The organism is Streptomyces sp. H51 (assembly GCF_035656535.1).
Taxonomy (GTDB): Bacteria; Actinomycetota; Actinomycetes; order Streptomycetales; family Streptomycetaceae; genus Streptomyces.
In genome coordinates, this window is sequence record NZ_JAYMHD010000005.1 from 27,336 (window position 1) to 79,218 (window position 51,883).

Genomic DNA, 51,883 nt, shown 5'->3' on the forward strand with positions numbered 1-51,883 from the left:
CACCCCGGTCGTCACGACGCTCGAACGAACGCCCACCACGGTCGTCACGCCGCTCGTCCCGACGGAAACCACCCCGGTCACCACGGTCGTCACGCCGCTCGTCCCGACGGAAACCGCCCCGGTCGTCACGACGCTCGAACGAACGCCCACCACGGTCGTCACGCCGCTCGTCCCGACGGAAACCACCCCGGTCGCCACGGTCGTCACGCCGCTCGTCCCGACGGAAACCACCCCGGTCACCACGGTCGTCACGACGCTCACGCCGCTCGTACGACGACGCACCCTCCGAACGCTCCGAGCGCTCGGCGGCGTCCACGTCCCGCGCGGCCGGCTGCTCCGGCACCGACACCTCGACGGCCTCCGCCACCACGGCCGCCTGCGCCTCGGCCAGCGCCGCCTCCGGATCCTCGCCCCGCTCACGGGCGGCCCGCGCGATCAGCCGGTCCGCCTCCTCCCGCAGCTCCGCCGCACGCCGCTGCGCCCGCTCCAGCTGCTTGGTCAGCTGCGCGACCTCACGCTCGGCCTGCTGAGCGGCATTGCCCGCGGACTCCGCCTGGACCTCCGTCATCGACCGGGCGCCGGTGATCTCGGCGACCTCCGGCTCGAAGGCCGTACCCGAGTTGATGATGTGACGCGAGGCATCGACACCCGCGTCCTCCATCAGCCGGAAGATCTGACGGCGCTGGTGCGGCAGCGACAGCGACACCACCGTGCCGGTGCGGCCCGCACGGGCCGTACGGCCGGCGCGGTGCAGGTAGTCCTTGTGGTCACCGGCCGGATCCACGTTCAGCACCAGGTCGATGCCGTCGACGTGGATGCCACGGGCGGCGACGTCGGTGGCGACCAGGACGTTGACATACCCGTCCTTGAAGTCGGCCAGCGTCCGGGTCCGGGCGCCCTGCGTCATGCCGCCGTGCAGCGCGTCCGCCTTCACACCGGCGTCACTCAGCTGCTCGGCGACCCGGTCGGCGCCCAGCTGGGTACGCACGAAGATGATCGTGCGGCCCTTGCGGGAAGCGATCGCCGAGGTGACCGGCGCCTTGTCCTTGGGCTTCACGATCAGGATGTGGTGCGACATGGTCGTCACCGCGCCCTGCGCCGCATCGACCTCGTGCGAGACCGGGTCCTTCAGATAACGGTCGACGAGCGTCTTGATCTCGTTCTCCATGGTCGCGGAGAACAGCATCCGCTGGCCGCCGGCCGGCACCTGGTCGAGCAGCTCCGTGACCTCCGGCAGGAAGCCCAGGTCGGACATCTGGTCGGCCTCGTCCAGGACGGCGATCTGCACGTCCTCCAACGAGCAGGCACCACGGCCGATGATGTCGCGCAGCCGGCCCGGCGTGGCGACGAGGACGTCGACGCCGCGCTCCAGGGCGTAGATCTGGTTGCCCATCGACGTACCGCCGCAGACGACCTTCATCTTCAGCCCGAGAACGTCACCGTACGGCTGCAGCGCGTCCGCCACCTGCATGGCCAGCTCACGCGTCGGCGTGAGGATGACCGCGCGCGGCCGGTGCTTCTCGGTACGGCCGCCGGCCAGCGTGGCCAGCGTCGGCAGACCGAAGGACAGCGTCTTGCCGGAACCGGTACGGCCCCGGCCCAGGATGTCCTTCCCGGCCAGCGCGTCCGGGATGGTCGCGGCCTGGATCGGGAACGGAGTGGTCACGCCGTTCTGCGCCAGCTTGCGCACGACGCCCTCGGGCAGACCGAGGTCGGCGAAAGTGACCTCGGGGGTGTCGGTCGCCTCGTCGTCCTCGGACACGACGACGTGATCAGCACTGGAAATGGACATGCGTATGCGAAACCTTCCGGAGTCTCGTCGGCACGCGCCCGTCAACTCCGTGATTCGCAATACGACCGCCTCTGTGCGGTCAGCCACGGCAAGGGAGAGTACGCGCCACACGGCGCGCTCTGCGTTGGCGCCGGGCAAATGGGATCAAACGATCTACCACCATACGCACCCACCGCCCCCCAAGGCAAACCGAGATCCCGGGACGTCCGTCACACCCCACCACCGCACCGGCACACCGGCCCGCCCCCACCCCCGCCCCCGCAAGAGCGCCTCCGCCCTCACACCCGCGCCCCAGCCGCCGACACCGGCACCCGCCCCGCCAACTGCGGCCCCTGCTCGTGCGCCGACGACGACGGCTCGGCCGACGGCGGCGGCTCCGGCGCCGACGACGACGGCTGCTGAGTAGGCGTGGGCTCCGTCACAACGGACCGCGTCGGCGTCGGCTGCTGCCCCCTGGTCGACCCCGGAACCCCCGGCCCGGAACTCACCCCCGGCCCACCCGGACGCACCGACCCACCGGCCCCCACCGACGGCGAAGCGGCAGCGGAAGCAGACTCCCGCCCCTCCCCCTTCTTCCCCCCGCCCTTCCCCTTCCCCCGGTCCTTCCCACCCGCACCGTGCCTGCCGTCCGCCGCCGCCCCGACCCCGGCACCACCCCCGGACATCGCCGTCCCCCCGTCCCGCGCCGCACCACCCCGCTCCCCCACGGAACGCGACGGCCCGGCACTCCCGCCCCCGCCCTCACCCACACTCATGCAGCCGGCAGCCGCGGCGACAGCCACCACCGCAGCGGCCAGACGGACGGACACGTTCAAGGGGCGCACGGGCAGCCACCTCCGAGAGGGACGAAGTCAACCTGCCCAACTCCCGCCGCCCACAAGAGGACACGCGCAACGCGCCGACAACGGCCTACCCGTAACCCAGCGCGTGCAGCCGAGCGTCGTCGATGCCGAAATGGTGCGCGATCTCGTGCACCACCGTCACCTCCGTCTCGGCCACCACGTCCTCCCGCGACTCACACATCCGCAACGTCGGACCCCGGTACACCGTGATCCGATCCGGCAGCACCCCCGCGTACCATTCGCCCCGATCCGTCAGCGGGGTACCCTCGTACAACCCCAGCAAATCGGGATCATCCGCCGGAGGCTCGTCCTCGACGAACACCGCCACGTTGTCCATCAACCGCGTCAACTCCGGCGGAATCCGGTCGAGCGCCTCGGCGACCAGTTCCTCGAACTCCTCGCGTGTCATCTCCAGCACACGCCCATTGTCAGCCACGACCCGACACCACGAGAGCCATGCGCACCACCGCATATCCAGCCACACACCTGGGCATACGCGACCAATGGCCCGCGTCCCCGCCGTCCCCGCCGTCGCCACGACCGTCGTGAACCGGATCCGCAGGACCCCGCGCCCCCTCACCCGCCGCCACCGCACACACCACCCCCACCCCACCATGGAACTGCCCGCGCGCCCCCACCCCTGGACCCGCGCCCTCGGCCTGATCACCGTCGTCCTGCTCGGCGCCTGGCTCGGCCTGCTCATAGTCGGCAACGTCCGCGTCCCCGTAGGCCCCATGGACACCACCATGACCCTGCGCCCCTCACTCACCGGCGGAACGAAGATCAACATCTCGCCGCTCGGCGCCCTCCAGCTCAACAGCCACCACGCACCCGTCCGCCTCGACGTCAACGTCGACCAACTCGACCCGGTCCGCGCCCAAGCCCTCGTCGACCACCCCGAACGCCTCTCCGGCCTCCAGGACGAAGTCGCCCGCGACATCGAGGCCGGCACCCGCGACCTCGCCCTGCGCTCCTGCGTCGCCGTCGTCTCCGGCGCCACCGCCCTCGGCCTCGCCGTCTACCGCCGCCCCCGCCGCGCCCTCGCCGCCGGCGGCCTCGCCCTCGCACTCCTCGGCGCCTCCGGAGCATCCGCGTACGCCACCTGGAACCCCGAATCCGTCCTCGAACCCAAGTACTCCGGACTGCTCTCCTCGGCCCCGTCCCTGGTCGGCAACGCCCGCAACATCGTCACCGAGTTCGACGTCTACCAGAAAGAACTCGCCCGCCTCGTCACCAACGTGACCAAGCTCTACGACGCCACCTCCACGCTCCCCGCCTACCAGCCGGACCCCAGCACCGTCCGCGTCCTGCACGTGTCCGACATCCACCTCAACCCGGCGAGCTGGAAGATCATCGCCTCGCTGGTGGACCAGTACAAGGTCGACGTGATCGTGGACACCGGCGACACCATGGACCACGGAACAGCCGCCGAGAACGGCTTCCTCGACCCCATCAAGGACCTGGGCGCCCCGTACGTCTGGATCAGGGGCAACCACGACTCCGCCGCCACCCAGCGCTACCTCTCCCGCATGGGCAACGTCCACGTCCTCGACAACGGCCGGGCACAGACGATCGCGGGACTGCGCTTCGCCGGCATCGGCGACCCGCAGTACACCCCCGACCGCTCGAACAAACCAGGAGCCGACGCCTCGGAGGAACTCGCGGGCGCCCGCCTCGCCACCGCCCTGCGCGACCAGACCAACGCCGGCACCCCCGTCGACGTCGCCCTCGCCCACGAACCCTCGGCGGCACGCGAGACGGACGGCACGGTGCCACTGGTCCTGGCCGGACACCTGCACCACGAGGGCGACGAGGTCATGCGCTACGGCACCCGCCTGCGCATGGAGGGCTCCACCGGCGGCAGCGGCCTGCGCGCACTGGAGCGCCAGTACCCCGCGCCGATCGAGGCGTCCGTCCTCTACTTCGACCGGGACACCCGCCGGCTCCAGGCCTGGGACTCGATCAAACTCGGCGGCCTGGGCGAGACGACGGCCGAGGTCGCCCGCCACCTCCCGGACGAGAACAAACCGGGCGCCACACCCTCCTCTCCCGCCCCTTCCACCCCCAGCCCTTAAACCGTTTTGGCGATACCTCCCGCCATCCCATATGCTTCTCACGTCCCCGACGCGCTGAGAAGCGCCCAGGCGGGCCGATAGCCCTCATCGTCTAGCGGCCTAGGACGCCGCCCTTTCAAGGCGGTAGCACGGGTTCGAATCCCGTTGGGGGCACGCAGTACGGTGTGCGACACTGTCGTACACAAGCTTGGTCCTGTGGAGCAGTTTGGAGTGCTCGCCACCCTGTCAAGGTGGAGGCCGCGGGTTCAAATCCCGTCAGGACCGCCGAGGTTTCACGTGAAACCTTGCGGCTGGGTAGCTCAGTTGGTACGAGCGATCGCCTGAAAAGCGATAGGTCGCCGGTTCGACCCCGGCCCCAGCCACAGCAGAAGCCCTGATCTTCGGATCGGGGCTTTGTTGTCTGTGGCCAGCTGTCCTGCTGGATCACTCGTACGAGCGTCCGCGTCCGCTGCCCGGGAGCCGTGCTCCCCGGCTTGCAGCTCGTTCCCGCCGATGGCTTCGGCGGGAACGGCGCATCCAGCCCTACGCGATCAGCGTGAGGGCAGGGGCCTGTGACTCGGCCCCGCAGACCCACACCCACCAGCCGCGCCGGCTGATGACGTGGGACGCATTGAGGTCCGCGTGCTCAACGAAGCCGCAGGACCGGCAGACGAACACGGCCTGGCTGGGCCGGTTGCGTCGGTCGATGTGGTGACAGCGCGAGCACTCCTGGCTGGTGTACGCGGGGTTCACATGGACCAGGGGGACTCCCGCCCGGCGCGCCTTGTAGGCGATGAAGGCGCCGAGTTGGTGGAAGGCCCAGGAGTTGACCGTGACGCGTTGGGGCTTTTTCAGCCGTGCCCGTTCGCGGATGCCCTTCAGGTCTTCGAGGGCGATGCCGCGGCCGGTGCGTTGAGCCTCCGCCACGATGTGCTTGCTGATCTTGTGGTTGATGTCGCGGGTGCGTCTGGCCTCTCTGCCCGCGTGGCGTCCGGCCCGTCGTTTCGCGGACCGTGTGCCCTTCCTCTGGAGTTCGGTGCGCAGCTTCCGGTCGTTGGCGCGGGTGCGGTTGAGTCGTCTGCCGCTGTGCCGGTGTCCGGTGGAGGTGGTGGCGATGTCGGCGATGCCGAGGTCGACGCCGATGAATCCGTGCGGGGCGGGGTTCTGCGGGGGGTCGGGGATGTCGAGGGTGGCCATGAGGTACCACTGGCCGTTGTGGGTCAGCAGGTCGGATTCGCCTCGGCGGTACCGGTCGAGCAGTCGGAGGTGTTCTTCGCCGCCGGTGTAGGGGAGGTGTTTGATGCGGCCCGCGGTGGTCCAGATGGAGACGGTGCGTCGTTCCGTCTGCCAGGAGAGCATGCGGTCGTCGTAGGGCTGGGCGGCGTGGGTGCGGAAGGTGAGGGGCTTCCCGGTGGCTGCTCGGTGTCGCGGGGTTCCCGGCTTGCCGAGGTTGCCGGCTTTGAGGTTGCTCCTGAGGGACGTGTAGGCGTCTCTGGTCTTCTTGATGACGTGCTGGGCGGCTTGGGCGCCGAGGTTCCAGTCGGTCTTGAGGTGGGTGTAGGTCCGGGCTCGGAGGGCTCGGATGTCGGTGGTGCGGTCGGCGTGGGCGATGGCGGAGACGTGGTTGGCGGCTTGGTTGCAGGCGCGGAGGGTCGCGTCGAGGGCCGATGCCTGTGCGGGCGTCGGGAGCAGCTTGATCCGCAGCACCAGTTTCACGAACAGGGAATCTAGGTCGTGATGGCTGTTCGATCGGGGGTTTTTGTCGCCGTTTCGCCTGGATGGGCGGGTGCTCGAACGTGCGTCCGGGGCCGTGGTGGGGGGCCGTGGGGGCGTCGGGGGCAAATCGGTCGCCAGGAATTTCCGCGGGATGAGATCCTGGAACGCGTATGTCTACGCACCCTGCCCCCGCCGCACCGGTCCTCGGCGTGCTCGCCTCCCGGCTGACCGAGTTGTCCCTGCGTGACGCGCACCGGCTCGGGCGCCGGCTCGAAGGCGCGCGCAAGATCCGTAAGCCGGAGGCCCGGGCCGCTGTCCTCGCCGAGATCGGGGAGGAGATCGGCAGGGCCGAGGAGCGGATGGGTGAGCGGCGTGGCCGCGTGCCCGCCGTCTCGTATCCGGAGCAGTTGCCGGTCAGTCAGAAGAAGGACGTCATCGCGGAGGCGATCCGCGATCACCAGGTCGTGATCGTGGCGGGTGAGACCGGCTCCGGGAAGACGACGCAGATCCCGAAGATCTGTCTGGAGCTCGGGCGGGGGGTGCGCGGCATGATCGGGCACACCCAGCCGCGTCGTATCGCCGCCCGTACGGTCGCGGAGCGGGTCGCGGAGGAGCTGGACACCCCGTTGGGGGAGTCGGTGGGCTGGAAGGTGCGGTTCACCGACCAGGTGAACCCGGAGGCCACGTTCATCAAGCTGATGACGGACGGCATCCTGCTCGCGGAGATCCAGACGGACCGGGAGCTGCGCGCCTACGACACGATCATCATCGACGAGGCGCACGAGCGGTCCCTGAACATCGACTTCCTGCTGGGATACCTGGCGCAGTTGCTGCCGCGCCGGCCGGATCTGAAGGTGGTCATCACCTCCGCGACGATCGATCCGGAGCGGTTCTCGCGGCATTTCGGTGACGCGCCGATCGTGGAGGTCAGCGGGCGGACGTATCCGGTGGAGGTGCGGTACCGGCCGCTGCTGGAGGAGGACGGCGACGACTCCGACCGGGATCAGATCACGGCGATCACGGACGCGGTCGAGGAGCTGATGGGCGAGGGGCCGGGCGACATCCTGGTCTTCCTGTCCGGTGAGCGGGAGATCCGCGACACGGCGGACGCGCTGGAGAAGAAGAAGTATCGGTTCACGGAGATCCTGCCGCTGTACGCCCGGCTGTCGCACGCCGAGCAGCACCGGGTTTTCCAGCCGCACACGGGGCGCCGGATCGTGCTGGCGACCAATGTCGCCGAGACGTCGCTGACCGTTCCGGGGATCAAGTACGTGATCGATCCCGGTTTCGCCCGTATCAGCCGTTACAGTCACCGCACCAAGGTGCAGCGGCTGCCGATCGAGCCGGTCTCGCAGGCGAGTGCCAATCAGCGCAAGGGCCGTTGTGGTCGTACGAGTGACGGTGTCTGCATCCGGCTGTACAGCGAGGAGGATTTTCTCGCCCGGCCGGAGTTCACGGACGCGGAGATCCTGCGGACGAACCTGGCGTCGGTCATTCTGCAGATGACCGCGGCGGGTCTGGGTGAGATCGAGAAGTTCCCGTTCATCGATCCGCCGGATCACCGGAACATCCGTGACGGTGTGCAGTTGCTGCAGGAGCTGGGTGCGCTGGATCCGGCGCAGCAGGATCCACGCAAGCGGCTGACGCAGACGGGCCGGAAGCTGGCGCAGCTGCCGGTGGATCCGCGGCTGGCGCGCATGGTGCTGGAGGCGGACCGCAACGGCTGTGTCCGTGAGGTGATGGTGATAGCCGCCGCGCTGTCCATCCAGGACCCGCGTGAGCGTCCCGCCGACAAGCAGACGCAGGCCGATCAGCAGCACGCTCGTTTCAGGGACGAGAGCAGCGACTTCCTGGCCTACCTCAATCTGTGGCGCTATCTGCGCGAGCAGCAGAAGGAGCGGGGGTCCAGTTCCTTCCGGCGGATGTGCAAGCAGGAGTATCTGAATTTCCTGCGCATCCGTGAGTGGCAGGACATCTACACCCAGCTGCGTACGGTGGCGAAGCAGATGGGTATCCACCTCAACGAGGAGGACGCCGCCGCGGACCGCGTTCATGTCTCGCTGCTGGCCGGGCTGCTGTCCCACATCGGGATGAAGGATGTGAAGGACGGCAACAAGAACGAGTATCTGGGGGCGCGGAACGCGAAGTTCGCGGTCTTCCCGGGTTCGGCGCTGTTCCGGAAGCAGCCGCGTTTCGTGATGTCCGCGGAGCTGGTGGAGACATCCCGGTTGTGGGCGCGGGTCAACGCGAAGATCGAGCCGGAGTGGGTGGAGCCGCTCGCCGGGCATCTGCTGAAGCGGACGTACAGCGAGCCGCACTGGGAGAAGGACCAGGCGGCGGTGATGGCGTACGAGAAGGTGACGCTGTACGGCGTGCCGATCGTCGCGCAGCGGAAGGTGAACTACGGCCGTATCGACCCGGAGGTGTCGCGGGAGCTGTTCATCCGCAACGCGCTCGTGGAGGGCGACTGGCGTACCCATCACAAGTTCTTCGCCGACAACCGCCGGCTGTTGAGCGAGGTGGAGGAGCTGGAGCACCGGGCGCGGCGCCGGGACATCGTGGTCGACGACGAGACGTTGTTCGACTTCTACGAGCAGCGGGTGCCCGAGCACGTGGTGTCGGGTGCGCATTTCGACTCGTGGTGGAAGCGCAAGCGGCAGGAGCAGCCGGACTTCCTCGACTTCGAGCGGGAGATGCTCATCCGGGAGTCGGCGGAGGCGGTGACGAAGGCCGACTATCCGGATTCCTGGCGGCAGGGTGATCTGAAGTTCCGGGTGACGTACCAGTTCGAGCCGGGCGCCGACGCGGACGGTGTGACGGTGCACATCCCGTTGCAGGTTCTGAACCAGGTCACGGACGAGGGTTTCGACTGGCAGATCCCGGGGTTGCGGGAGGAGTTGGTGACGGAGCTGATCCGTTCGCTGCCGAAGCCGGTCCGTCGTCACTACGTCCCGGCGCCGAACTACGCGAAGGCGTTCCTGGAGAGGGCGGTTCCTCTTCAGGAGCCGTTGACGGTGACGATGGCGCGCGAGCTCAGGCGGATGGTGGGGGTGCCGTTCGAGGCGGAGGACTTCGACTGGTCGAGGGTGCCGGACCATCTGCGTGTCACGTTCCGCATCGTGGACGAGCGGCGCCGCAAGCTGGCGGAGGACAAGGATCTGGAGGCTTTGCGGCTGCGGCTGAAGCCGAGGGCGCGCAAGGCGTTGTCCCAGGCCGCGGCGGCCACCGCGGAGCGGCGGGGCGGGGAGTCGCTGGAGCGCGCGGGTCTGACGGACTGGACGATCGGCACGCTGGACCGTGTCTTCGAGACCCGGCGGGCCGGGCAGCCGGTGAAGGCGTATCCGGCGCTGGTGGACGACGGCGACACGGTGTCGGTGCGTCTGTTCGACACGGAGGCCGAGCAGGCGGAGGCGATGTGGCGGGGGACGCGTCGGCTGATTCTGCGCAATGTCCCGGTGAACGCGGCCAAATTCGCGAGCGATCGCCTGACGAACGCGCAGAAGCTGGCGCTGTCCGCCAATCCGCACGGTTCGGTCCAGGCCCTGTTCGACGACTGTGCGATGGCGGCGGCGGACAGGCTGATCGCGGACTTCGGTGGTCCGGTGTGGGACGGGGAGTCGTACCGGAAGCTGTTCGACAAGGTGCGTGCGGAGATCGTCGACACGACGGTCCGTACGGTCGGGCAGGTGCAGCAGGTCCTTGCCGCCTGGCAGGCCTGTGAGCGCCGTCTGAAGGGCGTTCGCAGCCCCACGCTGCTGGAGAACCTGCGGGACGTGCGGGGGCAGTTGGACGCCCTGGTGAAGCCCGGTTTCGTGACGGAGGCGGGGCTTCGGCGGCTGCCGGACCTGATGCGGTACCTGGTGGCCGCCGACCGGCGGTTGCAGCAGATGCCGACCAACGTGCAGCGGGACACCACGCGCATGGAGAAGGTGCGGGAGATGCAGGACGAGTACGCGTGGCTGCTGGAGCAGTTGCCGAAGGGCCGCCCGGTTCCGGCGTCGGTGCTGGACATCCGCTGGATGATCGAGGAGCTCCGGGTCAGTTATTTCGCGCACGCGCTCGGGACGGCGTATCCCGTCTCGGACAAGCGGATCGTGAAGGCGATCGACGCGGCGGTTCCGTAGTCGGGTGGGTACGGTGGGTGAGTTCGACCAGGGGGCTCACCCTCCTGTACAGTCCTTCTCGCAGCGCAACGCACGGATGGTGCTGCGAAACCTGGTCCTGTGGAGCAGTTTGGAGTGCTCGCCACCCTGTCAAGGTGGAGGCCGCGGGTTCAAATCCCGTCAGGACCGCAATGACGAAGTGCCCGTCCCCTCTCCGAGGGGCGGGCACTTCATCGTTGTCGTCGGGGCCGGAGGCGGGCGCCGGTTTGTGGCGCCGGTTTGTGGTGCCGGGTTGTTCGTCGCCGCTTTCGTCGCTGCGGGCCCATGGGGCGCTTCAGGCCCGTGGGCGCTGTGTGCGGTCTTGACGGCGTCACATTCGCTCGGTACCCAGAAACCAGGGCGCGTTCCCGCAGCGGCCCCCCTGGAGGTGGCGTATGGCGGCATCGGCTAGGCACGAGACGCGGGCGCTGCTCCGGGCGCACCTGTCGGCCGCGTCGTCGTTCGGGCATCTGACCCGCCACTGTCCGATCTGCCATCGTCTGCTGCGCCTGGCGATGGACTCGCCGTCGCGTCCCGTCCAGGTGCCGGAGGGGCCGGCGGGGGAAGAAAGGCCCACCACCGCGTGACCTCCGGGGGAAGAAAGGCCCACCACCGCGTGACCTCCGGCGTACTCCGGCACCCGCTCGGGCGTGGCAAGGTGGAGCCTGGGGTTCCGTTCGTGTGCGTAGTCTGGAGACGACCGGGGCTTCCGCGTGTGACGGGTGTCACTGCATGAGTTTCTGAAAGCGCGGTATTTACGCCTCGCCTACAACTGGTCAATTTAATATGTGCAATTGCACTCTCCGGGGCGGCCGACCCGCGGCCCCGTCCGGCCCCCGTCCCGAGGTCTTCCGCGGCAGTTCCGACAGCCCTCCCCAGAGTCCGACAAGCCCGCTCACGGAGCTTTCGGCCGCCGACGCCGGGAGCACAAAAAAGATCGCGCTGGACCCGGCGGGGTCCAGCGCGATCGACGACGCACCCTGTCACGTGCTGGGAGGGCTCCCAAGAGCCCGGGCGAAGGCCCTGTTGGGGCAGGACCCGCGTCGCTTGGAACTGGGGTTCGGGCTCCTCGGCACGTTGGGGGACCTGCCGAATTGCCCGGTCATGCAGTTGTTCAGGCCTCGCTGCGCTGCTGCGGGATGCCCGCGAGCAGTGCGCGGACCTCAGCCTCGCGATAACGGCGGTGCCCGCCGAGCGTACGGATCGACGTGAGCTTGCCGGCCTTCGCCCACCGCGTGACCGTCTTGGGGTCGACACGGAACATGGTGGCGACCTCAGCCGGGGTCAGCAGCGGCTCGGCATCAGGGGTGCGAGCGGTCATGAGCGGCCTCCTCGGGAGAACCGAACCTTCTCGGTTCTTTCCTCTAAATTCTGCACCTTGACCCGCGTTGCCCGAAATGGCGGACGCGAGTCGAGTCGGTTATAGGACGAACGGCTTGTCCTCGGCACTACAACTACACCATCTGTCCAGCCCCGTCGGCCAAACCGATGGAATTGCCCTCCAGGTGTCCATCACCGACGGAAGCCGATGGACCATGCCATAGCGGACAGTCACGCCACTGTGACGATCAGTCACAGGACGATCAGGAGTCACCAGACCCCCCAAAGCACGCAACGCGAAGATTCCGCCCGCCGTGGAACGTAGCGGGACGGACAGAGCCCTCCCCGGACTCCTTGTCCTATTTTGGCATGAGGAGGGGCAAGGGATGCAAGGGGCGTGTAAGTGCGGTCCGTCACGCTTGACACTTTGGCCCGGATCCGGGCCCTAAGTCCCATGTTGACGGCGCTTCAGGCAGCCGGAGCATCAGTCGGTGCGAGGACGAAACCCCAAAAAGGGCGCCGCGTCAAACGCCAGTTCGTCACCCGGAGTCCAGGAAGCAGGAAGCCGGTACCAGGACCCGGGCTCCGGGCTCCGGGCTCAGTTCGCCGACCGCAGGTCCCTGACCGACCGCCACCGCTCCACCAGCCGCGCGTACGCGGCACCGGCACCCGCGCCGTCGCCCCGCCGCAGCGCCTCGATGCCTTCGGCCACGTCCGCCGCCGAGTGGTCGCCCTCCAGCTCGCCGGCCGGCAGCAGGTGCACCAGTCCGCCGTAGTCGAGCTCCACCAGCGAGCGGGGGTGGAAGTCCTCCAGCCAGCGCCCCACGTCGACCAGGCCGTCGATGAGCGGCCCCTCGTCGACGGCGTCGCGCAGCGCGCGCAGGGCCCGCGCCACCCGGCGCCGGGCCTGCACCATGGGCGTCCGGTAGCGCAGCATCGGCGGGATCTCGCCGGAGCCCTTGTCGAAGCGCCGTTCCCCGTCCGACACCAGCACGAACCAGTGCAGCGGCACCTGCCAGGTCGAGGTGCGGATCCACGGACGGGCGTCGGGGTTGCGGTTCAGCCAGCGCTCGTAGTCCCGGGCCGCCTGCTGCCGCACGACCTCCGGCAGCACCGCGTCCAGCACCGGCTCGGGCAGTTCCCCGGCCAGCTCGCCCAGGGCCTGCCAGCCGCGCAGCCGGGTCCGCCAGGGGCACACGCACACCACCCCGTCGACGTCGAGCACGAACGCGTCGCTGCTCTCGTGGACCGGCACCGGCACCGGCGGGGTGGGCACCAAGTCGGCCAGGGAACGGCGCAGTTCGTCCTGATACGACGGCCGGTCGGGGCGGCGGGCGTAGCGCGCCCAGTGACCGCGCTCCGGCTCGGGGAAGGCGGCCAGCGGCTCGTACACACGCAGGTACGCCGGGTAGGGGACGATCACCGAGGACACCTTGGGCACGCCTGCTCCCTCCCCTGCCCATCACCGGGAAAACCTGCGGGACCCGCCCGGGACGTGCGGGAAATCCCTCCAAATCGTCGCACGTCCGTACTCTGCCAGGGGAAGATCCCCGGCGGTGCGCGGCGCAGGTGCGCGGGCAGGCTCTAATCTCGTCCTCACAGCAGCGCCCACCACCCAGGGGAGCTGCTCTCCGATCGCCGCTACTCTCCAGGAGTCACCACAGTGACCGACGTAACCGGCGCACCTGCTGATGCACTGCACACCCTGTTCCACTCGGACCAGGGCGGTCATGAGCAAGTCGTGCTCTGCCAGGACCGCGCCAGCGGCCTGAAGGCCGTCATCGCCATCCACTCCACCGCGCTGGGTCCCGCGCTCGGCGGCACACGGTTCTATCCGTACGCCACCGAGGCGGAGGCCGTCGCCGACGCGCTGAACCTCGCGCGCGGCATGTCGTACAAGAACGCCATGGCCGGTCTCGACCACGGCGGCGGCAAGGCCGTGATCATCGGCGACCCGGAGCGGGTCAAGACCGAGGAGCTGCTGCTGGCCTACGGCCGGTTCGTCGCCTCCCTCGGCGGGCGGTACGTCACCGCGTGCGACGTCGGCACCTATGTCGCCGACATGGACGTCGTGGCGCGCGAGTGCCGCTGGACGACCGGGCGCTCACCGGAGAACGGCGGCGCCGGCGACTCCTCGGTGCTGACCGCGTTCGGTGTCTACCAGGGCATGCGCGCGTCCGCCCAGCACCTGTGGGGCGACCCGTCGCTGCGTGGCCGCAAGGTCGGCATCGCGGGCGTCGGCAAGGTCGGCCGTCACCTGGTGACCCACCTGCTGGACGAGGGCGCCGAGGTCGTGGTCACGGACGTGCGCGAGGACGCCGTACGGCACATCCTCGACGCGCACCCGGCGGGCGTGAGCGCGGTCGCCGACACGAACGCGCTCATCCGCGTCGAGGGCCTGGACATCTACGCCCCGTGCGCGCTGGGCGGGGCGCTGAACGACGTCAGCGTGCCCGTGCTGACCGCCTCGGTGGTCTGCGGCGCCGCCAACAACCAGCTCGCCCATCCGGGCGTCGAGAAGGACCTCGCCGACCGCGGGATCCTTTACGCGCCGGACTACGTGGTGAACGCCGGCGGCGTCATCCAGGTCGCCGACGAACTGCACGGCTTCGACTTCGACCGGTGCAAGGCGAAGGCGGCGAAGATCTTCGACACCACTCTCGCGATCTTCGCTCGTGCGAAGGACGACGGCATTCCGCCGGCCGCGGCGGCCGACCGGATCGCCGAGCAGCGGATGGCGGAGGGCCGCCGGGGCCTCTGATCCGGGGGCGCCCGGCAGGTTTCGCCGGTACCCGCCGACGAACACTTAGAGAGAACTCTCACGTTCGTCGGCGGGTCGGCCGCCGATAAGTGGTTAAAATCGCGGTTGACCAGCGAGGACGGGGCGCCTCGAAGGTCCTGTGCACACGCGCGGGGTGCGGGCGACGTACCGTATGTGCGTGGGCTCAGGTACCGTGGAAGCCCTACGGACCGGTCTCTCCGCGGAGAGCCCGTTCCGGATCATGAACGCGTGTCAAGACTCTGGGGCCGTCGAGCCCCGTCGTTGAGGGGGTCGAGCCATGGGGCGCGGCCGGGCCAAGGCCAAGCAGACGAAGGTCGCCCGCCAGCTGAAGTACAACAGCGGTGGGACGGACCTCTCACGCCTGGCCGAGGAGCTGGGCGCATCGACGTCGAACCAGTCGCCGAACGGCGACCGTTTCGAGGACGATGAGCATGACGACGACGACCTGTACTCACGTTACGCCGACCTCTATGAGGACGACGACGAGGAGGACGAGGACAGCCAGTCCTCACAGCATCGTCGCGGCGCTTGACCTTGTACTGAGCACACCCGGTCGGTGACTCCGGTCACCGACCGGGTTCTGTGCTGCCCACAAGGCCTCAGCCCGCGTAGTCCCCGACCAGGGCGGCGCCGGTGGGGTGCTCACCCCTGTCCGTGATCTCGCCGGCGATCCAGGCGTCGACGCCGCGGTCGGCCAGCGTGGCCAGGGCCACGTCCGCCGACTCGCCGGGCACGATCGCGATCATGCCGACGCCCATGTTCACGGTCTTCTCCAGTTCCAGGCGTTCGACCTGACCGGTCCTGCCGACCAGGTCGAAGACCGGGGCGGGGGTCCAGGTGGAGCGGTCGACGACCGCGTGCAGCCCGTCGGGGATCACGCGCGCCAGGTTGGCGGCCAGGCCGCCGCCGGTGACGTGGCTGAAGGCGTGCACGTCCGCGGTGCGGATGAGGGCCAGGCAGTCCAGGGAGTAGATCTTGGTGGGCTCCAGCAGCTCCTCGCCGAGGGTGCGGCCGAGCTCCTCGACGTGCGCGTCCAGCGAGAGGCCGGCCTGGTTCAGCAGCACGTGCCGTACCAGCGAGTACCCGTTCGAGTGAAGGCCGGAGGCCGCCATGGCGATCACCGCGTCCCCCTTGCGGATGCGGTCGGCGCCGAGGAGCCGGTCGGCCTCCACCACGCCCGTACCGGCGCCGGCGACGTCGAAGTCGTCCTCGCCCAGCAGGCCGGGGTGTTCGGCCGTCTCACCGCCGATGAGGGCGCAGCCGGCCAGCACGCAGCCCTCCGCGATGCCCTTGACGATGGCGGCGACCCGCTCGGGGTGGACCTTGCCGACGCAGATGTAGTCGGTCATGAACAGCGGCTCGGCGCCGCACACCACGATGTCGTCCATGACCATGGCGACCAGGTCGTGGCCGATGGTGTCGTAGACGCCGAGTTGGCGGGCGATGTCGACCTTCGTGCCGACGCCGTCCGTGGCGGAGGCGAGCAGGGGGCGCTCGTAGCGCTTGAGGGCGGAGGCGTCGAAGAGGCCGGCGAAGCCGCCGATGCCGCCGAGGACCTCGGGGCGTCGGGTCTTCTTGACCCACTCCTTCATCAGCTCGACGGCGCGGTCGCCCGCCTCGATGTCGACGCCCGCCGCTGCGTAGCTGGCACCAGTTGTCTCAGACATGGCGATGAGGACTTTCGTGTCGTACGGCAGGTGGAACGGGCCGCCTACGGACGGCGGATCGCGTCGGTGGCCGCGGTGGCGGCGGTCCCGGCGGCCAGCTCGGTCTCCAGCAGCTGCTTGCCGAGCAGCTCCGGGTCCGGGAGGTCCATCGGGTACTCGCCGTCGAAGCAGGCGCGGCACAGGTTCGGCTTGGCGATGGTGGTCGCCTCGATCATGCCGTCGATGGAGATGTAGGCCAGGGAGTCGGCGCCGAGGGAGGTGCCGATCTCGTCGATCGTCATGCCGTTGGCGATGAGTTCGGCGCGGGTGGCGAAGTCGATGCCGAAGAAGCAGGGCCACTTCACGGGCGGCGAGGAGATCCGGATGTGGACCTCGGCGGCGCCCGCCTCGCGGAGCATGCGCACCAGGGCCCGCTGGGTGTTGCCGCGGACGATGGAGTCGTCGACGACGACCAGGCGCTTGCCCTTGATGACTTCCTTCAGCGGGTTCAGCTTCAGCCGGATGCCGAGCTGCCGGATGGTCTGCGAGGGCTGGATGAAGGTCCGGCCGACGTAGGCGTTCTTCACCAGGCCGGCGCCGAAGGGGATGCCGGAGGCCTCCGCGTAACCGATGGCGGCCGGGGTGCCGGACTCCGGGGTCGCTATCACCAGGTCGGCGTCGGCCGGGGCTTCCTTGGCCAGCTTGCGGCCCATCTCGACCCGGGACAGGTAGACGTTCCGGCCGGCGATGTCGGTGTCCGGGCGGGCCAGGTACACGTACTCGAAGACGCAGCCCTTGGGCTTCGCATCCGCGAATCGTGAGGTGCGCAGGCCGTTCTGATCGACGGCGACGAACTCGCCCGGCTCGATCTCGCGGACGAAGCTGGCGCCGCAGATGTCGAGGGCGGCGGTCTCCGAGGCGACGACCCAGCCGCGCTCCAGCCGGCCGAGGACCAGCGGGCGGATGCCCTGCGGGTCGCGGGCGGCGTAGAGAGTGTGCTCGTCCATGAAGACGAGCGAGAAGGCGCCCTTGACCTGCGGGAGGACGGTGTGGGCCGCCTCCTCGATGGTCAGCGGCCTGCCGTCCTCGTCGACCTGGGCCGCGAGCAGCGCGGTGAGCAGGTCGGTGTCGTTGGTGGCCGCCACCCGGGTCGAACGGCCGCCGGGTTCCTTGGGCAGGTCGGCGACCATCTCGGCGAGCTGCGCCGTGTTGACCAGGTTGCCGTTGTGGCCGAGCGCGATGGAGCCGTGCCCGGTGGCGCGGAACGTCGGCTGGGCGTTCTCCCACACGGAGGCGCCGGTGGTCGAGTAGCGGGCGTGTCCGACCGCGATGTGACCCTGGAGCGAACCGAGCGAGGTCTCGTCGAAGACCTGGGAGACCAGGCCCATGTCCTTGAAGACGAGGATCTGGGAGCCGTTGCTGACCGCGATTCCCGCGGACTCCTGGCCCCGATGCTGGAGGGCGTAGAGCCCGAAGTACGTGAGCTTTGCGACCTCTTCACCCGGAGCCCAGACACCGAAGACGCCACACGCGTCCTGGGGGCCTTTCTCACCGGGGAGCAGATCGTGATTGAGTCGACCGTCACCACGTGGCACGCCACCGAGTGTAGGCGAGATCGACCACTGGTCCGAATTCGGGTTACTCGACAGTAGCGGATCAGTTGTCCGCGACGGCGCGGACGGTCGTGCCGTTTTCGCTGGTCAGAGTGAGGGTGCCGTGATCCACTCGGTAGCTCACCGAGCCGTCGAAGAGGCCCAGCAGGGTCCGTTCGATGCGCATGAGTGAGGCGTCGCACATCATTCGGGTGGTGACCGGACGGCCCAGCGTGATGTGTCCGTCGCGGACGGTCGCGGTGGCGCCGACGTGGTTGCAGCCGAGCCGGCCGCCGACCCTGCCGGTGTGCCGGTCGAGGACGAGGTACGCGCGCCCGTGGGCGGGGGGCGAGGTGACGGTCCACCTGGTGCCGTACAGCGGGGTGGCCTCCGGGCCGGCGCAGGCCACCGCGAGCGGGACGAGCGCGGCGGCGGCCGCCAGTGTCATGCGCTGCTTGTGCCTGTTCATGCCGCTTTGACGGGTTGTGGGAGCGGATCGGTTCCCTCACGGCATCGGTTCCCTCACAGCATCGGTTCCCTCACGACATCAGCGGCAGCAACCCGCTCAGGTCGGCCCGTTCCCCGCTCGCGCTGAGCGCGGCCGCCTCGAGCGCGTCACGCCACGCCACCCGGCCGGTGGCGAGCCTGATCCAGGTCAGCGGGTCGGTCTCGACGACGTTGGGCGGAGTGCCGCGGGTGTGCCGGGGCCCCTCGACGCACTGCACGACGGCGTACGGCGGGATGCGCACCTCGGTCGAGCCGCCGGGGGCCTTCGCGGCGAGCGCGTCGGCGAGCAGGCGCGTACAGGCGGCGAGGGCCTGGCGGTCGTGGGGGATGTCCAGGCCCGGCACGGCGGCGTTCAGGTCGTCGGTGTGGACGATCAGTTCGACGGTGCGGGTGACCAGGTAGTCGGCGAGCGTCATGGTGCCCGTCCGGGCGGCGAGCAGGCGGTCGCCGGGGGCGGTGTCCAGGGCCTCGGCGAGGCGCTCGCCGGCGCGGGCGTAGAGGGCGTCGAGGTCGGGGTGGGCGGCGGCCAGCTCGCGGGTGCCGTCGGCGATGGCGGCGGCACGGGTGGCGGTGGCGAAGGGCCACTCGGTGAGCGTGAGCTCCGCCTTGGCCGGCTCCTCGCGTTCGAGATTGCGGCTGACGGTCTCCACCGCCATGGTCATGTGCGCGGCGAGGTCGCGGACGGTCCAGTCGCCGAGCCGGGTGGGGCCGGCCAGTTGCCCGGGGGTGAGGGTGTGCACGGCCTGCCGTACGTTGCCGAACTGGGCGAGGACCGCGGCGCGGATCTTGACGGGGTCGTAGACGCGGGCACGCTTCTTGGCCGGTGACATGCGGGGAGCCTAGTCGGCGGGGGCGAGCCCGACGCCCGCACGCGGTGCGGATCCCGCGCCGGAGATCACGGCGGTCGTCCGCACCGGCAGATGCCGGCGGCTCCCGCGCCGTCGGACCCGGCGGGAGCCCGCGTCGTCGGACCCGGCGGGAGCCCGCGTCGTCGGACCCGGCGGGGGCCCGCGTCGTCGGACCCGGCGGGGGCCCGCGTCGTCGGACCCGGCGGGGGCCCGCGTCGGCGGACCCGGCGGCAGCCCGCCCCGTCGGACCCGGCGGCAGCCCGCCCCGTCGGACCCGGCGGGGGCCCGCGTCGGCGGACCCGGCGGGGGCCCGCGTCGGCGGACCCGGCGGGGGCCCGCGTCGGCGGATGCCTCAGGGCCTGTGTGGCCCTGTGCCGTGGGAAGCGGCGGGGCGCCGTTCGGCAGGGCCCGGATGGGCCCGTGGCGGGGGCGGAGCCGGGTGTCCGTGTCCGCGGGCGAGGCGGTCCGGGCCTGGATGGCGAAGGCCCCGCCCGGGCCCTCGGCTGAGGCTGAGGTCCTGGTGGGCGGGGCCTTCGGCCGACAGGCTCAGGCGAGCAGCGCCGGGATGGTGGCCTCGTTGGCCTCGCGCAGCTCGCTCAGGGACAGCTCGAAGGCGCCCTGGAGCTCGACCGTGTCACCGTCCACGACACCGATGCGGGTGGCCGGCAGGCCGCGCGCGCCGCACATGTCGTTGAAGCGGACCTCCTCCGAGCGCGGCACGGCGACGATCGCGCGCCCCGCCGACTCCGAGAAGCAGAGGGTGAACGCGTCCAGCCCGTCCGGCACGACCAGCCGTGCGCCCTTGCCGCCGAGCAGCGCCGACTCCACGACCGCCTGGATCAGGCCGCCGTCGGACAGGTCGTGCGCGGAGTCGATCATGCCGTCGCGGGAGGCGGAGATCAGGATCTCGGCCAGCAGCTTCTCGCGCTCCAGGTCGACCTTCGGGGGCAGGCCGCCGAGGTGGTCGTGGATCACCTGCGACCAGGCCGAGCCGCTGAACTCCTCGCGGGTGTCGCCGAGGAGGTACAGCAACTGGCCCTCCTCCTGGAAGGCGACCGGGGTGCGGCGGGCGACGTCGTCGATGACGCCGAGGACCGCGACCACCGGCGTCGGGTGGATGGCGGCCTCGCCGGTCTGGTTGTAGAGCGAGACGTTGCCGCCGGTCACCGGGGTGCCGAGCTGCAGGCAGCCGTCGGCGAGACCGCGTACGGCCTCGGCGAACTGCCACATCACCGCCGGGTCCTCGGGCGAGCCGAAGTTCAGGCAGTCGGAGACCGCGAGGGGCTTGGCGCCGGTCGTCGCCACGTTCCGGTAGGCCTCGGCGAGGGCCAGCTGCGCGCCCGTGTACGGGTCGAGCTTGGCGTACCGGCCGTTGCCGTCGGTCGCGATGGCGACACCGAGGCCGGTTGCCTCGTCGACGCGGATCATGCCGGAGTCCTCGGGCTGGGCGAGGACGGTGTTGCCCTGCACGAAGTGGTCGTACTGCGAGGTGATCCACTTCTTGGAGGCCTGGTTGGGGGAGGCCACCAGCTTCAGGACCTGGTCCTTCAGCTCCTCGCCCGTGGACGGCCGGGGCAGCTTGTTCGCGTCGTCGGCCTGGAGCTCGTCCTGCCAGGACGGGCGGGCGTAGGGGCGCTCGTAGACCGGGCCCTCGTGGGCGACGGTGCGCGGGTCGACGTCGACGATCTTGCCGCCGTGCCAGTAGATCTCCAGGCGGTCGCCGTCGGTCACCTCGCCGATGACGGTGGCGATGACGTCCCACTTGTCGCAGATCTCCAGGAACCGGTCGACCTTCTCCGGCTCCACGACCGCGCACATGCGCTCCTGCGACTCGCTCATGAGGATCTCCTCGGGCGAGAGCGTGGAGTCGCGCAGGGGTACGTCGTCCAGGGTGACGCGCATGCCGCCGGAGCCGTTGGAGGCGAGCTCGGAGGTCGCGCAGGACAGGCCGGCCGCGCCGAGGTCCTGGATGCCGACGACCAGCTTCTCCTTGAAGGCCTCCAGGGTGCACTCGATGAGCAGCTTCTCCTGGAAGGGGTCGCCGACCTGGACCGCGGGGCGCTTCGACGGCTTGGCGTCGTCGAAGGTCTCGCTGGCCAGGATCGAGGCGCCGCCGATGCCGTCGCCGCCGGTGCGGGCGCCGTACAGGATGACCTTGTTGCCCGCGCCGGACGCCTTGGCGAGGTGGATGTCCTCGTGCCGCATCACGCCGATGGCGCCCGCGTTGACCAGCGGGTTGCCCTGGTAGCAGGCGTCGAAGACGACCTCGCCGCCGATGTTGGGCAGGCCCAGGCAGTTGCCGTAGCCGCCGATGCCGGCGACCACGCCGGGCAGGACGCGCTTGGTGTCGGGGTGGTCCGCGGCGCCGAACCGCAGCGGGTCGACGACCGCGACCGGGCGGGCGCCCATGGCGATGATGTCGCGCACGATGCCGCCGACCCCGGTGGCCGCGCCCTGGTAGGGCTCCACGTAGGAGGGGTGGTTGTGCGACTCGACCTTGAAGGTGACCGCGTAGCCCTGGCCGACGTCGACGACGCCTGCGTTCTCGCCGATGCCGACGAGGAGGGCGTCGGACTGGGGGGCCTTCTCGCCGAACTGGCGGAGGTGCACCTTCGAGGACTTGTAGCTGCAGTGCTCGGACCACATGACGGAGTACATGGCGAGCTCGGCGCCGGTGGGCCGGCGGCCGAGGATCTCCACGATCCGCTCGTACTCGTCCTTCTTCAGGCCGAGTTCGGCCCAGGGCAGCTCGACGTCGGGGGTCGCGGCCGCGTGCTCGACCGTGTCCAGAGGCGTCCTGCTCATGCGGTGACCAGCTTCTTGAGGATCGAGGTGAAGAAGGGAAGGCCGTCGGTGCGGCCGGTGCCGATCAGCGGCTCGACGGCGTGCTCGGGGTGCGGCATGAGGCCGACGACGTTCCCGGCCTCGTTGCTGATGCCGGCGATGTCCCGCAGCGAGCCGTTGGGGTTGAAGTCCACGTAGCGGAACGCGACCCGGCCCTCGGCCTCCAGCTTGTCGAGGGTGTACTCGTCGGCGACGTACCTGCCGTCCATGTTCTTCAGCGGGATGTGGATCTCCTGGCCCTGCTCGTAGTCGCTGGTCCAGGAGGTGCCCGCGTTCTCCACCCGCAGCTTCTGGTCGCGGCAGATGAAGTGCAGGTGGTCGTTGCCGAGCATGGCGCCGGGCAGCAGGTGGGCCTCGGTGAGGATCTGGAAGCCGTTGCAGATGCCGAGGACCGGCAGTCCGGCCTTCGCCTGCTCGATGAGGGGCTCCATCACCGGCGAGAAACGGGCGATCGCGCCGGCCCGCAGATAGTCGCCGTAGGAGAAGCCTCCGCACAGCACGACGGCGTCGACCTGGTGGAGGTTCTTGTCCTTGTGCCACAGGGCGACCGGTTCGGCGCCCGCGAGACGGATCGCGCGCTGCGTGTCCCGGTCGTCGAGGCTGCCCGGGAAAGTGACGACGCCAATACGAGCGGTCACTTCGCGGCCTCCGCGACTTCCTCCACCTTGACGGTGAAGTCCTCGATCACCGTGTTGGCGAGGAAGGATTCCGCAAGGTCGTGGATACGGGCGAGCGCGGCCTCGTCGACCGGCCCGTCAACTTCCAGTTCGAATCGCTTTCCCTGACGTACGTCCGAGATGCCGTCGAAACCCAGGCGCGGCAGCGCACGCTGGACCGCCTGGCCCTGGGGGTCGAGGATCTCCGGCTTGAGCATGACGTCGACTACGACGCGTGCCACTGGCACTCCCGGTGTGTGGTGCTGAGCAGGTCCCTTCAGACTACCCGCACGAAATTTCTACGCGAGTAGAGTTGTAGGAAACTACGTGACGGCAGTCACTGCCCCGCCCCGGAGGGGCTCCCCTCGCGAAAAATTCACGGAAAGATCCCGCATCGACGCCCGCTTCCCTATTGCGCCGGGACACGCGGGAAGATTTAGTCGGGCTTCACAATGCAATGCCGGGCACTGTACAAATGAAATAGCAATAGCCGATACTTTGCCCATTAACTGGCGGACAGTCGACACCCGGGCGACGTCGTGGCACGTCATCGCAGATACAGGTGTCGCACGAAGGGACCGATATTCGTGGCGCAGAAGGTCGTGGTCACTCTCTTTGACGACATCGACGGCTCGGAAGCGGCGGAGACGATCGCCTTCGGACTCGACGGCAAGTCGTACGAGATCGACCTGAACCAAGCCAACGCCGAGAAACTGCGCACGGCCCTCGAGCCGTACGTGGCGGCCGGACGCAAGCGGTCGAAGTCCGGCAAGGCGTACCGGGAGACCGAGGTCGCTCCCGACCCGGCGGCCGTCCGGGCCTGGGCCCAGGCCCACAAGATGGACGTCCCGGCCCGCGGCCGCATCCCCAAGAAGGTCTACGAGGCGTTCAGCGCCGCGCAGTGACGCCGGCCGACGACCGGTCACCGGCCCCTCGGCGGAACCGACTTGCGTTCCACCCCTCCTGATCAGCTAGAGTCTGGAGCACGCCGAGGGGCGAGGCCGAAGGGCCGGACCACTCAGTCGCGCGGGTGTAGTTCAGTAGCAGAACATCCCCCTTCCAGGGGGAAGGCGCAGTGTGCAATTCCTGTCACCCGCTCTGCACCGCCGGTCCTGGGCACTCTTGTGGATCAGGTAGGCTGGTGCTCGCGCCGATCGGTGGGAGCCGGTCGGAAGCATGCGGACGTAGCTCAGTTGGTAGAGCGCAACCTTGCCAAGGTTGAGGTCGCGAGTTCGAGCCTCGTCGTCCGCTCCAGAGAAGCCCCGGTCTTCGTGACCGGGGTTTTTTCGTGCGCCGCGAACGCGGACCCGGCGGCGCCCGGCATTCGTCATGCCGAGTGACGACACCGTGCACTGCTCCCCGGCCCCGGCCCCGGCCGCCGGGACGCTGAATGCATGGGCCGCACCGACCACATGGACCGGACGAACGGCGTGGACCGGACGGGCGTGGACCGGACGGGCGTGGACCGGACGGGCGGTGACGAGCAGGAGCACGAGCATGTGATCGAGGTCACCGGCCTGCGGCGGTGCGGGGTTGCGGCGGTCCCGGACCCGCAGATGCCGGGCGCCACGGTGTGAAGGTCGCCACAGCTCCGCGTGCCGAGCTGCCCGGCTGCCAGGTGCTGATCGTCACCGGTCACGGGCGGCCCGGCATCTGAAGCGGGCCCTTGCGGCGGGTGTGCGGGGGTTCGTGCCCAAGACGGTCGGTGCGCAGCGGCTCGCCGAGATCATCCGTACCGTGCACGCCGGGAACCGCTACGTCGAACCGGAGTTGGCCGCCGACGCGATCTCCGCCGGGGACTCGCCGCCGGCCGCGCGGGAGGCGGAGGGGCTGGAGCCAGCCGCCGACGGGACGCCGGTCGCGGGGATCGCCGAACGGGCCGGCTGTCGCCGGTCGCCGTGCGGAACCGCCTCTCCTCGGCCGCGGCGAAGCGGGGGGCGGAGAACCGGCACACGGCGGCGCGTCCCGCCCGGGAGCGCGGTTGGGTATAGTTGCTCTCGCGCCACGGCGCAACGCGGACGTAGCTCAGTTGGTAGAGCGCAACCTTGCCAAGGTTGAGGTCGCGAGTTCGAGCCTCGTCGTCCGCTCCAGGAAAAGGCCCCCGGTTCCCCGGGGGCCTTTCGCGTCAGGTGCGGCTCGTGCCGGTCAGGCGCTCGTCCAGCTCATGCCCGTGAGGCGCTCGTACGCCTCGACGTACTTGGCGCGGGTCGCGTCCACGATGTGCTGCGGCAGCGCGGGCGGCGGCTGCTCGCTCCCCCGGTCCCAGCCCGACTCCGGCGAGGTCAGCCAGTCGCGCACGAACTGCTTGTCGTACGACACCTGCGAGCGCCCCGGCTGCCACTGGTCGGCGGGCCAGAAACGAGAGGAGTCCGGGGTGAGGACCTCGTCGGCGATGACCAGGGTCTCGCCCTCGTAGCCGAACTCGAACTTGGTGTCCGCCAGGATGATCCCGCGGTCGCGGGCGATGTCGCGGGCCCGGGAGTACACCGCGAGGGTCACCTGGCGCAGCTGCGCGGCGGTGTCCGCGCCGACCTGCCGGGCGACCTCCTCGTAGGAGACGTTCTCGTCGTGGTCGCCGACCGCCGCCTTGGTGGCCGGGGTGAAGATCGGGGCGGGCAGCTCGCTGCCGTCCACCAGGCCCTCCGGGAGGGCGAGGCCGCAGACCGTGCGGGACTCGTCGTACTCGGCGAGGCCCGAGCCGGTCAGGTAGCCGCGGGCCACGCACTCCACCGGGACCATCCGCAGCGACTTGCAGACCAGGGTGCGGCCCGCCCAGTCGGCGGGTGCACCGGCGGGCAGTTCGGTGCTCAGGACGTGGTTGGGGACCAGGTCGGCGAGCTGGTCGAACCACCACAGGGAGAGCTGGGTGAGGATGCGGCCCTTGTCGGGGATCTCCGTGGGCAGCACCCAGTCGTAGGCGGACGTACGGTCGCTGGCGACCATCACGAGGTCGCCGGCCTCGTTCTGGTACAGGTCGCGCACCTTTCCGGTGTGCAGGTGCACCAGGCCCGGCACCTGAAGGGGCTCGGGCTTCTCGACGAATCCGGACACGGTTCCTCCCCGTGGTGATGTCCAATGGCTCGATTCTCCCGTATGCCGGGGACCGATCCTGGCGGGGGTCGGCGGGGCGAAGCTCAGTCACGTTTGCAGATGCGGTCCAGGAGGTTGGCGGTGGCGCGCTGGACGCGCGCGTCGACGTGGCCCGGACGGTCCAGGGCCGGGGACCAGGCGTACGTCCCGGACGCGAACACCAGCGCGCCGGACGGGGCCCGGTACAGGGACGTCTCCTGGTGGCGCGGGACGCCCTCGTCGTCGGTGTACGGGGAGTGGGCGAGCAGGATCCGTTCGTCGTGCTCGGGCAGCGGGGTGCGCGGGAAGTAGCGGTCCGCCTCACCCGCGACCAGGCCCTCGATCGCGTCGCCCTCGCCCGCGCCGGTCGCCTCCCACAGCCAGTGGCCGGCGTTGCGGACGATCAGGGGGTGCGGCTCGGGGACCCGGCCCGCGTACTGGATGCCGACGAGCTGCTGCTCCGGGCGGTCGATCTCGCGCCAGAGCGAGGGCCTGCCGGGCGCCCTGCGCTTGCGGCAGGTCAGCAGCCGGTCGGGGACGCCGGAGGGGGACGGGCCGAGCTCGGCCTGCCAGTACAGGGTGCCCGCGGAGAGGAAGACGAGCGAGGTGCCGTGGTCGCGGGCGCGTTCGACGGCGCGGCGCATGGCGGCCGACCAGTACTCGTCGTGGCCGGGGAAGACCAGGCCGCGGTAGCGGGTGGGGTCGATGTACCCGGAGTGCAGGTCACGGGCGTCGGCGTAGGCGAGGTCGTAGCCGTGGCGCTCGGCGAAGCGGATGACGTCGTAGGCGTGTCCGGCGTGCGGCGGAAGGCCGGCGCCCGCGTACGGGCGGTCGAAGGAGACGGTGGTGGCGGCGTCGTCCTCGCCCAGCAGGCGGCCCTGCCCGTCCCAGGCGTGGCGGAGGCTGGCGCCGGTGCGGCCGTCGTGCGGGTAGAGGTTGTAGGCCTGCCAGGTGATGTCGGGCAGCAGCATGAGCAGGTCGGCCGGCTGGTCGTCGCGGACGGTGAAGGGGATGTGCGAACGGTAGCCGTCGGCCGTGGTGAGCACGGCCACGTACGCGCCGACGTACCAGTGCGACGGGATCTGCAGGCGCCAGGACAGCCACCAGTGGTGACAGGAGACCGTGCGGTCCGCGGCCAGCGGCGGGGGCTGCACGATGCCGGCCAGCCGGGGACTCGCGGTGATCTTGACGGCGCCGTCGCCGCCGTAGTGGCCGATGCGGTAGATGTCGACGCCGAACTCCTGGGGCGGGTCGACCGTCACGTGGAAGTCGACGGCCTCGCCCGGGGCGACCGCGCCGGTGGAGGCGAAGCCCTTGATCTGACCGTGCACGTCGTCCGCGGCGCGGGGGCCGCCGGTGCCCGCCCTCGGCGCGGGGACCCGGGGGGTGTCTCCGGGCGGCCGCCGGGCGCCCGGGGCCGCGGGCCGGGGCGCGAGCTGCGCGGTGTCGTCGGCGTACGTCTCGGTGCCGGACAGCCAGGGGACGGGGCTCGGTCGGAAGGCGCCGGTCACGGCGTGCGTCGGCGCTCCGGGCGGCCGACGGCGGATCTGCTCGGACGCCATGGTCGCTCCCCTCCCTCGTGTGCCTGGTGTGTCTGGTGTGCCCTCTGTGCCCTGTGTCCCGTCCGTCGTGCCCTCGTGCCCGGGTGGTGGCGAGGTGCTCCGTGAACGGTCATGCGCGCGTCGCAGGCCATGTCATGGGCGCGGACGGTCTCAGCACATCACATTACGCACGCGGACTGTCACTGTTCGTTGCGAATCGACCCAAAGTGGAAGCGGGGGCTCCGGCCGGGTGACCCGTCGGATGCGCCGCCGGGTGAGCCGGGTGCGGTGCCGGCCCGGCAGGGCAGGACGTCGGGCTCGCGGACCGTCGCGTGGGGCGCCCGCGGTGTGGGGGCCGTACCCGGTCGCGTCGGCCTGGGGAGGGCCGGGCGGGTCAGACCAGGCGGACCGGCTTCTCCGGGCGTATGCCGGTCTCCACCAGCCACTCCCGCAGCGGGGCCGGGTCGCCGTCCTCGACGAGACGGAGGACGCGGGGGGTCAGGTCGGTGGCGCGCCGGCCGTGGAGCAGCAGCGAGGGGCCGTCCAGCCAGTCCAGGCCAGGGATGGCGCCCGCGGTGTCCATGGCGGCGCAGCACACCATCGCGGTGACGTGGTCGGCGAGCAGTTCGCGGCCGGTGCGCGGTGGCTGGAGGGGGAACAGGGGCAGTGTGCCGTCGTCCCAGAGCGCCGGGTCGCTTCCCTGGCCGGCGGCGTCCGGCGCGTCGCGTCCCGGCGGGGCCGCGGCCTCTTCGCGGGCCAGCTCGGCGGTGATGCCCGCGGCGAGGACGGCGGCCGCCTCGCTCACGTCGTCGCCGTCGTCGCCGTACACACCGTCGTCGCCGCCCCCGCCGTGTCCGACATCGTCGCCGTCCCCGCCGTGTCCGACGTCGCCGTACGGCGTTCCGGGGGCTTCCGGGTGGGGAGAGGGGGCCGGCGAGGCCGGGTCCGGTGGGGTGGGCTGCGGCGGGGTCGTCAGGTGGTCGAGGATGCGGGACAGGGTCGGGCCGTCCGGTGCCGGGGGCTCGGGGCCTCGGGCGGCGGGGCCCTGGGGGCGGCCGACGCCGAGGGCGTCGAGGACGCGGTGGAGGCGGGCCGCGTCGACGCGCCACTTGCGGTCGACGACCTCCTCCGGATACTCGCGCCAGTCCACCGGCGCCCAGTCGGGGCCGGTCTCCGCCGGGCCGCCGTGGAAGAGGCGGGCGGCCAGCAGCGAGGCCGCCTCGTCCACCGCCCCGGGCTCCTCGAGCAGGTCGCAGGCGGGGCGCTCGCCGAGGCGGGAGGCGAAGCCCTCGGCCAGACGGTCGCGCCGGGACAGCTCGGTGAGCGCGGCGACGACGCCGGCGTCCAGGCGGGAGGGCCAGCGGCCCATGCGCCAGGCGGGCAGCGCCACCCGGGTCAGCAGCCGGTCCCAGCCCGCGTAGGCCAGGCCCACCTGCTCCTGCGCGACGATCCGGAGGCCGTAGTCCACCGTCTGCGCACGCTCCGCGGCCGCGGCCGCGACCCCGCGCTCCATCTCGGCCGCGTGCTCCCGGCAGCTGCGCAGCAGCAGGCGGGCCACCCAGCCGAGCCCCGCGCAGCCCACCCGGGTCAGCAGGCACCGGGCGGGATCCGAGGAGACGGCGACCGCGGCGTCGAGACCCCGCACGAAGCGGCGGGCCGCCGCTATGTCCGGGTGCGCCGAAGGTCCCGTACCGGCGACGACGGGGGCGAGGACCGCGCGCAGTTCGCCGACCCGCATCCACCACAGGAAGGGGGAGCCGATGACCAGCACGGGGGCGGCGACTCCACGGCGGTGGAGGCCGCGTATGCCCGTCGTCTCGTCGTGCTCGTCCGGCGTTCCGTACGCCCGGCGGCGCGGACGGACATCCGCGGGCGGACCGTGCGCCGGGTGGGTGCGGTCCTCCAGCCAGCTGTCGCAGTCCGGGGTGAGGGCTATCGCCGACGGCGCCGGGACGTCGAGGCGGTCGGCGAGGTCGCGCACCATCCGGTACAGGTCCGGAGCGGACTCCTCGGCGACCGGCACCGTGGGACTCACGGCGGGGCGGGCACGGGCCACCACCAGGGCGACGGCGCCGGCGGCGAGCAGCACGAGGGCGGCGACCGGGATCAGCACCCAGCGGGCGGCCTGCCAGAAGGGGCCCACGAGGTGGTCCGTGGAGACGCCGGCCAGCAGCACGACGGCGACCGCCGCGGGCAGCAGCGCGACGGCCAGCGCCCGGCTGCGCACGCGCAGCACGGCGAGAGCCCTGGCGCGTGCGGCCTGCGCACCCGCCTCCACACCCGCACCGGTACCGGTCACGAGCGACCTCACCCCCTCCCCGGCTGTCCCGGGCGCCTGGCCTTCCTGGCGTTGCTCATTCCCCCACTGTGGCACTCGGCGGTGACATCGCAATGTCGGCGGGGCCAAGTGCCGGAACGCTTGCGCGGCACCATAGTTGGGGCCCCGGCCCGCGTCAGCCGGATGGGGCATCGGTCACTCGATGGAATGGCTTTGGTCAGAGGTGGGTGACAGAAAGCGAAGATCAGGCCCATGATCGGGCATGCGACAGGCCCCGTTCCGAAGAGGGAGACGGGGCCTGCGGGGTTCGTCCGTGCGACGTCGGGGACCGGCCGGTCAGATACCGGCCGCCTGCGCGGCGATGTCCGTGCGGTGCTGGGAGCCGTCGAGGCCGATGCGGGAGACGGCCCGGTAGGCGCGGTCGCGGGCCTCGGCGAGGTCGGCGCCGGTCGCGGTGACGGACAGCACGCGGCCGCCCGCGCTGACCACGGCGTCGCCCTGCCGCTTCGTCCCGGCGTGCAGGACGTAGGTGTGCGGGGCGTCCTGCGCGGCCACCTCGTCGAGGCCGGTGATGGGGTCGCCGGTGCGCGGGGTGCCGGGGTAGTTGTGCGAGGCGACGACCACGGTGACCGCGGCGTCGCCGCTCCAGCGCAGCGGCTCGATGTCGGCGAGGGTGCCGTTCGCCGCGGCGAGCAGGACACCGGCCAGCGGGGTCTTGAGCCGGGCCAGCACCACCTGGGTCTCGGGGTCGCCGAAGCGGGCGTTGAACTCGATGACCCGCACGCCGCGGGAGGTGATCGCGAGTCCGGCGTACAGGAGACCGGAGAAGGGGGTGCCGCGGCGGCGCATCTCGTCGACGGTCGGCTGCAGCACGGTCTGCAGCACCTCCTCGACCAGCTTCGGCTCGGCCCACGGCAGCGGGGAGTACGCCCCCATGCCGCCGGTGTTCGGGCCCTCGTCGCCGTCCAGCGCGCGCTTGAAGTCCTGGGCGGGCTGGAGCGGGACGACCGTCTCGCCGTCGGTGATCGCGAAGAGGGACACCTCGGGGCCGTCGAGGTACTCCTCGATGACGACCCGTTCGCAGCCGGCGGCGTGCGCCTTGGCCGCGTCGCGGTCGTCGGTGACGACGACGCCCTTGCCCGCGGCGAGGCCGTCGTCCTTGACGACGTACGGGGCGCCGAAGGCGTCGAGGGCCTGCTCGACCTCCTCGGGGGTCGTGCAGACGTACGAGCGGGCGGTGGGGACTCCGGCCGCCGCCATCACGTCCTTGGCGAAGGCCTTGGAGCCCTCGAGCTGCGCGGCTTCCCCGGAGGGGCCGAAGACCGGGATCCCCGCCTCGCGCACGACGTCGGCGACCCCGGCGACGAGCGGCGCCTCCGGGCCGACGACGACGAGCCCGGCCTCCAGTTCGGCGGCCAGCGCGGCAACGGCCTTGCCGTCCAGGGCGTCGACCTGGTGCAGCTCGGCGATCTCGGCGATGCCGGCGTTGCCGGGCGCGCAGTGCAGCGCGGTGACGGCGGGGTCGAGGGACAGGGAGCGGCACAGGGCGTGTTCGCGGGCGCCGCTGCCGATGACGAGGACCTTCACGGGGTCAGCCTAACCGGCGGAGCCCGTGCTGCTTTGTGCGGGCTGCCGAGGGGCGGGCGGCGCGCCGGTGGTGCGTTCCTCCAAAACGCCGCCCCGCGGGGGCACGGGACCAGCCGCCCGGCCGGCGCCGGCCGGGGCCCCGGGCGGGTCCGCGGCGGCCGGTGTCACTCGTTCGAGAACTCCTCCACGATCGTCGCTCCCAGTTCCCGCACGATGAGTTCGTGGCCCGAGAGGGCCGACTCGTTCAGGTCGGGGTCGTCGTCCTCGGGGATGTCGTCCTCGGGTGCGACCGGAGGCGGCGGCTCCGGGGCGGCCGGCCGGGACACCGGTCCGGGGGCGGCCGGGGACGGCGCGGCCGAGGACGGGGCGGAGCCGGCCGGCCGCGGCGCCGGGGACGGCGGGCGTTGCTGCTGGGGAGCGCCGCCGGGGCCGCCGTAGCCGCCGTTGAAGCCGGAGGGCCCGGAGAATCCGGAGTGGCCGCCTGCCGGGGCGGGGGGCGCGGAGCCACCGGACGGGTCGACGACCGCCTCGATCTTCCACTGGACGTGGAACTGCTCGGCCAGCGCCTGGCGCAGCACGTCCTCGCTGCCGCTGCTGGTGAAGTTGTCCCGGGCTCCCGCGTTGACGAAGCCCAGGTGGAGGGTCGTGCCGTCGAAGCCGGCCACCTGGGCGTTCTGGCTGAGCAGGATCCAGGTGAAGCGGCGGCGGTTCTTGACCGCTTCCAGGATGTTCGGCCAGAGCGTGCGGGGGTCGAGGCCGCCGCTGGGCGGTGCGTAGACGGGCGCCGCGGCCGCCGCCGGGGCGGGGGCCGGGGCGGACGCGGCGGCCGCGCGGGCGGGGGCCGGGGCGGCCGGTGCGGGCTGTCCGGCACCGGCGGGGGTGGCCGTGGGCCAGCCACCGGGCCGACGGCCGCTGCCGGCCGGGGCCGCGGTGGGCCAGGCGCCGGGGGCGGGAGCCGCCGCCGGGGCCGGCTGCGGCTGCTGGGGCCGGCCGGGGGGAGGGGCGACGGGTGCCGCGGGGACGGCGGGCGTGGGTGCGGGCGCGGCGGGCGCGGGCGCGGCGGCGGGCAGGCCGGAGCCCGCTCCGTTCGCCACGCCACCCCCGCCGGGTACCGCGCCACCGGGTGCCGCGGGGGCGCCCGCCGCCGGGCCCGCGCCCGGCGCTCCGGAGCCTCGTACGGCAGCCCGGGCCGCCGCCGGGCCGCCGCCTGGCGGGACCGGCGCTCCGCCGGGCACCGCTCCCCCGGGCGCGTGCGCGTCCGGTCCGGGCACGTAGCCCATGGCGGGCGCACCGCTGCCTCCGGAGAAGCTCACCCCGCGCTCGATCCGGTCCAGCCGGGCCATCACGGAACGCTCGTCCCCGTAGGCGGCCGGCAGCAGCACGCGCGCGCAGATCAGCTCCAGCTGGAGGCGGGGGGAGGTCGCGCCCCGCATCTCGGTCAGCCCCTGGTTGACGAGGTCGGCGGCGCGGCTGAGCTCGGCGGCGCCGAAGGTGCCGGCCTGGGCCTGCATCCGCTCGACGACGTCGGCGGGCGCGTCGATGAGGCCCTTCTCGGCCGCGTCGGGCACGGCGGCGAGGATCACGAGGTCGCGCAGCCGCTCCAGCAGGTCGGCGACGAAGCGCCGCGGGTCGTTGCCGCCCTCGATGACGCGGTCGACGACCTCGAAGGCGGCGGCGCCGTCACCGGTGGCGAAGGCCTCGACGACGGAGTCGAGCAGCGAACCCTCGGTGTAGCCGAGCAGGGAGGTGGCCATGGCGTACGTCACGCCGTCCGCCCCCGCGCCGGCGAGCAGCTGGTCCATGACGGACATGGAGTCACGCACGGAACCGGCGCCGGCCCGCACGACGAGCGGCAGCACGCCCTCCTCGACGGGGATGTCCTCCTTCTGGCACACCTCGCCGAGGTACTCCCGGAGGGTGCCGGGCGGCACGAGCCGGAACGGATAGTGGTGGGTCCGCGACCGGATGGTCCCGATGACCTTCTCCGGCTCGGTGGTCGCGAAGATGAACTTCAGGTGCTCGGGCGGCTCCTCGACCACCTTGAGCAGCGCGTTGAAGCCGGCCGAGGTGACCATGTGGGCCTCGTCGATGATGTAGATCTTGTACCGGCTGCTCGCGGGGCCGAAGAAGGCCTTCTCGCGCAGCTCACGGGCGTCGTCCACACCACCGTGAGAAGCGGCGTCGATCTCGATGACGTCGATCGATCCCGGCCCGTTCCTCGCCAGGTCACGGCAGGACTGGCACTCCCCGCACGGCGTCGGTGTCGGCCCCTGCTCGCAGTTCAGGCACCGGGCCAGGATGCGCGCGCTGGTCGTCTTGCCGCACCCGCGCGGCCCGCTGAACAGGTACGCGTGATTGACCCGGTTGTTGCGCAGCGCCTGCTGCAGCGGGCCGGTCACATGCTCCTGCCCGATGACCTCGGCGAACGACTCCGGGCGATAGCGGCGGTACAGCGCGAGAGACGACACGCATACGAGGTTATAGGCGCGGACCGACAACCCACCCGCCCGCCGACGCAAGCGCCCCCCACGCACCCGCCAGAGCCGACCTACCCTTGCTGCCTTCCGGCCCTGGGGGAGTTCAGTCAGATAGCGCCGCGTGAGGGGCTCCGCACAGAGTACCTGATCGCGAGAGCCCGGATCGAGTTCGCGAGCACTCCTCTCGGTCATGTAATGTTTCCGACGGAGGATTCGCCTAGAGGCCTAGGGCGCACGCTTGGAAAGCGTGTTGGGGGCAACCCCTCACGAGTTCGAATCTCGTATCCTCCGCCAGAAGGGGCTTGACCTGCGACAACGTAGGTTGGGCCCCTCTCTCGTTGAGGCAGCGACTCTCAGTCCAGACCCCGTTGGACAAGACGCTTGGGTAACAGGCACTTGTCTAGCGGGCAGACCTAGGGAGTCCACACCCCATGGCCCGCAGTCCTCTGCGCTCACAGCAGCGTGTCTCCAGTCACAGTGACAACACAGCCTCTCCCGCTCCCCTCCGCGCCGTCCGTGCGGTCAAGGGCGGTGAGGATGCCCGACTGGCTCTGATCGATGAACTAGAGCTGCACCTGAGCACGACCACGAACAAGCATGGCCGGCCGTACCAGCGCAGGACGATCAACGCCTACAAGTACGCCGCGGTACAGCTCCACCACTGGATGACCGCCAAGAAGACCCCCGGAGACTTCACCTCTGTGGACACGGCCACGCTCAACAGGTTCTTCCGCTGGTACTACCAGGAGCACGACGTGCCCAAGAGCCAGGACGGCAAGGGCGGGTACACCGGGGGCACGAACACGGTTCAGCGGAACCTCCGAGCCCTGTTCTCGTATCTGGCAGAGGAGTACGACCACCCCAACCCCTACCAGGACCGGAAGCTTCAGAGGTACGCCACTCCCCCTCTGGGCAAGCCCAAGACTCTCTCAACCGATTTCGTGGCAGACATGCTCAAGGCCACGGGCAACGGCTCTCCGAGGGTGCGGGACTTCCAGACTGTTCGGGATCACGCCATCCTCCGAGTCCTGACCGAGGGACTGCGCTCTGACGAACTTCTGAACCTCCGGGTACAGGATTTGGACCTTGCCAGGGGGACTCTCGCAGTGCTTCCGATCAAGATGGACCGAAATTCACTTGACGGCAGAGTCATTCCACTTCAGCCTAAAACTGTGAAAGCCCTATCCCGGTATCTCCGGGTACGGACCACTCACAAGCTTGCTGAACGAACGGACTGGCTTTGGCTTGGTACCCGCAACCGCTCCCGACTCCTCTACGCAGGGCTTCACCGTTTGGTGAAGAAGTGGGCCGAGGAAGCTGGATACGACCCTTCCGCCGTATCTCCTCACTCTTTCTGCCATACCTGGGCCGATGACCTGAAAGCGGCTGGAGTCTCGGGAGAACACATCATGACCATCCGCGGATGGAAGTCCCCCGCCATGCTCCGAAGGTACGGGGCAGACATGGCCACTACCAGGGCCGTGGATGCAGTCCAGGGGCTCGGGGACCGGTACTAACTGATATCAGCAGTGCTGGCACTGAGGCACTGTGACCGGACCCACACCAACCAACACGCCGTCAGGGAACAACCGACCTAATACCCGTTGTTGGGTGCAGTGAAGGGGGAGAAAATGAGTGACACGGACAACGCTTGGGGATTGGCAGTCCTGAACGTGGTGTACCGGCTTGCGCCGGCCCTGGTCATGGAAACCGACAGGGGGAGGCTGTCACTCGACACGGCTACTGACATCCTGCAAGCCACGTCCGGTGGCGCGGTAACCGGCATAGAGGAGTTCCTGGCAGGCTGCCTTTCCGACGTGATGGACTACCGCCTTGACGGAACGGTGCCCGAGGCAGCCCCGGAGATTCCCCAGGAAGACTCCAGAGAGGATCCGTGCCCGGAAGCCACGGACATGGCACTGTCAGATCTGGCGTGGGAATTGGTCCCCGCAGTGGACCTTGGGAAGCTTCCCCTAGAGACAGCAGTCTTCCTGTATGCCATGGCAGCAGAGGTACACAAAAATGAGGCAGAGGAAGCCGTTTCCTTTGTTATGGCAGAATATCTGACGGCAGAACTCGAATAGACAATACGACAACTGAAGACGAACACCAGTAAGGCCCCGGTATCTCATCGGGGCCTTTTCTTTTGCCCAGGGAGAGAACATGAGCGCAGTCAAGCAAGTGAAGTTGACCTGTGAATGCGGAGAGGAATGGATTCATAGTCGGCCAATAGGTAAGCGAGGAAGGAACCCCTCTACCAATCCCGATCACCCGAGGTGCGGAGAGAAGCGCCAGAACAAAAATCGTGCACTTTCCAGAGAGCGCCAGAGGAACGGGGAAAAGTACTTCCGCTGGAGCATTCCTGCTCCGGACAAAGCCTTGAAGTTGACTGTGGAGGAAGAGAGCATACGTGGGGACGTTGTTGCAAGCCCTTGGTGGATTACCGAGGCTCATACCTCAGAGGGATCACAGGAGACCTGCGTACCGGATGAATGGCGACCTAAGAGCCTCCCTCTGAACGTTCGGTACTCCACTCTGGAGGATGACCAAAAGACCCGTAGATGGCTGTCTGAGACCCGTAGCGGGGCTATGTCGGGATGCGACGTAGGACGTACATCGGGGAGAAACATTCCTGTCGTCGGCAGTGCAGAACCTTGGAACACGATTCACACCCACCGGGACGTGCCTCACTGTTCCACAGAGCCTCTGACCAAGATGGAACCGTTCCTGATGATCCTGTGACCTAGCGATCCAGAACCGAGTGTCCGATTAATTAATAGGGTGGAGAGAGCTAACCTCTCTGGAGTCAAGCTCATGGTCGCTGAGCCTCTGACGTGGTGGAAACACCAGGCCCCTTCCCAAGACCAAGGCATTAGCCAAGATGCCTAAACGGGACTCTACGGATACCTCAGGTGGATACCCGGAGAGTAAGGGTCCTCTACTCCCGAATCAATTGTTTGGGGGTAGGGGACCCCTATTCTCTTCCATTTCCTTGGTGGATATAACTTCTAACAATGTTTGTTAGTTAACTGGCCCCTCCCCCAGAAGGAGGGGCCTTTTTATTTGGAGAATACTTGGGAGAGTAGTCATGGCGTCTTGTTGTTGGACCAAAGATGATATCCAGTGCGGTTCTGAAGCTGGAATACACTACTGCATACCATTGTGCAATGAACACCTCTCGGTCTTCTACAGCTCAAGAACAAAGACCATCCGGCAAACGGCCACCTATCACGGGGCGGAGATTTTTCCCGGTTACTGCTACGTGGTGCTGCTACCAGACGAGACAGTCAAGATTGGATACTCGAACACCAAGGACACTTTGAAGAAGAGGTTTCAGGATCTCCGAAGACAGTTCGAGAGAGAGTACGGCCCCGGCTTTACTGTCCTGGCAGTCCTCCGGGGTGGTGTGGCCATGGAGGCTGTACTTCACCACCGTTTCCGTGCGAGCCGTATCCCTGGCCCTGGCGAACGCTTCGTGTTCTCCGAGGATATCCAAGACTACCTAGCTACGGCACCGCGGGTAGATTTCGCCCTGGCTCCCTAGTTCATCCCGCTAAAAGGTCAGGGCATTCTTTATACCCTCTCACAATCCCTTAGGAGTAATCATGGATAAGCCCATAGTAGCCAAGGTATACAACGGCCGAGAGTGGCGATACCGACGAACCAAGGTTCTCAACATGGGCCATGAGGAACTGGCCGCAAAGGTAGGCGTCCACCCTCATAGTATTCATCGGTGGGAGAACGGCACTAGGACCCCGAGTGCTGCGCAGGTCGTTGTGATGGCTCATCACCTCGGAATCCCGATCGTGGAATTGACAGACAGGGTTTCTGAGGACCTAGAAGCACTGCGCACCCTTGTCACTCTTGAAAAAATGCGCTGGGCTGAAGACGGAGAGGAACCGATTACTAGCTACCCGAACGAAGACGGCTGGCAATCAGGCTGAACACCTCAGCTGGCTTGATATTTCGGGCAAAAGGAAGTCAGAAGGAAAACGGCGGCATGAGTCATAGAGACTTACCGCTCATCAAACAATTGGGACACCCCTCAGAGGATGTCCCCCTTTTTTCACTTTTTTCACATTTGAGGGCGGGCGGGCTAAAACCTTGAAAACCGTACACGATTAAAGGACGGCGCCCCTGCGGTCCCAGGAAAGGGCTTTTTCCTACATTACCCCCGGGGTGCGCCTACGGACAAATATTCCCGGGAGAAACGTCACAGGACAAACGTGCCGATACCCTTCTCAGACCTGGTGAGACCCTGGGCCCTGACAGCATCCATGGCTCTCTGTGCTGTCGAGTTGGCGACACCGAACTCTGTGGCCACTTGGATAACAGAGGGCACCTTGGAGCCGGGCGGGTACGTCCCGTCCTTGATCCGGCCGAGGATGACATCCCTGATCTGTGGCCATGCTGCCCGTGTCCTGTCAAGCTCCATGATCAGAGCATCGGTGCACTGACGTATACCTCGCATCCGGAGTAACCTTCGGTATACCGAGGTACACCGAGACAGAGGTGAGATTGTGCAGCTACAACGGATGCCGGCCGATGAGTCGGGCAAGAGTGGCTACTGCCAACCGGGAGGGCTCATGGCCGCTCTGGCAGAAGACAGGGAAGATCACATCCTGAGAGTGGCCAAGGGTGATGTGGAGCGTGCCATGGCCCTGGTGACAGAGGACAAGGTGATCAAGGCCGAGTTGGTACAGGCGCTCCACTTCCTCTGTCACTCAGCCAAGGCCGCGGTAGACGTAGCCGAGTGCCGAGGGGAGCGGCTTGACTCTCTGGAGTGAGTGACGAGACACCGATGCCGGCCCCCTGGTTCGCCGATGGCCAGGGGGTCTCTTCATGCCCTGGCCAGAACACTCCGAACTCCCCTGACAGACAAGACGCTTGTGTCTTCTCTAAGTGGCTTGACTCGGGTTCCGTCCCTGGTCAGACTAGGTCTGTCGCAGTCTTCGGAAGATACGCTTGGAAAGCGTGTTGGGGGCAACCCCTCACGAGTTCGAATCTCGTATCCTCCGCCAGTGCCTCACCGGGCACGATGTCGAAGGGCCCCACTGTTCGCAGTGGGGCCCTTCGACGTGTGTGGTTGCAGTTTTGGTTGCAGTTGCCGTCACCCCCTTCGCGCTTTGGCGCTGCGCCTAACAAAAAACTGACCGCCCAGCGCGCGACGGCGAGCTCGGCACCGCTTCGACGAGCAGCGCGCCGCAAGGCCATGTGTCGCTATACTCCGCCCGTAGTGGCGCCTCGTGCGCGCCCGCTTCCGAGCTACAGACGCGCCCACACCGCCAGTAGCGACGAGGACAAGGGTCACCGACTCGCACGAGGCTGTTTGCCCAGGTCAACCGTGGTGCGACGGTGCGTGTGGGGCTCCGTCAGCGAGGACACCCGATGACCAGAGATCGCGCCCGCAAGCAGGAAATCCGAGCCCGGATGGCTGAGACGGGCGAGCCGTACAGCGAAGCCCGACGGCAGCTGACTGCGGAGATCACGGCCTACTGCCAGCAGTGCGGCCAAGAGGTCGCCCCGGGCGAGGGCGAGCTGTCGCTCAGCAGCGGCGAGCACAAGAAGGCACAGGAAGCCCGTGAGGCGTTCGAGCGGGGCCGGCGAGAGCGGATCGCCGCTGCCGAACCCAATGACTTCGAAGCCCACAGCATCAATCCACGCGACATTCCACCCCGCGCCCAGTGGGTGGTGCACCACTATCGGTGCCGTCCGGCAGAGCACTGGGACGGATACGGGCTCGAGGTGGGCCGCCTGCGGACGTATCGCGAGCTGGTGGGCGTGATCATCCACCTGTCCGACAAGGGCCACTTCGAACACACCGACCTGCGGACGGTCCTGGCTGAGATGCACTATGCGGAGCCGTGGGGAGCGGATGAACAGAAGCGTCGCTTCCGGTCAGTCCGCCCCGCGGAGCTTTGACGGTGAGGCCCCACCAGCGGCGCCCTTCTGACCTGGGCGTACTGGACGGGAAACCTGGGGCCTGAACGTTTGAGGGTGGCCGAACCACGCAGTGGTTCGGCCACCCTCAAGGTCACCACTCGTCGGTGTCGCCGTACTTCCCCGGATGCCGGGCGCGGTCCACAGCCTGTGCGCAAGCCTCGGCGAAGGCAGCCTTGACGGCCGCCTTATCCGTGCCTCGCACCTGGGCCTCGACCTCCTGGCCCGAGCCGGGGCGGCGAGCCGTGCGCCAGGCCGAGGCGCGGTCGGTGTAGCGGTCGGTCTCGAAGCCCCAGGCCGGCACCGGCCACTGCTCGGGGAGTCCTGTCGCCGCGCGGTCGCCACCGGGGAGGAACAGAGCTCGGGCGTGGAAGACCACGGCCCGCTCCGGCACGCGGTCGCGGATGGCGCTCGCGCCGTCGGGGTCCTGCTGTTCCCAGCGCCAGCGGTCCCATCCCTCGACCTCGGCCGTGTGGTCGGGCCAGTCCTCGCTCCACCGTGCGACGACCTCGTCGGCGTGCTCACGGTGAAGGAAGGGAACCCGTCGCTCGCCGAGGCGGGCAACGTACACCACCAGTTCGGCAGGGACGGGGCTCTGGCCAGCCTCCGACGCAGCACTTTTCGGAGTCTGGTCCGTGCCCCACAGGAGGCCGCCGACCTTGGCAGCAGTGTCCTTGAGGACGCGGCTGGTCAGGTGCTGGTAGCGGCGGCGCATTCGGGCGGACTTGCCGGGCTCCCAGCCCATGATGGCGTCGACGACCGCGTCGGGGACGCCGAGGATGAGCAGGACCGTCGCCGCAGTGTGGCGGGCGTCGTGAAGGCGGGCATCTCGGACGCCTGCGGCCCTCAGCAGCTCCTTCCACTTGTGGTAGTCCGTGTTCGGATTCAGGGGCTCGCCAGTGGGCGACGTGAACACGTACCCCTTCTCCGTCCACAGGTCACGGGCCCGGGCTCGCTCACGTGCCTGCTCCTCCTTGTGCTGGCGCAGGAGCTGGAGGAGTTCGTCGGGGGCGCCGATGGGCCTCTGACCGGCACGGGACTTGGCGTTCTTCGTCTCGCGCCGGGTGTTGATCTTCTGAGGGCAGAAGCCGGGCTTGCGTCCGCAGCGGTCGCCGCAGCCGTGCTTGTAGCGGGGCCGCAGCCGACCACGGCGTACGCGGATGACGCCGAGCTCGAAGTCGACGTCGTCCCACTGCATACCGAGGACCTCGCCCTGGCGCAGGCCGAGGGCGAGCGCGATGACCCAGCGGGCGGTGTTGCGGTGCTTGCCCGCTTCGGCGAGGAGGCGCTGGATCTCCTCGACCGTGTACGGCTCGACCTCTTCTTCCTCCAGGCGCGGGGCTTTGGCGATCGCGGCTGGGTTGGCAGAAAGGTGGGCGCGGCGGACCGCCTCGTTGAGTGCGGTGCGCACGGTGCGGTGGACTTGGTGAGCGGTGCCTGCGGCACTGCCGGAGTCCTGCATCTTCTTGTAGAAGCGCTCCAGGTGCTCGGGTTCGAGCTTCTCCAGGCGGTGGGCGCCGAGGCCGGGGATGAGGTGGTGGTTCACCGCGACGCGGTAGCCGTCGATGGTGTTCTCCGAGACGTGCGCGGCGGCAATGTCCTCCACCCAGTGCGTCAGCCAGCTGCCCAGTGTCCAGCTCTGGCCCGCCTTGGGGACCGTGCCCTTGTCGCGCTGCCGTTCCAACTCGCGTACGAGCTTGGTGACCTCGTGGCGGGTCCTGCGGCTGACGTGGCGCCGGTCGGGCTTGCCGTTGTCCTTGGTCCCGACGGTGACATAGCCGTGCCAACGGCCGTCCTTGCCCTGAAAGATGGACGAGGCTCCATTGGGCTGGCGGGACTTCGGTGCGGAGGCTCGAGTCACGCGGCGGCCCCGAAGTCGGTTGCCGACAGGGGGTCTGTACGGTAAGTGGGTCTGTTCCGTAGTCGGTGGTGACGGTGAGTGCTTGCCTGTGATCATCGAGCGTGCATGATGCGAACTTTCGGGGTTGTCGGCGTTGGTCATCGAGGATGTGGCGGACGGTGGCGAGATAGTCCGGGTTTCGGCTCGGACCCGGGATGTTCCCGTTCCCTGTCCGGTGTGCGGGGTGGTGACGGGGAGGGTCCACGGGTATCACGGCCGGACGGTGCGGGATGTGCCGGTCGACGGCCGACAGGTCGTGGTCCGGGTGAGGATACGACGGCTGGTCTGTCCGGTCCTGGGCTGCAGGCGGCAGACCTTCCGAGAGCAGGTCCCCGGGCTCCTGGAGCGCCATCAGCGCCGCACCACACGCCTGACCGGCCAGCTCTCCGAGCTGGTCAAGGAGTTATGCGGCCGGGCGTCCGCGCGAGTCGCCCGATCCCTGGCCGTGCCCGTGTCGTACGCCTCCGCCCTGCGGCTGCTGCGGCGGGTGCCCGTGCCGGAGGTGCAGATCCCGCAGGTGATCGGGGTCGACGACTTCGCCCTGCGGCGCCGGCACAGCTACGCCACGATCATCATCAACGCCGAGACCGGTGAGCGAATCGAGGTACTGCCCGGCCGCGAAGCCGCCACTTTGGAAGCCTGGCTGCGTGGACATCCGGGCATCGGGGCCGTGTGCCGGGACGGATCGGCCACCTACGCCGAGGCGGTCCGCCGAGCCCTGCCCGACGCGGTCCAGATCAGCGACCGCTGGCACCTGTGGCACAACCTCGCCGAGGCCGTCCGCAAAGAAGTGGCCGCACACAGCACCTGCTGGGCGAAAGCGGGCCCGCCCCCGGCCAAGGGGAGACAGGCTGCCACCACCCGCGAGCGCTGGCAGCAGGTCCACGCCCTGCGCGAGCGCGGAGTCGGACTTCTGGAGTGCGCGCGCCGCCTGAACCTGGCTCTCAACACCGTCAAGCGCTACGACCGCGTGGCCGAACCCGAGCGCCTCATCCGCGCCCCCAAGTACCGGCCCACCCTCGTGGACCCCTACCGCGATCACCTGCGCCGACGCCGGCTGGAGAACCCGGCCGTCCCCGTCACCCATCTCCTGAAGGAGATCAGGGAACTGGGCTACACCGGCAGCTCGAACCTCCTCGTCCGCTACATCAACCAGGGCCGCGTCGAGGCCGACCGGCCCGCACTCTCGCCCCGGCGCCTCGCCCGCTACCTACTCACGCGCCCCGATCGTCTCAAGGACCACCAGCGGGAACGCATCGAGGCCGCCCGCACCGCCTGCCACGAGATGACCGCTCTGGCCGACCTCATCCACCGCTTCGCCGTGCTGCTGGATCCCGCCGATGGCAACGCCGCCCTGCTGAGCACCTGGATCACCTCGGTCCAGGCCGAGGACCTGCCCCACCTGCATGCCTTCACCCGGGGCCTCGAGAAGGACCGCGCCGCAGTCGACGCCGCCCTCACCCTGCCCCACCACAACGGCGGCACCGAAGGCGTCAACAACAAAACCAAGCTGATTAAGCGCCAGATGTACGGCCGCGCGAGCTTCCCCCTCCTCCGCCACCGCATCCTCCTGGGCTGACCAGACCCTCCGTCACCACCGACTACGGAACAGACCCCGGTAAGTGGTGTAACTCCCGTGCCGGAAGCGACAGTTGATGACTGACGTGACGAGTGACACCGAGGCCGGAAAGGCCTCTGTGAGCGGGACGAGCGCCGTGGATGACGGGCTGGTCGCCGAATTGGTTGCCCGGGCTCAGGCCGGTGGGGTGAAGCTCACGGGGGAGGGCGGCCTCCTGCAGCAGCTGACCAAGCGGGTGCTGGAATCCGCCCTGGAGGGCGAGCTCACCGATCATCTGGGGCACGAGCCCGGCGAGCGGGCCGAGGGCGGTCGGGAGAACTACCGCAACGGGCACCGCTCCAAGACCGTGATCACCGAGTCGGGGCCGGTCGAGATCGCGGTGCCGCGGGACCGGGCCGGGTCCTTCGAGCCTCAGCTGGTCAAGAAGCGGCAGCGGCGTCTGGGCGGGGTGGACGAGATGGTCCTGTCGCTGTCTGCGAAGGGGCTGACGCATGGGGAGATCTCCGCGCATCTCGCCGAGGTGTATGGCACGGAGATCTCCAAGTCCACGATCACCGACAGCGTGATGGCCGGCATGACGGAATGGCAGAACCGCCCGCTGGACAGCGTCTACCCGGTCGTCTTCATCGACTGTGTGAACGTGAAGGTCAGGGACGGGCAGGTCGCCAACCGGCCCGTCTACATGGCGGTGGCGGTCACCGCCGAGGGGCACAGGGACATCCTGGGCCTGTGGATCGGCGACGGCGCTGAAGGCGCAAAGTACTGGCTCCAGGTCCTGACCGAGATCAAGAACCGCGGCGCGGCCGATGTCCTGATGCTGGTCTGTGACGGCCTGACCGGCCTCCCGGACGCCGCGAATACCGCCTGGCCTGCGACGATCGTCCAGACCTGCGTCGTTCACCGGAGCCGTAAAGAATCAACCTGTCGGCGTGTTGCTGTCGATGGATGCCAGCAGTTCGGCGCCGGTGGCGAAGCGGGTCGGGGCGGGAGGCAGGGTGATTCCGGCTTCGCGGAGGACGGGTTGGGCGTCTCTGAGCGCGTTGTTGAGGGTGCCGAGGCTGACGCCGAAGGCGTCTGCCAGGACTTGTCGGGTGCCGAGCTTGCGCTCGTAGAGGACTGCGGCCAGGAGGCGTTCGGCATCGGTGATCTTCTGCCGGAAGACGCCGCCGCGGGTGCCGGGCTGGCGTGGTCCGCCCCGATGCTGGTGGCGGCGCCGCTCGATCAAGGCGGCTTGCTGAAGCGACAACTGGTCGATGAGCGAGGCCAGTTCGGTGCGGTCCATGCCGGTCAGGGCAGGGTCGGCCAGGTGGTGGGTGCGCTGGAGGCGGGCGGTGACCGGGGTCCCGGAGCTTACGAAATCCTCGAGCTCCTGGCTGCTTGAAAAGCACAGCGTGGTGGGCGTGATGGAGATGCTGTGTTCCTGGAGGAGGCGTCGGATCTCCTTGATGGACGGGCCGAGGGTGCGCTGGCACAGACCCAGCATCTCGGCGAGGAGGTTCTGCGAGCACACGTGGCGGAGGTAGATCACGCTCAGCAGGATGCGGTCCGCGGGGGTGAGGACCGGGCGCTTGTTGTCTCCGGCGCCGTGGCGGCGCGGGCCGCCGCGCTTGCGGTGCAGTCGTTCCTCGCGAAGCGGGCCCAGCTCGGGCGTGAGTTTGCCGGCCAGGGCGGTCAGGTCCTCGCGGCTCATCCCGGTCAGGGCTGGCTCGGCCAACAGGTCGAGGACCCGTCGGCGGGCAGCGTCACGGTCTGTGAGGGGTGTGGGCTCGCCGTCGCAGGGGCCGTCGGGGCGGACGGTGTAGTTCCAGGTGCCGTGCGTGTCGTGGTACTCGATCGGCAGGCTCTTCAGCTGGGCCTTGCTGACCGCGATGCCCAGGGGGTAGCGCCCGGTGTCGAGTTCGGCTTCGACCCGCAGTCCGCTGCGGGTCTTCGTCGCCGCGATGGCGTTGACGACAACTTCGTGGCTGGTCAGCGGGCGGCCCCGCCAGTTCATCGTGATGTGGGAGAAGAGTCGGTGCTCGATCTTGTTCCACTTCGAGGTGCCGGGAGGGAAGTGACAGACAGTGACTGCCAGCCCGGTCTCGGCGGCGAATTCGGCTAGCTCCGCCTTCCAGAGGCGGTAGCGGTAGCCGTTGGAGCCACCCGCGTCCGCGGTGATCAACAGCTGGCTGGCCCGCGGATAGTCATGGCGGCCCCGGGCCTGCCACCAGCGGCGGATCGAGGCGACCGCGAAGACCGAGGTGTCGTGATCCACGCCAACGTTGACCCAGCCGGTGTCCGCCGAAAGATCGTAGACCATAAGGGATGGCGCCCGCCGGCCCGGAGAAGAAGCTGTGGTCATCGACCCGGACCGGGTCACCCTTCGGGCGCCACTGCCGACCGGGGTTCGGCAGCTGGCCGAGCATCTCCTTCTTCTTCGTGTCCACGCTGATGACGGGCTCGTCGTCGGCCTGGTGTCGTTTGACCTGCTCGTTGATGTAGCGGAACTGGGCGTCCCGGTTCGGGTGTTGCTCGCCCTCCAAGGTCTTGGCCTGGGCCTGGAGGCTGAATCCGTTGTCCTTCAGCAGCCTGCCCACCGTCATCGCCGAGACAGGATGGCCCTGGCCCGTCAGCTCGTCCGCGAGGATCCGTAACGACTTCGTCGTCCACCGCAGCGGCGACATCGGATCGCCCCGCTCATCCGGCTCGACCAGCGCCAACAGCGCGGGCAGCAGAGCCGGATCGACCTGCTCCGCACGCTTGCGGCCCCCGCCTGGCCTCCGGGTCCGCCCCGCGGACGCCGTGGTCTCGCCCGCCTCCAACTCGAAGACTCCCCTGCGGACCGTGGTCTCGCTCACCCCCGCGGCCCGTGCGACCGCCCGGACACCGCCGTGCCCCAGCAGTCTCGCCTCGGTGGCCAGCAGCAGCCTCCGCTGCCGCTCGTCCAGATGTGGCAACAACACCTCGAACCGCACGGCGAGTCGACCGTGCTTCCCCTCCGACAACGCCATACCAGGTCAACGAGGCACACCACAGAAGGCGACACCTTGTTTCCGTACGGCTCCACCTGCTACGGAACAGCTTCCGTTACGCGGCCCGGCAGGACTGGGAGAAGATCGCGAAGGCGCTCAGGCCGGTCTACACCGCTCCGACCGAGGACGCCGCCCTGGAGCGGTTCGTGGAGTTCACCGACGCCTGGGGCGGGAAGTATCCGGCGATCGTCCGGCTCTGGGAGGCGGCCTGGGCGGAGTTCGTGCCCTTCCTCCGGCTCGACGTGGAGATCCGCAAGATCGTCTGCACCACCAACGCGATCGAGAGCATCAACGCGCGGATCCGCAAGGCCGTCCGGGCCCGGGGGCACTTCCCCACCGACCAGGCCGCCCTCAAGTGCGTCTACCTGGCCGTCATGAGCCTGGACCCGACCGGCACCGGACGCAAACGCTGGACCATGCGCTGGAAGGCCGCACTCCAAGCTTTCGACATCACCTTCGACGGCCGGCTCACCGCCGGACGCCGCTGAAGAAACCGACCGAGTTCCACCGTTCGCTACACAGCCCCGGCCTAAACCTCGACTACCGCATCTGGCGCGCCGAGCAAGACGACGCCGGCCATCTCCACCCGGCCGAAGAACTCTCGCTGACCATCGCTCCGCGGCTGGTGGACATCAAGTACACCCTCATGCGCAACAACCAGTGGACCGCCTCCCCCGCGCCCAGCGTCGCCTGATCCCCACCGCCGCTATCCGCAGCCCCCTCACCTCGCAACCTCACACGCAGGAGACCGTGATGAGTCCCTCCGGCATGCCCTCCGCCGACCTCCTCGGCGAGCAGATCCACGCAATCCTCGCCGACCCCGCCACCGCCCACGGGCTCGCCCGCACCCTCCGGGCTGCCGCCAAGGAGATCGAACTCCACCGCTACCACCACGCCAGCCGACGCGCCTGGCCCAACGGCTGGATCGACGACAAGCCTGGGAAGGTCCAGATCGGTGGCGGGGCGCATCACATCGACGGCTTCTTCAACATCGACCTCGTACCGCCGGCCGACCTTCTCTGGGACATCCGCGAGGGCATTCCCCTCCAGGACTGCAGCACCCACGAGATCTTCTCCGAGCACTTCCTGGAGCACATCGACTACCCCCGCTCGGCCAAGCACTACGTCCGGGAGACCCATCGCGTGCTCGTGCCGGGCGGCCGGATCATCACCGGCGTACCCGACGCCGCCTTCGCCCTGAACCAGTACCCCAGCCCGCTCGACGACGAGACGATCGAACGCTGGTACTCCAAGCGCGACTGCCGCAGCGACATCAACACCCGCCTTGACCTCGTCAACCTGGTCTTCCGCGACCAGGACGACGACCCCACCTACACCCCGCACCTGTGGGCCTACGACCACGAGAAACTCGTCCAGCTCTTCACCGAGGTCGGCTTCACCACCGTCGAACCCTGGACGTTCGACCCCACCATGGCCAACCCGAAGCGCCGCTGGGGAAGCGTCTACGTCGTCGCCACGAAGTAGCCCCCTCAAGCAGCCCGCGAGTCCGGGACGCCCCCTTGCCTGCCTCGGACTCGCGGGCCTCCACCTACGCCACGGCGCCCCGCACCCGCCCGGCCATACCGCCGAGGGAGCCACCCACATGAACCAGGTCCCGCCGCCCGTCAGTGAACTGACCCTCGCCGCCACACCCAACGCTGTTGCCTGGGCCCGCCGCCACACCGTCGACATCCTCCAGCGCTGGCACTTCCCTAATGAGGGCATCGAAGTCGCCCGACTCCTCGTCTCGGAGCTCGCCACCAACGCCATCACGCACGCCCAGCCGACGGACACGTCCGAATCCACCGACCTCGGCACGATCAGGCTCATGCTCTGGCCCATCGACTACGGCGTCATCCTCGCAATCAGCGACCCCGACCCACGACCGCCGGCACCTCGCCCACATGACGCCAGCGCCGGCGGGGGCCGCGGGCTCGTCCTCATCCAGGCCATGGCCAGCCGCTGGGGCTACTCCCCCACACAGCCATACCCAGGAAAGGTCGTCTGGGCAGAGGTTCCCGCTCGTCCCAGAAGCACCCTTGCTGAGCCCGGCTCCGGCGGTCAGCAAGCCGCCCCAATGCTCATCGGGCGAGTCCTGACCGGCCTGCGCGAGCTGTAGTCAGACAACCGCGGCGAGCCGCGTCCCTTTCTCCTCATCCAGGGAATGGGGCAGAGACCGAATCCGGGATTATTGGCTTCCCGCCCCTCGCTACCCCGACCAAGGTAAAGGCCGCGTCCGCAAGTCTGACCGACAGCTTCGCGCTCCACTTTGCAGCCCTCGGCGAGCAGCCGTGCATCCGGTAGAAGCGATCACCCGAAGGGTTTTCCACAGGCTCATCGGATCCGGCGCGATCTGGCTACGCTGTGCCCATGGCAGCAGAGGTAGCAGAGGTAGCAGCAGCGGAAACGGATCTTGTGACCCGCACGGAAGCGAGGAGGCAGGAGTCATCTTCGGCTCTTGACCCCAAGGAGCGTGCGAAGCGCGGTCAGTACTTCACGCCTGCCCCCGCTGCGGACTTCATTGCCTCGCTGGCGCGGCTAGACGGCGCAGCCTCGATTCGGCTCCTCGACCCCGGTGCTGGGGCGGGGTCTCTGACCGCCTCGGTCGTATCGCGCATCCTCCGCGAACACCCACAAGCCCAGATCAACGTGACCGTATGCGAGAACGATCCACAGCTTCACAAGACCCTCTCTGCAACGTTGGAAGACTGCGCGAGCACGGCCCAAGCGGCCGGCGGAAGGGTCGAGACCACCCTGGTGAAGGACGACTTCATCACTTGGGCGACCGAGGATGCAGGACTGTTCGGTGAGGATCGGGGTCCGTTCGACCTCGTAGTCATGAACCCCCCCTACAAGAAGCTGGCCGCCAACTCACGTGAGCGCAGGGCAGTTGCTGCGGCCTGCACAGAGACCTCGAACCTCTATTCGGCATTCATGGCACTGGGGATTCACCTCCTTGCCCCAAGCGGCCAGCTCGTCGCCATCACGCCCCGGAGTTTTGCGAACGGCCCTTACTTCCGACCGTTCCGCAAGTATCTTCTGGACCGCATGCACATTGACCGCGTGCACCTGTTTGAATCGCGAAATAAGGTATTCGCCGATACGGACGTGCTCCAGGAGAACGTGATCTTCTCGGCAACGCGCACCGACACATCCGACCGAGGATCCATCATCGTTTCCTCAAGTCACAGCTACGGCGGTGTAATCCGCAGCCGCTCGGTGGAGTACAGCGAGATGGTGAATCCGGAAGACGGCGAGCACTTCATCCACATCAGCGCAGATGAGGAAGACGCACAGCTCGCGGCTACCCATGCCAACCTTCCCGCAACTCTCACACAAATTGACTGCCAGGTTTCGACGGGGCGCGTTGTGGACTTCCGCTCCAAAGAGCACCTGCGAGCCGACCCGGAGGAGGGCACGGTTCCCCTCATCTATCCGCTTCACATGCGTAACGGCGGAATCTATTGGCCTGTGCCCGGCGCCAAGAAAAACAATGCGATCATGCTCACCCCAGACACTCATAAGATGACTTTCCCATCCGGGTATTACGTTGTGGTGAAACGCCTCTCCTCCAAAGAGGAGAAGCGCCGAGTGGTCGCTACCGTATTCGATCCGGAAGTGACCCCCGGCCCTCGGATTGGATTCGAGAATCACGTAAACGTGTTCCACAGGGCAGGGGCCGGACTCCCCAAGGACGTCGCACGCGGTCTCTGTTTCTGGCTCAACTCCACCCTGCTAGACCGGCTCATTCGTCGGTTCAGCGGCCACACCCAGGTGAACGCGACCGACCTACGGAGCCTCCGCTACCCAAGCGAGGCCCAGCTGCAAGCAATCGGTGGCGAGTGGATAGAGGATGGGTGGCCCGATCAAGAGAAGCTCGACGACCTCGTCGAACGTCATCTGGAGCTGGAGGAGACCGTCTCGTCCGGCGAAGCGTAGGGTCCACGAGTACCGCCGCAGAATGGCTGATCAAGGTCGACATGGCTGAAAGTTGACGTCCCTCAAGATGGGCCCCCTCGACTGGCAGTGCGCTCCCCGATGCCCTGTAGCCTGAGCCACACTCACTGCATCGATGTGACTGGGGAGGGCCAGCGAGTGACAAAGGCACAGCAAGAAAAGAAGCTCGAAGAGGCGAGGGATATTCTCGCCGCCATAGGGATGCCTCAGAAGCAGCAGAACACCCGGACCGCGCTGGTCCTGCTTGCAATGCTCGACCTTCGCCCGGATCAGGAATGGACGGAGGCGAGCTCCAACACCCTCGGCATCACCGAGTGCATGGATTGGATGGTCGCCCACTACCCCGACATCCCGAAAGGGACGAAGGACCCGAGCAGGTACGCCCCTAACAGCCGCGAGTCAGTGCGCAAGGAATCCGTCCACCAGCTCATCGATGCCGGCATCCTCGTCAAGAATTCCGACGTCCCTGGACGGGCCACAAACGATAAGAACAACCGATACCACCCGAGCCAGCTGGCTATAAGGGCGCTAACGACCTACGGAACTTCGAAATGGCAGGACTCGCTTGACGAATTCCACACCGAATGGGAGAAGCTGATCGAGCTCTGGGCTGCCGAGAGGTCGGTTCATCGAGTCCCCGTCAGGCTTCCCAACGGGAGGGAGGTCGAGCTCAGCCCTGGCGAGCACAGCGAACTCATCGGGGCTGTCGTCGAACGCTTCGCATCGCAGTTCACCCCGGGAGGCACGGTCGTCTACCTGGGCGATACGGGCTCCAAGTGGATCGTCAACGAACGCGAGTACCTCGCCGAGCTCGGCGTGGTCGTGGATGCTCACGGCAAGATGCCTGACGTGGTCATTCACTACACGGAGAGGGACTGGCTGGTGCTTGTAGAGGCAGTCACCTCGACCGGGCCAGTCAACGGTCTGCGGGTCGCGCAGCTCAAGAAGCTCTTCGAGGGAGCGCGCCCGGGACTGGTCTTCGTCACTGCTTTCCCGACGAAGATGAAGTTCCGCCGGTTCGCAGCCGATATCGCGTGGGAAACGGAAGTCTGGGTCGCGGAGGACGAGACACACATGGTGCACTTCAACGGCGAGCGCTTCCTCGGCCCCTACGACGACACTCACGAATAAACGACGAGGGCCGCCCCGCGAGGCGGAGCGGCCCTCAAACAAAGATCGGCGACGACCTACTCTCCCACGAGGTCCCCCTCGCAGTACCATCGGCGCTGGCAGGCTTGGCTTCCGGGTTCGGAATGTTGCCGGGCGTTTCCCCACCGCTATGGCCACCGAAAAACTTCGCGCAAGCCCAGGGGCAAGCACTTTCGAGGGATGAGTATACAGGCGGGCAGATCGTTGGGCGGCCGGCCCAGGTGCGCGGAGCGGGGAGTGAGCCGGCCGCTCTGTGGACGCCGGCTGACCGCTCTACCGCCACCGTCCCACCCGTTACCCGGGCCGCATGGTTGCAGTTCTGGTTGCGTTCACCCCCATCCAGCCCCGTCCGGACAAGGCCGCCCTGAACGCTCCGCCGCAGGTCAGGACGCCCACGACCCCCGCCGGACCCCCATACGAACATTTGGAAAGCGTGTTGGGGGCAACCCCTCACGAGTTCGAATCTCGTATCCTCCGCCAGTGCCTCACCGGGCACGATGTCGAAGGGCCCCCTGGAAAGGCGAATTAAAGGGGTCGTCGCAACACGCGGTGAGTTGATCAAGCCGCGAGCAGTTTAGACAGACGCTCGGCTGGGGTTTCCCAGCCGAGCGTTTTGCGTGGGCGGCTGTTGAGTTCGGCGGCGACGGCGCCGAG

The 51,883-nt window shown here is 68.8% G+C and carries 34 protein-coding genes, 8 tRNA genes, 1 rRNA gene, 1 other RNA gene and 5 pseudogenes; 27 read left to right on the forward strand and 22 right to left on the reverse strand.

Annotated elements, in window-relative coordinates:
• Together VKA29_RS00280 and VKA29_RS00285 are read right to left on the reverse strand one after the other, a co-directional pair.
• Window positions 1-1,792, reverse strand: a 1,792-nt coding sequence (locus VKA29_RS00280; protein WP_324783057.1) for a DEAD/DEAH box helicase, incomplete at its 3' end; no start/stop codon positions are given.
• A gap of 909 nt (window positions 1,793-2,701) precedes the next feature.
• Entirely contained in the window at window positions 2,702-3,052 is a 351-nt protein-coding gene (locus tag VKA29_RS00285; RefSeq protein WP_324783058.1) for a metallopeptidase family protein, read from the reverse strand.
• 85 nt (window positions 3,053-3,137) lie between these two features.
• Between VKA29_RS00285 and VKA29_RS00290 the strand changes: the two genes are divergently transcribed.
• The 4 genes from VKA29_RS00290 to VKA29_RS00305 all read left to right on the forward strand — a co-directional run bounded on the left by VKA29_RS00290 (window position 3,138) and on the right by VKA29_RS00305 (window position 5,071).
• The gene (locus tag VKA29_RS00290; RefSeq protein ID WP_324783059.1) at window positions 3,138-4,709 is read left to right on the forward strand and encodes a metallophosphoesterase; all 1,572 of its coding nucleotides are present in this window, start codon (window positions 3,138-3,140) and stop codon (window positions 4,707-4,709) included.
• A gap of 80 nt (window positions 4,710-4,789) precedes the next feature.
• Window positions 4,790-4,862: transfer RNA gene (locus tag VKA29_RS00295), tRNA-Glu, on the forward strand.
• Window positions 4,863-4,898: 36 nt separating this feature from the next.
• Window positions 4,899-4,973 (forward strand) — tRNA-Asp (locus tag VKA29_RS00300).
• 24 nt (window positions 4,974-4,997) lie between these two features.
• Window positions 4,998-5,071 (forward strand) — tRNA-Phe (locus VKA29_RS00305).
• A gap of 160 nt (window positions 5,072-5,231) precedes the next feature.
• Here VKA29_RS00305 and VKA29_RS00310 read toward each other — a convergent pair.
• The gene (locus VKA29_RS00310; protein WP_324783060.1) at window positions 5,232-6,404 is read right to left on the reverse strand and encodes a transposase; all 1,173 of its coding nucleotides are present in this window, start codon (window positions 6,402-6,404) and stop codon (window positions 5,232-5,234) included.
• A gap of 170 nt (window positions 6,405-6,574) precedes the next feature.
• Between VKA29_RS00310 and hrpA the strand changes: the two genes are divergently transcribed.
• The 3 genes from hrpA (at window position 6,575) to VKA29_RS00325 (ending at window position 11,133) form a co-directional block, all read left to right on the forward strand.
• The gene (hrpA, locus tag VKA29_RS00315) at window positions 6,575-10,528 is read left to right on the forward strand and encodes an ATP-dependent RNA helicase HrpA (RefSeq protein WP_324783061.1); all 3,954 of its coding nucleotides are present in this window, start codon (window positions 6,575-6,577) and stop codon (window positions 10,526-10,528) included.
• Between the two features lie 93 nt (window positions 10,529-10,621).
• Window positions 10,622-10,696: transfer RNA gene (locus VKA29_RS00320), tRNA-Asp, on the forward strand.
• A 245-nt stretch (window positions 10,697-10,941) separates the two neighbouring features.
• Window positions 10,942-11,133: a DUF6274 family protein gene (locus tag VKA29_RS00325; protein ID WP_324783062.1), complete on the forward strand. Its 192-nt coding sequence runs from the start codon at window positions 10,942-10,944 to the stop codon at window positions 11,131-11,133.
• A gap of 527 nt (window positions 11,134-11,660) precedes the next feature.
• Here the strand turns inward: VKA29_RS00325 and bldC are convergent.
• Together bldC and VKA29_RS00335 are read right to left on the reverse strand one after the other, a co-directional pair.
• Window positions 11,661-11,867, reverse strand: a complete 207-nt coding sequence (bldC, locus tag VKA29_RS00330; RefSeq protein ID WP_003949541.1) for a developmental transcriptional regulator BldC — start codon at window positions 11,865-11,867, stop codon at window positions 11,661-11,663.
• Between the two features lie 597 nt (window positions 11,868-12,464).
• Complete coding sequence (locus VKA29_RS00335; RefSeq protein WP_324783063.1) at window positions 12,465-13,307, reverse strand: hypothetical protein; 843 nt, start codon at window positions 13,305-13,307, stop codon at window positions 12,465-12,467.
• A 222-nt stretch (window positions 13,308-13,529) separates the two neighbouring features.
• On the opposite strand from VKA29_RS00335, the gene VKA29_RS00340 reads away from it, so the two are divergent.
• A complete protein-coding gene (locus VKA29_RS00340; protein WP_324783064.1) occupies window positions 13,530-14,627 on the forward strand; it encodes a Leu/Phe/Val dehydrogenase in 1,098 nt (365 codons plus the stop codon).
• 298 nt (window positions 14,628-14,925) lie between these two features.
• Window positions 14,926-15,180 carry a DUF3073 domain-containing protein gene (locus VKA29_RS00345; protein WP_324783065.1) on the forward strand — a complete coding sequence of 85 codons (255 nt, stop codon included), beginning with the start codon at window positions 14,926-14,928 and terminating at the stop codon, window positions 15,178-15,180.
• Between the two features lie 67 nt (window positions 15,181-15,247).
• On the opposite strand, the gene purM is transcribed toward VKA29_RS00345, so the two are convergent.
• The 7 genes and pseudogenes from purM to purS form a co-directional block, all read right to left on the reverse strand.
• A complete protein-coding gene (gene purM / locus VKA29_RS00350; protein WP_324783066.1) occupies window positions 15,248-16,315 on the reverse strand; it encodes a phosphoribosylformylglycinamidine cyclo-ligase in 1,068 nt (355 codons plus the stop codon).
• Window positions 16,316-16,359: 44 nt separating this feature from the next.
• A complete protein-coding gene (gene purF, locus VKA29_RS00355) occupies window positions 16,360-17,889 on the reverse strand; it encodes an amidophosphoribosyltransferase (protein WP_324783067.1) in 1,530 nt (509 codons plus the stop codon).
• A 61-nt stretch (window positions 17,890-17,950) separates the two neighbouring features.
• Window positions 17,951-18,271, reverse strand: a pseudogene (locus tag VKA29_RS00360) (META domain-containing protein); the annotation flags it as partial.
• Window positions 18,272-18,425: 154 nt separating this feature from the next.
• Window positions 18,426-19,223 (reverse strand): maleylpyruvate isomerase family mycothiol-dependent enzyme, encoded by a 798-nt coding sequence (locus VKA29_RS00365; protein ID WP_324783068.1) that lies wholly within the window; start codon window positions 19,221-19,223, stop codon window positions 18,426-18,428.
• A 564-nt stretch (window positions 19,224-19,787) separates the two neighbouring features.
• The gene (gene purL / locus VKA29_RS00370; protein ID WP_324783069.1) at window positions 19,788-22,046 is read right to left on the reverse strand and encodes a phosphoribosylformylglycinamidine synthase subunit PurL; all 2,259 of its coding nucleotides are present in this window, start codon (window positions 22,044-22,046) and stop codon (window positions 19,788-19,790) included.
• The gene (gene purQ, locus VKA29_RS00375; protein WP_324783070.1) at window positions 22,043-22,723 is read right to left on the reverse strand and encodes a phosphoribosylformylglycinamidine synthase subunit PurQ; all 681 of its coding nucleotides are present in this window, start codon (window positions 22,721-22,723) and stop codon (window positions 22,043-22,045) included. The genes purL and purQ overlap by 4 nt, the downstream gene beginning before the upstream one ends.
• On the reverse strand, window positions 22,720-22,983 hold the full coding sequence (gene purS, locus VKA29_RS00380) for a phosphoribosylformylglycinamidine synthase subunit PurS (protein ID WP_007383088.1): 264 nt from the start codon (window positions 22,981-22,983) through the stop codon (window positions 22,720-22,722). The genes purQ and purS overlap by 4 nt, the downstream gene beginning before the upstream one ends.
• Before the next feature lie 345 nt (window positions 22,984-23,328).
• On the opposite strand from purS, the gene VKA29_RS00385 reads away from it, so the two are divergent.
• The 5 genes and pseudogenes from VKA29_RS00385 (at window position 23,329) to VKA29_RS00410 (ending at window position 24,831) form a co-directional block, all read left to right on the forward strand.
• Window positions 23,329-23,646 (forward strand): histone-like nucleoid-structuring protein Lsr2, encoded by a 318-nt coding sequence (locus tag VKA29_RS00385; RefSeq protein WP_324783071.1) that lies wholly within the window; start codon window positions 23,329-23,331, stop codon window positions 23,644-23,646.
• Between the two features lie 121 nt (window positions 23,647-23,767).
• Window positions 23,768-23,839: transfer RNA gene (locus VKA29_RS00390), tRNA-Gly, on the forward strand.
• A gap of 80 nt (window positions 23,840-23,919) precedes the next feature.
• A tRNA-Gly gene (locus tag VKA29_RS00395) sits at window positions 23,920-23,995 on the forward strand.
• Between the two features lie 284 nt (window positions 23,996-24,279).
• Window positions 24,280-24,732 (forward strand): annotated as a pseudogene (locus tag VKA29_RS00405) (response regulator); the annotation flags it as partial.
• 23 nt (window positions 24,733-24,755) lie between these two features.
• Window positions 24,756-24,831: transfer RNA gene (locus VKA29_RS00410), tRNA-Gly, on the forward strand.
• A 55-nt stretch (window positions 24,832-24,886) separates the two neighbouring features.
• Here the strand turns inward: VKA29_RS00410 and VKA29_RS00415 are convergent.
• From VKA29_RS00415 to ffs, 6 genes are all read right to left on the reverse strand, one after another.
• Window positions 24,887-25,792: a phosphoribosylaminoimidazolesuccinocarboxamide synthase gene (locus VKA29_RS00415; protein ID WP_324783073.1), complete on the reverse strand. Its 906-nt coding sequence runs from the start codon at window positions 25,790-25,792 to the stop codon at window positions 24,887-24,889.
• Window positions 25,793-25,875: 83 nt separating this feature from the next.
• Window positions 25,876-27,372, reverse strand: coding sequence for a N,N-dimethylformamidase beta subunit family domain-containing protein (locus VKA29_RS00420; protein WP_324783074.1), 1,497 nt, complete (start codon window positions 27,370-27,372; stop codon window positions 25,876-25,878).
• A gap of 373 nt (window positions 27,373-27,745) precedes the next feature.
• The gene (locus VKA29_RS00425; RefSeq protein ID WP_324783075.1) at window positions 27,746-29,650 is read right to left on the reverse strand and encodes a hypothetical protein; all 1,905 of its coding nucleotides are present in this window, start codon (window positions 29,648-29,650) and stop codon (window positions 27,746-27,748) included.
• A 315-nt stretch (window positions 29,651-29,965) separates the two neighbouring features.
• Window positions 29,966-31,216: a phosphoribosylamine--glycine ligase gene (gene purD / locus VKA29_RS00430; RefSeq protein WP_324783076.1), complete on the reverse strand. Its 1,251-nt coding sequence runs from the start codon at window positions 31,214-31,216 to the stop codon at window positions 29,966-29,968.
• Between the two features lie 164 nt (window positions 31,217-31,380).
• On the reverse strand, window positions 31,381-33,684 hold the full coding sequence (locus tag VKA29_RS00435) for a DNA polymerase III subunit gamma and tau (RefSeq protein ID WP_324783077.1): 2,304 nt from the start codon (window positions 33,682-33,684) through the stop codon (window positions 31,381-31,383).
• A gap of 47 nt (window positions 33,685-33,731) precedes the next feature.
• An RNA gene (gene ffs / locus VKA29_RS00440) (signal recognition particle sRNA small type) lies at window positions 33,732-33,826 on the reverse strand.
• Between the two features lie 73 nt (window positions 33,827-33,899).
• On the opposite strand from ffs, the gene VKA29_RS00445 reads away from it, so the two are divergent.
• From VKA29_RS00445 to VKA29_RS00460, 4 genes are all read left to right on the forward strand, one after another.
• Window positions 33,900-33,987 (forward strand) — tRNA-Ser (locus tag VKA29_RS00445).
• A gap of 137 nt (window positions 33,988-34,124) precedes the next feature.
• Window positions 34,125-35,210, forward strand: coding sequence for a site-specific integrase (locus tag VKA29_RS00450; RefSeq protein ID WP_324783078.1), 1,086 nt, complete (start codon window positions 34,125-34,127; stop codon window positions 35,208-35,210).
• 114 nt (window positions 35,211-35,324) lie between these two features.
• Window positions 35,325-35,777 (forward strand): hypothetical protein, encoded by a 453-nt coding sequence (locus VKA29_RS00455; protein ID WP_324783079.1) that lies wholly within the window; start codon window positions 35,325-35,327, stop codon window positions 35,775-35,777.
• Window positions 35,778-37,298: 1,521 nt separating this feature from the next.
• On the forward strand, window positions 37,299-37,637 hold the full coding sequence (locus VKA29_RS00460; RefSeq protein WP_324783080.1) for a helix-turn-helix transcriptional regulator: 339 nt from the start codon (window positions 37,299-37,301) through the stop codon (window positions 37,635-37,637).
• A 269-nt stretch (window positions 37,638-37,906) separates the two neighbouring features.
• Here VKA29_RS00460 and VKA29_RS00465 read toward each other — a convergent pair whose 3' ends face one another.
• Window positions 37,907-38,128, reverse strand: a complete 222-nt coding sequence (locus VKA29_RS00465; RefSeq protein ID WP_324783081.1) for a winged helix-turn-helix domain-containing protein — start codon at window positions 38,126-38,128, stop codon at window positions 37,907-37,909.
• Between the two features lie 151 nt (window positions 38,129-38,279).
• On the opposite strand from VKA29_RS00465, the gene VKA29_RS00470 reads away from it, so the two are divergent.
• Both VKA29_RS00470 and VKA29_RS00475 read left to right on the forward strand, forming a co-directional pair.
• The gene (locus tag VKA29_RS00470; RefSeq protein ID WP_324783082.1) at window positions 38,280-38,480 is read left to right on the forward strand and encodes a hypothetical protein; all 201 of its coding nucleotides are present in this window, start codon (window positions 38,280-38,282) and stop codon (window positions 38,478-38,480) included.
• A gap of 601 nt (window positions 38,481-39,081) precedes the next feature.
• The gene (locus VKA29_RS00475) at window positions 39,082-39,615 is read left to right on the forward strand and encodes a hypothetical protein (protein ID WP_324783083.1); all 534 of its coding nucleotides are present in this window, start codon (window positions 39,082-39,084) and stop codon (window positions 39,613-39,615) included.
• Window positions 39,616-39,727: 112 nt separating this feature from the next.
• Here VKA29_RS00475 and VKA29_RS00480 read toward each other — a convergent pair whose 3' ends face one another.
• On the reverse strand, window positions 39,728-41,494 hold the full coding sequence (locus VKA29_RS00480; RefSeq protein ID WP_324783084.1) for a site-specific integrase: 1,767 nt from the start codon (window positions 41,492-41,494) through the stop codon (window positions 39,728-39,730).
• Between the two features lie 124 nt (window positions 41,495-41,618).
• On the opposite strand from VKA29_RS00480, the gene VKA29_RS00485 reads away from it, so the two are divergent.
• Window positions 41,619-43,112, forward strand: coding sequence for an ISL3 family transposase (locus VKA29_RS00485; protein ID WP_324783085.1), 1,494 nt, complete (start codon window positions 41,619-41,621; stop codon window positions 43,110-43,112).
• Between the two features lie 76 nt (window positions 43,113-43,188).
• Window positions 43,189-44,022 (forward strand): annotated as a pseudogene (locus tag VKA29_RS00490) (IS256 family transposase); the annotation flags it as partial.
• A gap of 6 nt (window positions 44,023-44,028) precedes the next feature.
• Here the strand turns inward: VKA29_RS00490 and VKA29_RS00495 are convergent.
• A pseudogene (locus VKA29_RS00495) lies at window positions 44,029-46,102 on the reverse strand (ISAzo13 family transposase).
• A 50-nt stretch (window positions 46,103-46,152) separates the two neighbouring features.
• Between VKA29_RS00495 and VKA29_RS00500 the strand changes: the two are divergent.
• The 5 genes and pseudogenes from VKA29_RS00500 to VKA29_RS00520 all read left to right on the forward strand — a co-directional run.
• A pseudogene (locus VKA29_RS00500) lies at window positions 46,153-46,611 on the forward strand (transposase); the annotation flags it as partial.
• Between the two features lie 265 nt (window positions 46,612-46,876).
• Window positions 46,877-47,608, forward strand: a complete 732-nt coding sequence (locus tag VKA29_RS00505) for a glycosyltransferase (RefSeq protein WP_324783086.1) — start codon at window positions 46,877-46,879, stop codon at window positions 47,606-47,608.
• A gap of 118 nt (window positions 47,609-47,726) precedes the next feature.
• Window positions 47,727-48,242 carry an ATP-binding protein gene (locus VKA29_RS00510; RefSeq protein ID WP_324783087.1) on the forward strand — a complete coding sequence of 172 codons (516 nt, stop codon included), beginning with the start codon at window positions 47,727-47,729 and terminating at the stop codon, window positions 48,240-48,242.
• A 251-nt stretch (window positions 48,243-48,493) separates the two neighbouring features.
• Window positions 48,494-50,062, forward strand: a complete 1,569-nt coding sequence (locus VKA29_RS00515; protein ID WP_324783088.1) for an Eco57I restriction-modification methylase domain-containing protein — start codon at window positions 48,494-48,496, stop codon at window positions 50,060-50,062.
• 156 nt (window positions 50,063-50,218) lie between these two features.
• A complete protein-coding gene (locus VKA29_RS00520) occupies window positions 50,219-51,211 on the forward strand; it encodes a BsuBI/PstI family type II restriction endonuclease (RefSeq protein ID WP_324783089.1) in 993 nt (330 codons plus the stop codon).
• 43 nt (window positions 51,212-51,254) lie between these two features.
• Here VKA29_RS00520 and rrf read toward each other — a convergent pair.
• Window positions 51,255-51,371 (reverse strand): 5S ribosomal RNA (gene rrf / locus VKA29_RS00525).
• Window positions 51,372-51,883 lie beyond the last annotated feature (512 nt).

Excerpts from the sequence above, each read along its gene's own strand:
- VKA29_RS00290 (WP_324783059.1), top strand. The coding sequence starts at position 3,138 with ATGGCCCGCGTCCCCGCCGTCCCCGCCGTCGCCACGACCGTCGTGAAC.
- hrpA (WP_324783061.1), top strand. The coding sequence starts at position 6,575 with ATGTCTACGCACCCTGCCCCCGCCGCACCGGTCCTCGGCGTGCTCGCC.
- VKA29_RS00325 (WP_324783062.1), top strand. The coding sequence starts at position 10,942 with ATGGCGGCATCGGCTAGGCACGAGACGCGGGCGCTGCTCCGGGCGCAC.
- bldC (WP_003949541.1), bottom strand. The coding sequence starts at position 11,867 with ATGACCGCTCGCACCCCTGATGCCGAGCCGCTGCTGACCCCGGCTGAG.
- VKA29_RS00345 (WP_324783065.1), top strand. The coding sequence starts at position 14,926 with ATGGGGCGCGGCCGGGCCAAGGCCAAGCAGACGAAGGTCGCCCGCCAG.
- purM (WP_324783066.1), bottom strand. The coding sequence starts at position 16,315 with ATGTCTGAGACAACTGGTGCCAGCTACGCAGCGGCGGGCGTCGACATC.
- VKA29_RS00365 (WP_324783068.1), bottom strand. The coding sequence starts at position 19,223 with ATGTCACCGGCCAAGAAGCGTGCCCGCGTCTACGACCCCGTCAAGATC.
- purL (WP_324783069.1), bottom strand. The coding sequence starts at position 22,046 with ATGAGCAGGACGCCTCTGGACACGGTCGAGCACGCGGCCGCGACCCCC.
- VKA29_RS00420 (WP_324783074.1), bottom strand. The coding sequence starts at position 27,372 with ATGGCGTCCGAGCAGATCCGCCGTCGGCCGCCCGGAGCGCCGACGCAC.
- VKA29_RS00450 (WP_324783078.1), top strand. The coding sequence starts at position 34,125 with ATGGCCCGCAGTCCTCTGCGCTCACAGCAGCGTGTCTCCAGTCACAGT.
- VKA29_RS00455 (WP_324783079.1), top strand. The coding sequence starts at position 35,325 with ATGAGTGACACGGACAACGCTTGGGGATTGGCAGTCCTGAACGTGGTG.
- VKA29_RS00460 (WP_324783080.1), top strand. The coding sequence starts at position 37,299 with ATGGATAAGCCCATAGTAGCCAAGGTATACAACGGCCGAGAGTGGCGA.
- VKA29_RS00465 (WP_324783081.1), bottom strand. The coding sequence starts at position 38,128 with ATGGAGCTTGACAGGACACGGGCAGCATGGCCACAGATCAGGGATGTC.
- VKA29_RS00470 (WP_324783082.1), top strand. The coding sequence starts at position 38,280 with ATGGCCGCTCTGGCAGAAGACAGGGAAGATCACATCCTGAGAGTGGCC.
- VKA29_RS00475 (WP_324783083.1), top strand. The coding sequence starts at position 39,082 with ATGACCAGAGATCGCGCCCGCAAGCAGGAAATCCGAGCCCGGATGGCT.
- VKA29_RS00505 (WP_324783086.1), top strand. The coding sequence starts at position 46,877 with ATGAGTCCCTCCGGCATGCCCTCCGCCGACCTCCTCGGCGAGCAGATC.
- VKA29_RS00510 (WP_324783087.1), top strand. The coding sequence starts at position 47,727 with ATGAACCAGGTCCCGCCGCCCGTCAGTGAACTGACCCTCGCCGCCACA.
- VKA29_RS00515 (WP_324783088.1), top strand. The coding sequence starts at position 48,494 with ATGGCAGCAGAGGTAGCAGAGGTAGCAGCAGCGGAAACGGATCTTGTG.